Origin of the sequence: Rathayibacter sp. AY1G1, from assembly GCF_002932095.1 — a bacterium.
Lineage (GTDB): Bacteria > Actinomycetota > Actinomycetes > Actinomycetales > Microbacteriaceae > Rathayibacter.
Genome location: NZ_PSUZ01000001.1, coordinates 1 through 57,671, shown reverse-complemented (window position 1 = coordinate 57,671; position 57,671 = coordinate 1). Strand labels below are relative to the sequence as shown.

Here is a 57,671-nt window from a genome sequence, read left to right as displayed (position 1 = left end):
GCCCGTGCGACTCTCCGCGGCCCTCCGGCCGGGTGTCGACCGGAGTCGGTCCGCACTGATCCCCGCCGGCGGGCCGCCTCAGGCCTGAGCGGAGTACTTCTCCTCGGTGGCGGCCTTCGCGGGGCGCCACCAGTCCTCGTTGGCGCGGTACCAGTCGATGGTGGCGGCGAGTCCGGCGTCGAAGTCGGTATAGCGGGGGCGCCAGTCGAGTTCGGTGCGCAGGCGGGTGGAGTCGATGGCGTAGCGGAGGTCGTGTCCGGCGCGGTCGGTGACGTGGTCGAAGGCGTCCTCGGGTTGTCCGAAGGCGGTGAGGATGCGGGTGACGACGTCGAGGTTGCTCTTCTCGCCGTCGGCGCCGATGAGGTAGGTCTCGCCGATCTCGCCGCGGTCGATGATGGCCCAGACGCCGGTGTTGTGGTCGTCGACGTGGATCCAGTCTCGGACGTTGGCGCCGGTGCCGTAGAGCTTGGGGCGGATGCCGTCGATGGCGTTGGTGATCTGGCGGGGGATGAACTTCTCGACGTGCTGGTAGGGGCCGTAGTTGTTGGAGCAGTTGGAGATCGTGGCGCGCACGCCGAAGGAGCGCACCCAGGCGCGCACGAGGAGGTCGCTGGCGGCCTTGGTCGAGGAGTACGGGCTGGAGGGGTTGTACGGGGTGTGCTCGGTGAAGCGCGCGGGGTCCTCGAGCTCGAGGTCGCCGTACACCTCGTCCGTCGAGATGTGGTGGTACCGCACGTCGTGCGCGCGCACCGCCTGCAGGAGCGCGAAGGTGCCGATGACGTTCGTCGCGAGGAAGGGCGTCGGGTCGTGCAGGGAGTTGTCGTTGTGCGACTCCGCGGCGAAATGGACCACCAGATCCGCGTCGGCGACCAGCCGGTCCACCAGCTCGGCGTCGGCGACGTCGCCCTCGACCAGCCGCACTCGGTCGGCGACGGGGGCGAGGGAGTCGCGGCTGCCCGCGTAGGTGAGCTTGTCGAGCACGGTGATCCGCGCGTCGGGACGCTCGCGCAGGGTCAGGTGGACGAAGTTGCTGCCGATGAAGCCGGCACCGCCGGTGACGAGGATCCGCACGGGTTCTCCTGGAGGTCGGGAAGGTCGGGGGAGGCCGGGCTCAGCGGCCCGCGTTCACGCCTTCGAGGCTGAGCAGGCGGTGGAGGTAGGCGCCGTATCCGCTCTTGACCAGCGGTGCGGCGAGCTCGGCGAGGCGGGCGTCGTCGATCCAGGAGTTGCGCCAGGCGATCTCCTCGATGCAGCCGATCTTGAACCCCTGCCTCTGCTCGATCACGCGCACGAACTCCGTCGCCTCGATCATGGAATCGAAGGTCCCGGTGTCGAGCCAGGCCGTTCCCCGGTCGAGCACCTGGACGTTCAGCCGCCCCGCCTCGAGGTAGCGCTCGTTGATCGTCGAGATCTCGAGCTCGCCGCGGGCCGAGGGCGTGATCGTCTTCGCGATCGCCACGACGTCGTTGTCGTAGAAGTAGAGGCCGGGCACGGCGTAGTTGCTGCGCGGCTGCTCGGGCTTCTCCTCGATGGAGACGGCTCGGAAGTGCTCGTCGAACTCGACGACGCCGTAGGCGCGCGGGTCGGCGACCTGGTAGGCGAAGATGACGGCGCCCTCGATCGTGGTGTTCGCCGCGAGGGCGGTGCCCAGGGCGGTGCCGTGGAAGATGTTGTCGCCCAGGACCAGGGCGACGGACTCGTCGCCGATGAACTCCTCGCCGATCAGGAACGCCTGCGCGAGCCCGTCGGGGGAGGGCTGCACGGCGTACTCGATCCGCATGCCCAGGCTCGACCCGTCGCCCAGCAGTGCGCGGAACTGGTCGTTGTACTCGGGGGTCGTGATCACGAGGACCTCGTCGATCCCGGCCATCATCAGCGTCGACAGCGGGTAGTAGATCATCGGCTTGTCGTAGATCGGCATCAGCTGCTTCGAGATGCCCTTGGTGATCGGCCACAACCGCGACCCCGAACCACCCGCGAGGACGATGCCCCTCATCGGAGCAGCCCCGGGTGAGGAGCTGCGGCGGGGGTCCGCTGCACCGCCGAGGGGAGCGTGAAGATCTGCGGGGAGAGGGTCACGGAGCCGACTCTATCGGCGGCGCCGCGGTGCCTCCGCATGCCGGTGCGGCGGGCGCGGAACCCGTGGCGGGGACTGACGGTCGAGCGACCGCTACCGACGCGATCCGACTCCGTGAGCGGCGCGCACGCCGCCCCCGCCTCCGTATCGCGCCTCCCACTCGGAGGCCGCCGGGCACGGGGATAACTTCTCCGACGTCCGCGGCTCCGCCTGCCGCGACGGAGAGAGGTACCGCCCTGTGCACGAGGTCATCGACCAGCGGGATTCCGCGCTCCTCCCGTCTCCCGGTCCCTGCCGCCGATCCCCCCTGACGGGGGGAGTCCGCCCGTGCTGACCATCGGGATCGTCGCCCTCGACGCCTGGCACGCGGCTCCGCTCGAGCGCGCCTGGCGCCGTCAGGGGCACCGCGTGGTCGTGGTGACCGGTGACCCGGAGGGGTTCAGCGGGGCGGAGCTCCGCCCCAGCGTGCTCGCCCGCTTCCTCGAGCCCGCCCGCCGGAGGGGCGCCGGGTCCGTCGGGCTCGCCGTCGTCACGCGCCGGGCCCGCCGACTGCTCGCTCCGGAGCGGCCCGACCTCGTGGTGGCTCTCCCGGGGACGGCCGTGGAGCTCGCCGGGCTCGCTCCGATGACCGTCCTCCTGGCCGACGACCTCCCGGCACTCCCGCGCCTCCGGTTCGAAGAGGAGCGCCGCGGTGCTGTCGTCGTCACCCCGACGGAGCGGCTCGCGTCAGCCCTCGCGGGAACGGTCGTGCCCCTGGGCCTGCCGGACGCGTCGTTCCCGACGCCGTCCGCCCCCGACGGGCCCCTCCGCTTCGCCGCCGTGGGAGCCTCCTGTCTCGACCGGGGCGCCGAGCGGCTCGATCTCCTCGCCCGCCTGGACGGCACCGAGTACGTCACCGTGATCGACGACGGCGGCGGCATCGCCGACGACCTCGCGTCGGGGCTGCGCTCCGTCGGCGAGCAGGACCGCGACGGCGTCGTCGAGGTGCTCCGCCACTCCCACGTGTACGCCCACCTGACGCCGTCGACGACCGGCGCGGCCGCCGGACTCGACGCGCTGGCGAGCGGGCTGCCGGTCCTCGCGATCGAGTCGAGCGTCCTGGCCGATCTCTGCGCGGCGGGGGCGGGCGTGGTCCTCTCCGACGACGCGACGCGCGAGGACTACGAGGACGCCCTCCATCGGCTCCGGCGCGAGTGGACGGCTCTCTCCCGGGGGGCCGCCGAGCTCGCGCGGGAGCGCCCGTGGTCCGTCGCGGCCGAGGAGATCCTCGCCCTCGCGGAGGGACGCGTCCGTGTCGCCTGAACCGGTTCCTGCTGTCGGCGCCTCCGCCGACGCGATGCTGCCGAACGCCGTCGCCCTGCGCCTGGCCGCCGTGCTGGTGCAGTACACCCTGCGGACGCACGGCGTCCGCAGCCTCGTGGTGAAGGGCGAGGGTCTGCACCGCCAGGGGATCCGCGCGCCGATGACGTCGGCCGACGTCGACCTCTGGGTCGACCCCGAGCGCTTCGACGAGGCTCTCGGGCTGCTCGCCTCGATGGGCTGGCGCCGCCGCGCCGAGGCTCTCAGCTGGACGCTCTTCGTCGACCACTCGATCACGCTCGTCCACCCCTCGTGGCCGTGCGACGTCGACGTCCACCGCTCCTTCCCGGGTGCCTTCGAGGAGGAGCGGATCGTCTTCGACCGCCTCTGGGCGGCCGCCGAGGATCTGCCGCTGAGCGACGAGACCCTGCGGATCCCCGGGCGCGCGCACCACCTCGTGCTGCACGCCCTGCACCAGCTGCGCAGCGCGCGCTCCGCCTCGGCGACCACGGCGCTGGCGGTTCTGAAGGCGCACGCCGCCGGCTTTCCGAGCGAGGAGCGTGAGGCGATCCGCGACGCGGCCGTCGAGCTCGGCGCGCAGACGCCGATGACGGAGCTCCTCACCTCCTGGGGAGTCCCCGCCGCGCCCGAGGAGCGCTACCGGCAGGCCCAGATTCTCTGGGACGTGCGCCGCAGCTCCGACCGGCACACCTTCAACTGGCTGCATGCCGTGGCGTCCGCTCCCTGGCGCCTGAAGGGAGGCCTGCTGCTGAGAGCCGCCTTCCCCACCCGCGCGGATCTCGAGGCGAGCCATCCCGAGGCGACGACGGTCCGACGTCGGCTCCGGCTCCGGGGGGAGCGGACCCTGCGGGCGCTCCGAGGCCTCCCCTCCGCCCTCACCGGTTTCGCCCGGGTGGCGCTGAGCGGCCGCAGCGAGGAGCAGGGCTCGGCGTCCTCGTTCGAGGCGATCGCGGCGACCACGGCGCCGGTGAGCGACCTCCCGGCCTCGTCCGATCCCGCGGCGAGCGCCGTGCATCCGGTGGAGGCCTCCGCCGAGGCGCAGGGTGGCAGCGCGCCGCCGGCCCAGCGCTTCGCCGTCGAGCGCACGGACCGTCAGGTCTACGTGCTCGACCTGTCCCGCCCGTCGGTGCCCCCGATCGTGCTCTCGCTGAGCGCCGCCTCGGTCTTCGAGGCCGTGATCCGGCAGCGCCGGCCCCGGGACGAGGTCGTCGACCTCCTCGCCGATCACTACGACGTCGACCCCGGGACGATGGGCCGCGACGTCGACGCCGTCCTGGCCGAACTCGACGTCCGCTTCCCGGGCGCGGTTCCCGACGGGGCGCTCTCATGAGGGCCGCCCGTTCCCGATCCCTGCGGATCCTGCACGTCCTCGACTCCTTCGAGGACGGCGGAGCGCAGCGTGTGGCCCTCTCCCTGGGCGCGTGGAGCCGCGAGCACGGCTGCGAGACCGCCTACTGGGGGCGTCCCGGGCCGCTCAGCGACCGCGCCGCGCAGGAGTCGCCCGTCTTCGTGGTGCCGAGACCCGGACAGGGCTTCGCGGCCGATCTCCGCGGCCTCGCTCTCGCCGTCCGCCGGTTCCGCCCGCACGTCCTGCACGCCCACCAGCGCCGCGAGGCTCTGCTGGCCCTCCTCGTCGGCGCCGCGCTCGGTGTCCCCGTGGTCGAGCACGCGCACACCGAGCTGCCCGGGATCGACAGGCGAGCGCTCTCCTTCCGCTCCCGGCGGGTGTTCGCCGTCTCCGCCTCCGTGGGGCGGATGGTCGTCGAGGGCTACGGCCGCCCGCAGGATCGCGTCGTGGTCACCGGCAACGCCCCGGCGAACGTCACCGCGGAGCCCGCGAGCGCGCCGGAACTCGCCGAGCCGGTCGTCCGCGTCCTCGGCATCGGGCGGCTCGCGGAGCAGAAGGACCCGATCCGCTTCCTCGCGGCCGTCGAGGCCCTCGCCCGGGTCCGGCCCGTCACCGGCACCTGGCTCGGCGACGGTCCGATGCTGCCGGTGCTGCGCGAGCGCGCCCGGGGAGCCGGAGTGGTCGACTTCGCCGGTCCGTCGGCGGACGTGACCGGAGCGCTGGACGCGGCGCATCTCCTCCTGTCGACCTCGCGGTGGGAGGGGACTCCGCTCGTGATGCTGGAGGCGATGGCCCGCCGTCGCCCGGTCGTGGCGACCGACGTCGGCGGTGTGGGTGAGCTGCTCGCCGACGGTCGGGGCCTCCTGCTCCCCGCCGACGCCGACGGGGAGCGGATCGCCGAGCTCCTCGCCGCCGCTCTGGAGCGACCCGAGGGGCTCCTGATGCGTGCCGACCGCGCGAAGGCGTGGGTGGACGAGGCCGCCTCGCCCGACGCCGTCTTCGGACCCGTCGTCGCCGCCTACCGCGAGCTCGGGGGCCGACGGTGAGCGGGGGCGTGCACTCGGTGACCGTCGTGGCTCCCTGCTACAACGCGATCGCCCGGCTCGACGGCTTCCTCGCGCGGCTCGCACTCACTCTCGGACCGGGGACGCGGGTCGTCCTCGTCGACGACGCGTCCTCGGACGGCTCGGCGGAGGTGCTCGAGAAGTGGGCCGAGGGACGCGAGGACGCCCGGGTCCTGCTCCTCGAGCAGAACGGCGGCGTCGCTGCCGCCCGGAACCGCGCCCTCGACGGCATCGACTCCGAGTTCGTCTGGTTCGTGGACGTCGACGACGAGTGGGACACGGAGATCCTCCGGACCCTCACCGCCGAGGCCGAGCGGACGGCGGCCGACGTCGTCGTCTGCCGGGCGCTCTACCGCACCCGGCAGTCGACCTCCGGACGTGTGATCGACGGCCTCGACCGGCGCGAACTGGTCTCGTCCGAACTCGCTCTCGAGCGGATGGCGTCCGGACGCCTGCACGGCTTCCTCTGGAACAAGCTCTTCCGCCGCGCCGTCCTGCAGGAGGAGCTCTTCCCGCGCTTGAGCTCCCAGTCGGACTTCGTCGGCGTGCTGCGGGCGGTCCAGGCGTCGGAACGGGTGCTCTTCGTGCCGGAGGTCCTCTACTCCTACGTCCACACGGCGTCCTCGATCACCCGTCGGCGCGACCCGGACCTCCGGAACCTCCTGGTCTGCGCCGAGGAGATGCGCGCGGCGCTCGCCCGTACGTTCGAGGAGGTGCCGCGCCCGCTGTCGGACTGGTTCACGACCTGGTTCTACGCCGTCCCCGTCGCGCTCACCCCGATCCGCCAGAACTCCGACGCGGCGCTCGTCGAGACCGGCGTCCGGCTCGGGTCCGAGGCGCTGCGCGACGTCCGCGTGCTCCGCTCCGCGCGGTCGCCGCGGCTGCTCGTCCTGGGGCTGGTGCTCAAGCACGTCCCCGCCGCCTTCACGGCGCTCAGCCGGATCCTCTACGCCGTGCACGACACCCGCCGCCGGCTCTCCGATCGGAGGAGCACCCGGTGGACGACGTGACGGTCCCCGTGCAGGCGGCCGCGACCGGCCCCTTCCGCACACCAGCTCCGTTCCCTCCCTCCCGCACCGACCCCCGAGGAGCACCGGCATGACCTCCTACATCACCGGCCGCATCGAGCGGATGCCGGCCAGTATCACCACGCTCGACGAGGCGGCGGAGGCCGTGCTCGAGCTGTCCCGGAGCGGCCGCGACGAGCTGGTCGTCACGCCGAACACCGACCACTTCGTGCGCTGGAAGCACTCCGGCGAGTTCCGGCGGTACTACGGCCGGGCGTCCCTCGTGGTGCTCGACGGGGCGCCTCTGGTCTGGCTGGCCCGCTCGTACGGTCACCGCACGGCGAGCCGCGTGACAGGCATCGACCTCTTCACCGAGGTCTGCCGTCGCGCGGCGCTCGAGGGCGCGCCGATCGCTCTCATCGGCGGACGCCCCGGAGTCGGCGATCGCGCAGCCGCCGAGCTGCAGCAGCGCTTCGCCGGGCTCCAGATTCCGGTCGTCGTCTCGCCGGAGCCGGCCGAGCTCGCGGACGACGCCTACCTCGCCCGCCTCTCCTCGACCCTGCGCACGGCCGACGTCCGCATCGTCGCGCTCTGCCTCGGCTCCCCCAAGCAGGAGGAGGTTCGCGAGCGCCTGCTCGCCGTCGGCGGCATGGGAGCGGTGTGCCTCGGCGTCGGCGCCGCCGTGGACTTCCTCGCCGGCGAGATCCCGCGGGCGCCGCTCGTGGTGCAGCGCCTCGGCCTCGAGTGGGCGCACCGGCTCAGCCGGGAGCCCGGCAGGCTCTGGCGGCGCTATCTGGGCGACGCCGTGCGGGTGCTGCCGAGCGTGGTCGCGGCCCTCCGCTACCGGGTGCGCCGTGCCGTCCGCTGAGCACGCGGGCGGCGTCGCCGGCGAGAGGCCGCTGGTCCTGGTCTGGAAGCGCGCGTGGCTGCAGGACTCCGAGACGTTCGTCCGCAATCAGATGCACGGACTCGAGCGCTGGCGCGCCCTCGGAGTGGGCCTCGAGCGCACCGGCTCGGGCGTCCTCCACGACCGCACGGACATCGTCCTGCACGATCCGATCACCCCTCGCGGGCGGCGGTCCCTCCTCCTGCGGTGGCTCGGAGTGTCACGACGGCTCGACGCGATCGTCGATGAGCACCGGCCCGCCCTCATCCATGCGCACTTCCTCATCGACGCCGTCTCCATCGCCCGGTACGCACGGAGGAGGCGCCTCCCGCTCGTCGTGACGGGGCACGGCTACGACGTGACCAGCTGGCCGCTCGCGACCGGAGCTCCGCGCCTGCTCCGACCCCTCGCCCGAGCTCACCGCGCCCTCGAGGCCCGCACCGTCTTCCGTACCGCGCACGCGGTGATCGGCGTGTCCCGCTTCATCACCGACGGGCTCCTGCGCCTGGGGGCGGACCCGCGGCGCACCGGAGTGGGCTACATCGGCGTCCCGACCTCCCGCCCCGAGGCCGCACCGGCTGCGGAGCGCGCGGGAATCGTCTTCGTCGGACGCCTCACCGACAAGAAGGGCGTCCCGGATCTGCTCGAGGCGGTCGCCGCCCTCCCCGGACCGATCCGCGACGTCCCCCTGACCGTCGTCGGCGACGGCCACCTGCGGGGGGCGCTCGTCGAGCAGGCGGCGCGGCTGGGCCTGCAGGTGACCTTCACCGGCTCCCTGCCCCCCGCCGAGGTCGCCCGCATCCTCGCCGGCGCCGCGGTCTTCTGCGCACCGTCGCGGACCGCGGCGACAGGCGACTCCGAGGGCTTCGGCATGGTCTTCCTCGAGGCCGCGCTCGCAGGCGTCCCTGTCGTCTCGTACCGCCACGGCGGCGTCCCGGAGGCGGTCCAGGACGGCGTCACCGGGCTGCTCGTCCCGGAGGGGGACGTGCCCAGCCTGACCGGGGCGCTCGCCGCCCTGCTCCGGGACCCGGACCGCGCGGAGCGGATGGGCGCGGAGGGGCGGGAGCGCGTGCTCGCCTCGTTCGACCTCGCCGAGCGGATCCGCGACCTCGAGGACCTCTACGACCGGGCGGCCGGCCGATCGATGCCGACGACGACGGACGGAGATCGCGGATGAGCCGCGCCGAGCACCGCGCCGACGATCCGCGACCGGACCTCCGTCCGGCCTCCGCCGGGCGGGAGAGGTGAGCCTGCGCCGGAGCACCGTCGACGCGACCGCCTGGACGGCGGTCTCGTTCGCCGTCGCGCTCGTCGTGCAGCTCGGGCAGTTCGCGCTCCTGGCGAGACTGCTGGACCCCTCCGAGATGGGGATCATCGCGATCGTCGCCCTGCTCAACGCGTTCGTCGACATCTTCCTCGGAATGGGGGTCGCCCAGGCGATCATCCAGCGCCGGCGGGCGACCAGCTTCGAGCTCTCGTCGGTCTTCTGGCTCAACCTCTCCGTCGGGCTCCTGGTCACCGTCGCCGTCCTCCTGGGCGCCGCACCGATCGCCTCCCTGCTCGGGTCCGCCGCCGCGGCGCCGGTCCTCACCGTCGCCTCGCTCGTGTTCGTGGGCAGCGCAGCCGGGCAGGTGCCGAGAGCGGTGCTCGAGAAGGGGATCCGGTTCCGAGCGGTCGCCGTGTCCGAGACGATCGCTCTCGTCGGCGGCTTCGCCGTGACGGTCTGCCTCGCGGTCTCTGGAGCAGGGGCGCTTTCCTACGCGTGGGGGCTCGTCGCGACCGCGGCTCTGCGCTCCGTGCTCGCCCTCGTGCAGGCCCGCCGCTGGTTCCGGCTGCGGTTCCGGTTCCGGATCCGCGAGACCGCCCGCTTCCTCTCCTTCGGCGTCTTCCAGACCCTCGACGGCATCGTCAACTACCTGGGCTCGAACGCCGGCTCGCTCGCGATCGGCCGCCTGCTCGGACCGGCCCAGCTGGGCGGGTACACCCTGGGATACAACCTCGCCGTGAACCTCCCCGCGAGGGTCAACCCGATCGTGACGCGGGTGATGTTCCCGGTGTTCTCCTCGATCCAGCACGACCGTGAGCGCGTCGCGCGGAACCACCTCCGCGTCACCGCGGCGCTCAGCATGGCGAGCATCCCGCCGCTGATGCTGGTGGCGCTGCGCTCCGAGGAGATCGTGCGGCTGTTCTACGGACCCGGCTGGGGCTGGATCGCGGGCATGACGAGCGCACTGACGGTGGTGGGCGCGGTGCGGGCGATCGGCAATCCGGTCGGCTTCATCCTGATGGCGATGGACCGGGTGCGGTTCGGGCTGGTCGTGAACATCGTGAAGACCGCGATCACGGTCCCGATGATCGTCGGCGGGGGAGTGCTGTTCGGACTCGACGGCTTGATCGGCGGGCTGCTGCTCTCGAGCGCTCTCGGCTTCGCCGTCACCTGCGCCGTGCTGCGGGTGGTGCTCGGAGTGCGCCTCGGCGCGTTCCTGCGCGCGTGCGCCGCGGGGCCGCTGCTCGCCGCACCGATGGCGATCGTGCTGCTCCTGCTCCGCCTGCTCCCCGAGGGCGCGCCCCTGCGGCTGCTCCCGGTGGAGCTGGCGCTCGCGGGCCTCGTGCTGGGAGCGTCCGCCCTCCTGGCGCCGGGGCGCGACATCGCCGAGGCGCGATCGCTCGTCCTGTCGCGACTGCCCGCCCGGCTCCGGCTCGGCTCCGCCGCCCCGGTCGAGGTCGCCGTGGTGCTGGCCGCCGAGGAGCGCTTCGACGGCAGCGGGGGAGCCGTGGCGACCTGGGTCCGCGAGACGGTGTCCCGGTCCTCGCTCCGGATCGCCGTGCACGCGCCGTGGTCGTCGGCGTCACCGGGCGTGGACGTCAGGCCCCATCGTCTGTACCGGCGGATCTACGCGGTTCAGCGGCGCGCGGCACTCCTCCTGGCGCATCGGCGCGACAGCGACCCGGGCGCCGAGCTGCGCCGGCTGTCCTTCGGCGGGCGCTTCTGGCTGCTGGTGCTCGCTCCGTCGCTGCGCCGTGTCCCGACGGTCTGGATCCACAACCGCCCCCGCTACGCCGTGCGCCTGCGCCGCCTGGGCTACCGGGGGCGGATCGTCGCACACCTGCACAACGACCTGCTCGATCACCTGCCACCCGATCCCGCCGCCGCCCGGCGCTACCTCGACGCGGTCGACGAGTGGATCTTCTGCAGCGAGTTCCTGCGCGCCCGGGCGGTCGACCGGTACGGCCTGATCGCCACAGCCGTCCTGTACAACGGGGTCGTCCCTCCGCCCGAGGTCCCGCCGGCGCCGCTCGGCGGTACTGCGGAGGCGGTCTTCGCCGGGAGGCTGGTGGCCGAGAAGGGAGCCCGCGAGGCCGTCGAGATCGTGAGGCGGATGCGGACAGAGCACGGCGCCGATCTGCGGCTGGTCATCGCCGGCGCATCGGGCCTCGGGGACGACGCGACGCCCACCCCGTACGTCCGAGCGCTCGACGAGGCGGTCGCCGCCCTGCCCGGCGTCGTGCGCCGGCTCCCGTTCCTCCGGCACGAGGACCTGCTGGAGCTGTTCGGCTCCTCGGCGCTCGTGCTCTACCCCTGCCGCTGGGACGAGCCGTTCGGGATGGTGGTGGTGGAGGCGCTCTCGCGGGGGATCCCCGTCGTGACGGTCGAGCGCGGAGGCCTCCCCGAGATCCTGCGCACCTCCGACGGAGTGGTCGACGGATCCGTCCTCGTCCCGCCGGGCACGGAGGAGGAGGTCGCGGACGCCGTCCTCGCGGAGCTCCCCGCCCTCATCGCCTCGCTGCGCGATCCCCGGCGACGCGCGGAGGTCGCTGCGGCGTCGCGGCGCCGAGCGGCGGACTTCGGCTGGCCGGGCATCGCCCGCCGCGCGGACGAGCTGCTGGCAGACCCCCGTGGCTGAGGCGCGGGGCCGCCGCGCGCACGCGGATCGACGTTCCGCGCCAAGCCCGTCGAGGCTCGTGCCGCGCGATTAGTGTCGGCGCGACATGCCACCTGCATCCCCTCTCCCGCCCGCGTCCGCCGACGCCACCGCCTCTCCCGTGCTGCTCGATCCGCCTCCCGCCCCGGACCGGCGCCCGCGGACGACCCGCCCGCCGCGAGAGGTCGGCCCGTCGTCCCGGAATCGGCGCGCCGCTCCTCCGCTCCGCCAGACGGAGGCCGCCACCAGCACCTCCGCGGAACGGCTCTGACATGGGCCGCCACGCCGACGACGCCCTCCTCCGCCGCCCGACCGCCTCTCGTCCCTCCGTCATCGCCGCGACCCGCGTCACCGACGCTCCGGAGACCCGCGGGCGGCCGTCGCGCGCGCCGGCGGATCCCGCTCAGCGGCGGCACGAGCGGATCGTCCTCGTCTTCCTCGCGGTGCTCCTGGCGCTGAGCGTCGTGCAGCTCTACACCCTGGGCCCCGTCACCGCTCCGGTCGCCTGGAGCCTGCTCTTCCTCCCGTACTCCGTGGCGCGGCTGCGCGGCGGGCGGATCGACCGGTTCGTGGTCGTGGTCCTCCTCGTGATCGCCGGCACCCTCTTCGCGCTCACCTACTCCGGAGCACGCGCGGCCGCGCTGCGCGACGTGGTCTCCGTCGTCTCCTTCCTCACTCCGTACCTGGCCGTCCGCGGGCTCGGCGACGGCGCCTGGCGTGTCGTCGGCCGCGCCCTCAACTGGGCGGCGCCCGTGTTCCTCCTCCAGGTGACGCTCACGATCCTCTTCCAGCTCGATCCCGTGCAGGAGACCGCCTACCTCCGGTGGCCGGAAGCGGTGCTGTTCTCCGACATCTACGTGCGGGACATCTTCACGACGTCCTTCAACAACGTCCTGCAGGAGAAGTCGGGAGGGTTCTTCCTCAACGGCAACATCGCCTCGATGTACATGGCCACGACCGGCGCGCTGGCCTTCGCCGTCTGGAGACGGCAGCGGGGGAGTCTCCTCCTGCTCGTCGCCGTCGCCGGGCTGGTCGGCGCCCTCTTCACGCTGTCCAAGACCGCGATCGTCCTCGCGATCGTCCTGCCCCTGCTGGTCGCCGCGATCCGCGGACTCAAGGGACGCAGCCTCGGTCCGGTCGCCTGGATGATCACCATCCCCTCCGGGATCACGGCCGTGTACGCCGTCGCCGTGTCCTTCCCGCAGCTGGCGGAGGCGGGCGTGCTCACGCTCGGGGCCCGCGGCGACTTCCTGCGCCTGGCTGCGAGCGCGTTCCCCGACAACTGGCTGCTGGGGCTGGGGTACGGCGGATGGCAGGAGCTGTGGCTGGCGCGCGGGTCGCAGTTCACCCAGCACAGCGAGCCGCGCCCGCCCCACAACCTCCTCGTCACCGCGTGGACCAACGGCGGGCTCCTGATCGCGCTCCCCGTCCTCGCGTTCCTCCTCCTCGCCACCGTCGCCGTCGTGCGCCTGCTCCTCCGGGTCGCCCGGAACGAGGCCGTCGCCGTCGGGGCGCTCGCCGTCGCCGTCCTCTGGACGTTCCTGCACGGGATGGCCGACAACACCACCTGGTTCGGCGATCAGCACTCGCTCGCGACGCTCGCCGTCTCCGTGGCGCTCGTGGGCGTCCTGTCGGCGGAGGCGCCCGCCACGCCGGGCCGAGTGCCTCACGGAAGCGCTCCGGCGGCCTCGGCCGGCGCGGGTCGGGCGCCGCTGCGACGGCCGCCGAGCCCCGGCCTCGGGCGGCGCTGACGCGACCGCCGCGCCGCAGCCGGTCCGGACACGGACCGCGCCGGTATCATCGACCCGTTATGGCACGCATCTACGACTGCTCCGTCGACACGGACCTCCTGACCGGCACCCGTCTCGCGCGGACGGCCATCGGCCGCGGCGAGCTCGTGGTGATCCCCACCGACACCGTCTACGGCGTCGCGGCCAACGCGTTCGACGCCGCCGCGGTCCAGCGCCTGCTCGACGCGAAGGGACGGACGAGGCAGTCGCCGCCGCCCGTCCTGATCGGGGACGTGGCCGCCCTCGACGCCCTCGCCGAGAATGTGCCGGAGGCGGTGCGCGACCTCGCGCGCGAGTTCTGGCCCGGCGGGCTCACCATCGTCCTGCACGCCCAGCCCTCACTGGTCTGGGACCTGGGCGAGACGCGCGGGACCGTGGCGCTGCGCATGCCGGACAACCCGGTGACGATCGAGCTCCTCGCCGAGACCGGCCCGCTGGCGGTCTCCTCCGCCAATCGCACGGGGCAGCCCTCGGCCACGACCGCACAGGAGGCGTTCGACCAGCTCGGCGACTCCGTCGACGTCTATCTCGACGCCGGCGCCGCCGGATCGCGCTACAGCGACCGCCCCGCGGGCGCCAGCGAGTCCTCGACGATCGTCGACGCGACAGCGCTGAGCTTCGAGGGCGGCACCCTGCGCATCCTGCGCCAGGGCGTCGTGTCGGCCGAGCGGATCCGCGAGGTCGTCGGAGACCTGCTGCCGGATCCGGACGCGCCTCGTGCCGAGACGTCGGAGCCCGACCCCTCCACGGCCGGCGCGGCGCAGGCCGGGGACCAGCAGGAGCCCGCCGAGACCGCGACCGGCAGCGACCCGTACGCCTTCGAGCGGACCCCGACCGCGCGCCCCGACTGGGCCTCCGGCGCCCGCCTGCAGGACGACTCCGCGCCCGGCGACTCCGCGCCCGTCGATTCCGCCGATGCGCCGGACACGGGCTCGTCGAGCACGAACGCGCCGACGCCCAACACCGGCACCGGCGCCGCCCGCACCGACTCCGCTCCGGGTGAGTAACCGGTGATCACCTTCGCCCTCGTCTCGCTCGCGGTCGCGCTCGTGACCGGAGCGCTGTCGTGGGTCATCTGGAAGCTGAGCCTGAAGTACCGGCTCTACCCGAAGATCCGCGTCAGGGACATGCACACGCGGCCGACCCCCCGCCTGGGCGGCATCGCGATGTTCCTCGGGATCCTCGTCGGCTTCGGCATCGCCTCCCAGCTGCCCTACTTCCGGCTGGTGTTCGCCAATCCCGAGCCGATCCTCGCGATCCTCGGCGCGAGCCTGCTCATCGTCCTCATCGGCGTCGCCGACGACATCTGGGACCTGGACTGGACCACGAAGCTGGCCGGTCAGCTGATCGCCGCCGGCCTGATCGCCTGGAAGGGCGTGCAGATCGTCTCCCTGCCGATCGGCGGCCTGACCGTCGGCTCGCCGTGGATGTCGCTGATCATCACCGTGCTCGCGATCGTCCTGGTCACCAACGCTCTCAACTTCATCGACGGCCTCGACGGCCTCGTGGCGGGCGTCGCCCTGATCGCCAACGGTGTCTTCTTCCTCTACAGCTACCTGCTGGTGCAGCAGACCTCGCCCACCGACTACTTCAACCTGGCCTCGCTCATCGCGGTCCTGCTCGTCGGCGCCTGCGCCGGATTCCTCCCCATCAACTGGCGTCCGGCGCGGATGTTCATGGGCGACAGCGGCGCACTGCTGATCGGGATGCTGATGGCCACCTCCGCGATCGCGGTCACCGGCCAGATCGACCCGGCCCAGCTCGCGGCGAAGGAGCTCCTGCCCGCGTTCATCCCGATCATCCTGCCGTTCGCGATACTCGTGGTGCCGCTGATGGACTTCGGCCTCGCTGTGATCAGGCGCCTGCGCGCGGGAAAGTCGCCGTTCAGCGCCGACCGGAAGCACCTGCACCACCGCCTGCTCGACATGGGGCACTCCCACCTGCACGCCGTGCTGATCTTCTACGCGTGGACCGCCGTCGTCGCCGTCAGCTGCCTGCTGATGTTCGTGGTCGACGTGCTGTGGGTCCCGCTCGTCTTCCTCGGAGTCGGTCTGCTGGTCTGCACCGTCGTCACGCTCGCCCCGCTCAGCCGCCGCAAGCGGCTCGAGGCGGCGGCGCAGTCCGCGGAGGCCTCACCCGTCCTCGACCCCCTCGACCGCGCGTCCTCGACGGAGCTGCTCCGTCCGCCGGCCGGACTCCCGATCGACCGGGACACGACAGCGCCGACCACGGCGCGGAAGGAAGCATCATGACCGGAGCCTCCCCGGCCACCCCCCGTCCGCAGCCCGCGTCCGTCCCCGTCCTGCGCCGCGCGCTGGTCGTGGGCGGCCTCTTCGTGCTCGCCCTGGCCGTTCTCGGCACCGTCGTCGGCGGGATCGCCGCCGGGGGAGAGGGCGCGATCGGAGCCCTCCTCGGCGCGATCGTCGGCGGCGTGATGGTGCTCCTCACCGCCGCGAGCATCCTCGTCGCCAACCGCCTCGACATCGGCGGGTTCTTCGCCGTCGTCCTCGGCACGTGGCTCGCCAAGTTCGTGCTGTTCGTGATCGCCGCCCTGGTCCTGCGCGATCAGCCGTGGCTGAACAGCACCGCGATGTTCGTCACGATCATCGTCGCCGTCCTGGGGTCCCTGGTGATCGACGTCCTCGTCGTCTCGCGCTCGCGCATGCCGAACGTCAGCGACATCGCTCGATGAGGACGAGCCGAACGGTTCCTGAGAGGACCACGATTCGGCTCTCAGGCCGTTCTGTTGCTACAGTAGGGACGAATCCCGCAGGCGAACGTGTCCTCAGATCGTCTCATCGTTGATGGCGGTCGTCGAGCACGATCGCCGTCCGAGCGGAAAACCCCACCTTTCGTCGTCGCGAGAGCGTTGCGTCCGAATGATTCGATTCGGTCGGCTGCAACGTGCCACGCCCCGAATTCCAGGAGCTAGCGCTGTTTGCTAACGCTGTGACCCTGTTGGTCTCGTCCTCGACCGGTGAGAGTGACTTCCACACCCCGTCGATCTCCGAGTTCTTCCCGCCCGGTTTCCTCTTCGAGGGAACCCCTTTCGAGATCAACCGCGTCATGCTGGTCCGCTTCATCGCGGTCATCGCACTGATGCTGTTCTTCTGGCTCGGGACGCGCAAGCTGCGCCTCGTCCCCGGCCGCTTCCAGAACGTCGTCGAGCTCGCGTTCGACTTCGTCCGCGTCACCATCGCCAAGGACATCCTCGGCGAGAAGGACGCGCGCCGGTTCCTCCCGATCCTCGTGACGATCTTCTTCGCGATCATCTCGATGAACCTGACCGGCATCGTCCCGTTCCTGAACATCGCGGGGACCTCCGTGGTGGGCATGCCGCTCTTCCTCGGCCTGGTCGCCTACGTGACGTTCATCTACGCGGGCATCAAGGACCGGGGGATGGGCTTCTTCAAGAACGCCCTGTTCCCGCCCGGAGCGCCGTTCCTGATCTACTTCATCCTCACGCCGATCGAGCTGCTGCAGACGTTCATCATCCGTCCGCTTTCGCTCGCACTGCGGCTCGTGATGAACATGATCGTCGGCCACCTCCTGCTGGTGCTGTGCTTCTCGGCCACGCAGTTCTTCCTCTTCAGCTCCCAGATCGACCCGGGCTTCAAGCTCTTCGGCGTCGTGACCTTCGCCTTCGGCGGTGCGTTCACGCTCTTCGAGCTCCTCGTCGCCGTGCTGCAGGCCTACATCTTCACCCTCCTCGCTGCGGTCTACATCCAGTTGGCCGTCGCCGAGGAGCACTGACCCCACTACTCACGGGCTCCCGCCCGTTCTCACGATCACCCCACTGAAAGGACCCACTCGTGGACTCAGTCACCGTTCTCGCCGAACTCACCGGCAACATCGCGACGGTCGGTTACGGCCTCGCAGCGATCGGCCCCGGCATCGGTGTCGGCATCGTCGCGGGCAAGACCGTCGAGGCCATGGCGCGCCAGCCCGAGATGGCCGGCCGCCTCCAGACCACGATGTTCCTCGGCATCGCGTTCACCGAGGTGCTCGCGCTCATCGGCCTCGCCACCTACTTCATCTTCGCGGCGTAGTCGTGTTCAGCACCGCTGTGAACATCGCTGCGGAAGAAGGTGACGTCCCCGCGGTCATTCTGATCCCGGAGTTCTACGACTTCTTCTGGTCGGGGGTGATCTTCCTCATCCTGCTGTTCTTCTTCTGGAGGCTGGTCCTGCCGCGCCTGCAGAAGATGCTCGACGCGCGCTCCGCCGCGATCGAGGGGAACATCGCGAAGGCCGACGAGGCCCAGCGACAGGCCGAGGCCGCCCTCGAGAAGTACACCGCTCAGCTGGCCGAGGCCCGCGCCGAGGCCGGAGTGATCCGTGAGAAGGCGAACGCCGACGGCAACGCGATCGTGGCGGCGAAGAAGGAGCAGGCGCAGGTCGAGGCCGAGCGCATCCTCCACAACGCGCACGCCCAGATCGAGGCGGACCGTCAGGCCGCCGTGGTCTCGCTCCGCTCCGAAGTCGGAACCCTCGCCATCGACCTCGCCTCCGGCGTGATCGGCGAGAGCCTCAACGACGAAGCGAAGGCGTCCGCGATCGTGGACCGCTTCCTCGCCGACCTCGAGGCCTCGGAGAAGGCGAACAACTGATGGGTAGCGCGTCCAGGCAGGCACTCGCATCGGCGAAGGCGGAGCTCTCCGCCCTCGCCGGTCAGGCGTCCCTCGACACGGCCCAGCAGCTCTTCGAGGCCGCACGGGTCATCGACGGCCAGGCGCAGCTGCGCGCGGCCCTCGCCGACCCGAGCGCCGACTCGAGCAGCAAGCAGGCTCTCGTCGCCCGCGTGTTCGGTCCCTTTGGCGAGCCGGCCAAGCGCCTGCTCACTGTGATCGTCGGCCACCGCTGGTCGAGCCCGAGCGACATGGTCGCCGGGGTCGAGGAGGTCGGGGTCCGCGCGATCGCGTCCTCCGCTCCGGAGGGCGTCAACCTCGAGAAGGAGCTCCACTCCTTCGGCGAGGTCGTCGCCTCCGACGCCCAGCTCGAGCTCGCGCTCGGCAGCAAGCTCGCCGCCGCCGACTCGAAGGTCGCGCTCGTGCAGCGCCTCCTCGAGGGCAAGGCCGCGGCCGAGACGCTGGCGATCCTCCGGCAGCTGATCGCGCACCCGCGCGGTCGCCGCATCCCGGAGCTCGTCCGCTTCGCAGCAGGCGTGGTCGCCGACCAGGGCGGGTTCATCCTCGCCACGGTCTCGGTCGCCGCACCGATCGCCCCCGAGCAGCTCGACCGGCTCCGCTCGGCGCTCACGCGCCAGTACAGCCGACCGGTTTCCGTCAACGTCGTGGTCGATCCCTCCCTCCTGGGCGGGATGCGCCTGCACGTCGGCGACGAGGTCATCGACGGAACCGTCTCCGCACGGCTGTCCGACCTGAAGCTCCAGCTCGCGTCCTGACGGGCGCACGTATCCTCAGAGGGCACTGCCCTCGACCCCCGCACCATCCAGGTCAGGCCCCGACGACCTCTTCGGCTCGCACGGACCCAACGAATAGGAATTCCCATGGCAGATATCACCATCAGCCCGGATGAGATCCGCGACGCGCTGAAGGACTTCGTCTCGTCGTACGAGCCGGGCAAGGCCTCCACCACCGAGGTCGGCTACGTCATCGACGCCGCCGACGGCATCGCCCACGTCGAGGGCCTCCCCGGCGTCATGGCCAACGAGCTCATCCGCTTCTCCAACGGTGTCCTGGGCCTGGCCCAGAACCTCGACGAGAACGAGATCGGCGTCGTCGTCCTCGGCGAGTTCTCCGGCATCGAGGAGGGCATGGAGGTCACCCGCACCGGCGAGGTCCTCTCGGTCCCCGTCGGCGACGGCTACCTCGGCCGCGTCGTCGACCCGCTCGGCAACCCGATCGACGGACTCGGCGAGATCGCCTCCGAGGGCCGCCGCGCCCTCGAGCTCCAGGCTCCCGGCGTCATGTCACGCAAGTCGGTCCACGAGCCGCTGCAGACCGGCATCAAGGCCATCGACGCGATGATCCCGGTCGGCCGCGGCCAGCGCCAGCTCATCATCGGCGACCGCCAGACCGGCAAGACGGCCATCGCGATCGACACGATCATCAACCAGAAGGCCAACTGGGAGTCGGGCGACACGAACAAGCAGGTCCGCTGCATCTACGTCGCCATCGGCCAGAAGGGCTCGACCATCGCCTCGGTGAAGGGCGCGCTCGAGGACGCCGGAGCGATGGAGTACACGACCATCGTCGCGTCCCCCGCCTCCGACCCCGCCGGCTTCAAGTACCTCGCCCCCTACACCGGCTCGGCCATCGGCCAGCACTGGATGTACGGCGGCAAGCACGTCCTGATCATCTTCGACGACCTGTCGAAGCAGGCCGAGGCCTACCGCGCCGTGTCGCTCCTCCTGCGCCGCCCGCCGGGACGCGAGGCGTACCCGGGTGACGTCTTCTACCTGCACTCCCGTCTGCTGGAGCGCTGCGCGAAGCTGTCCGACGAGCTCGGCGCCGGCTCGATGACCGGTCTCCCGATCATCGAGACCAAGGCGAACGACGTCTCGGCCTACATCCCGACCAACGTGATCTCGATCACCGACGGCCAGATCTTCCTCCAGTCCGACCTCTTCAACGCCAACCAGCGGCCCGCGGTCGACGTGGGCATCTCGGTCTCGCGGGTCGGCGGCGACGCGCAGGTCAAGTCGATCAAGAAGGTCTCCGGCACGCTGAAGCTCGAGCTGGCGCAGTACCGCTCGCTCGAGGCCTTCGCGATGTTCGCCTCCGACCTCGACGCCGCCTCGCGCCGTCAGCTCGCCCGCGGCGCCCGCCTCACCGAGCTGCTCAAGCAGCCGCAGTACTCGCCGTACCCCGTCGAGGAGCAGGTCGTCTCGATCTGGGCCGGAACGAACGGCAAGCTCGACGAGGTCCCGGTCCCCGACGTGCTGCGCTTCGAGCGCGAGCTCCTGGACTACCTGGGCCGCAACACCCAGGTGCTGAACACCCTCCGCGACACCAACGTGCTCTCCGACGACACCGTCGCCGAGCTCAACCGTGCCGTCGACGGCTTCAAGCTGGAGTTCCAGACCGGTGAGGGCAAGCCGCTCGCCTCGGTCGGGCGCGAGGAGCACCAGGCCATCGCGGCCGACGAGGTCGGCCAGGAGAAGATCGTCAAGGGCCGTCGCTGACCAGCGGCACCCCGACGATTCGCCACTTTTAGGACAACAGGAGACACATGGGAGCGCAACTCCGGGTCTACCGGTCGAAGATCCGCTCGGCCCAGACGACCAAGAAGATCACTCGGGCCATGGAGCTGATCTCGGCCTCGCGCATCCAGAAGGCGCAGAACCGCGTCGCTGCCGCGGCGCCTTACTCGAACGCGATCACGCGCGCCGTGTCCGCTGTCGCGACCTACTCGAACGTGGAGCACCCGCTCACGACCGAGCGCGAGAAGCTGGACACGGCCGCGATCGTGATCTTCACCTCCGACCGCGGCCTCGCCGGCGCGTTCTCCTCGAGCGTGCTCAAGGAGGCCGAGGAGCTGGCCGCGCTGCTGCGCAGCGAGGGCAAGGAGGTCGTCTTCTACCTGGTCGGCCGCAAGGCGAACGCGTACTTCTCGTTCCGGAAGCGGGCCAGCGTCCGCGTCTGGACGGGCGGCACCGACCAGCCCGTGTTCGAGACGGCGAAGGAGATCGCGGACGCGGTCGTCGAGTCGTACAACCTCGATGACGAGGAGGGCGGCGTGGACGAGATCCACCTCGTCTACAACCGCTTCGTCAGCATGGTCACCCAGCAGCCGACCGTCGTCCGGCTGCTGCCGCTCGAGGTGGTCGAGGGCGCCGAGGAGCAGAACAGCGAGCTGTACCCGCTCTACGAGTTCGAGCCCGACCCCGAGACGGTCCTCGACCGCCTCCTGCCCGTGTACGTCGAGAGCCGCATCTTCAACGCGATGCTGCAGTCGGCGGCCTCGGAGCACGCGGCACGCCAGAAGGCCATGAAGTCGGCGAGCGACAACGCGGACACGCTGATCAAGACCTACACGCGTCTCGCCAACAACGCCCGCCAGACCGAGATCACGCAGCAGATCGCCGAGATCGTCGGCGGCGCCGACGCCCTGTCCTCCTCCAAGTAAGAGGGCTCCGCTCCACACAGTTTCGACTCCGCCCTCCGGGAGCGGTGAGACCACAGAAGGAAGTAGCAATGACACTGACCGCACCTGAGGCGGCGACCGGGACGTCGGGCGGGGCCATCGGCCGCATCGCCCGCGTCACCGGCCCCGTCGTTGACATCGAGTTCCCCCACGACGCGATCCCCGAGGTCTACAACGCGCTCTACACGCACGTCGAGGTCGAGGGCGTCTCGAGCAAGCTGACCTTCGAGGTCGCGCAGCACCTGGGCGACGACCTCGTCCGGGCCATCTCCCTGAACCCCACCGACGGACTCGTCCGCGGCCAGGAGGTCCACGACACCGGCCTGCCGATCTCGGTCCCGGTCGGCGACGTGACCAAGGGCAAGGTCTTCAACGTGATCGGCGAGGTGCTCAACGCCGACGCCGACGGGAAGATCAACGGAGAGTCGTTCGAGATCACCGAGCGCTGGCCGATCCACCGCAAGCCCCCGCAGTTCGACCAGCTCGAGTCCAAGACCGAGCTGTTCGAGACCGGCATCAAGGTCATCGACCTGCTCACTCCGTACGTGCAGGGCGGCAAGATCGGCCTGTTCGGCGGCGCGGGCGTCGGCAAGACCGTCCTCATCCAGGAGATGATCCAGCGCGTCGCGCAGGACCACGGTGGAGTGTCCGTGTTCGCCGGCGTCGGCGAGCGCACCCGTGAGGGCAACGACCTCATCGCCGAGATGGAGGAGGCGGGCGTCTTCGACAAGACCGCTCTCGTCTTCGGCCAGATGGACGAGCCGCCGGGAACGCGTCTGCGCGTCGCCCTGTCGGCCCTGACCATGGCGGAGTACTTCCGCGATGTGCAGAAGCAGGACGTGCTGCTCTTCATCGACAACATCTTCCGCTTCACGCAGGCCGGCTCGGAGGTGTCGACCCTGCTGGGCCGCATGCCCTCCGCGGTGGGCTACCAGCCGAACCTCGCCGACGAGATGGGTGTGCTCCAGGAGCGCATCACCTCGACGCGCGGACACTCGATCACCTCGCTGCAGGCGATCTACGTCCCCGCCGACGACTACACCGACCCGGCGCCGGCGACCACCTTCGCCCACCTCGACGCGACCACCGAGCTCTCCCGTGAGATCGCGTCGAAGGGCCTCTACCCGGCCGTCGACCCGCTCACGTCCACCTCGCGAATCCTCGACCCCCGCTACCTGGGCGCCGACCACTACCGCGTGGCGACGAACGTGAAGCAGATCCTGCAGAAGAACAAGGAGCTGCAGGAGATCATCGCGATCCTCGGTGTCGACGAGCTGTCGGAGGAGGACAAGATCACGGTGTCGCGTGCGCGCCGGATCCAGCAGTTCCTCTCGCAGAACACCTACATGGCGAAGAAGTTCACCGGTGTCGAGGGATCGACCGTCCCGCTGAAGGACACGATCGAGTCGTTCGACGCGATCACCAAGGGCGAGTTCGACCACGTGGCCGAGCAGGCGTTCTTCAACGTCGGCTCGATCTCGGACGTCGAGGAGAAGTGGACCCAGATCCAGAAGGAGAACGGCTGATCATGGCCGGGACCCTGAAGGTCAGCGTCGTGTCCGCGAACGCCGAGGTGTGGTCCGGAGAGGCGAAGCAGCTCACGGCTCGCACGGTCGAGGGCGAGATCGGCATCCTCGCCGGCCACGAGCCGATGCTCGCGATCCTCGCCACCGGCGAGGTGCGCGTCACGGCCCTGGACGGCACGCGTCTCACCGCGCAGGCCGACGACGGCTTCCTGTCCGTCGAGAACGACGTGGTGACCGTGGTCGCCCGTCAGGCATCGCTGGTCTAGTACACCGCCGCTCACCGCGGAACGGAGGGGCCGGACGATCATCGCGATCGTCCGGCCCCTTCGTCGTGCCGCCCGTCCCTCTTCTCCGAAGGAGTCCTGTGCACGTCCTGCTGCCACCGTCCGAGACGAAGCGCGACGGCGGTGACGAGCCGTTCGTGCTCGAGTCGCTCGCCTTCCCCGAGCTCCACCCGAAGCGGCGCGAGCTGGCCGAGGCGCTGATCGCGCTGGCCGGGGACCGCGAGCTCTCGGCCCGGGCGCTGAAGCTCGGTCCGCGTCAGCTCGGCGAGATCGATCGCAACGCGGCGCTCGCGACCGCGGCAGGCCTCCCCGCGGTCGACCGCTTCGACGGGGTGCTCTTCGATGCGCTCGACGCGCGCAGCCTCGATCCCGGTGCACGGGAGGTGCTCGGTCGGACGGCGATCGTGCAGTCCGCGCTCTGGGGGCCGATCCGCGCCCTCGACCTGATCCCTGCCTACCGTCTGTCCCACGACTCCCGTGTGCCGGGCAGACCGCTCAAGCGGTGGTGGGCGGCGAAGGCCGGGCGGGTGCTGAGCGCGCTCGACGGGCTCGTCCTCGATCTGCGGAGCGAGGCGTACGCGGCGCTCGGACCGGTCCCTGCGGGCGAGGGGCGGTTCTTCGTCCGCGTCCGCTCGCGCGGGGCCGACGGCGTCCTCCGGTCGCTGAACCACTTCAACAAGCAGGGCAAGGGACGCTTCGTCAGGGCGCTGGCGGAGGACCGGGTGGCGACGGAGTCGCTCGGCGAGCTCTCGGCGTGGGCGGCCGGGCGCGGGTTCCTGCTCGCCGAGAACCGGCACACGGGAGAGCTCGACCTCGTCGTGCCGGAGTCGTAGGCGTCAGCGTCGGCGCCAGCAGCCGGTGAGGTGGTCGTCGACGACTCCGGCCGACTGCATCAGCGCGTACGCGGTGGTCGGTCCGACGAAGCGGAGCCCAGCGGCCTTCAGCGCTCGCGCGAGCGCCGTCGACCCGGGCGTCGTCGCAGGGACGTCGGCGGCTCGGACCACCCGGTCCTCGACGTCCGGATCGTGGAAGGACCACACGAGCTCGTCGAGCGCGCCCTCGCCTCTCTGCTCCAGGAGCGCGAGCACGGCCCGGGCGTTGTCCCGGGTGGCGATGATCTTCGCGCGGTTCCGGATGATGCCGCTGTCCTCCATCAGCCGCTCGACATCGGTGTCGTCGTACCGGGCGACGCGGGCCGGATCGAAGCCGTCGAAGGCCTCGCGGAACCTCGGCCGCTTGCGGAGGATCGTGATCCAGGAGAGGCCGGACTGGAACGCCTCGAGGGAGATCTTCTCGAACAGCAGGCGATCTCCGTGCAGCGGGGTGCCCCATTCCTCGTCGTGGTAGCGGCGGTACTCCGGATCCGCGCCGCTCCAGGCGCAGCGGACCAGGCCGTCCTCTCCCTCGACGAGTCCGTCGGCCGTGCTCATCGGTGGGGGATCCCCTCGTGATCGAGAAGCCAGGCTTTCGTGGCGACGCCCTCGCCCGCGCTGAAGCCGGTGATCCGTCCGTCGCTCGCGAGGACGCGGTGGCAGCCCACGATGATCGGCACCGGGTTCGCACCTACCGCTCCGCCGATCGGCCGGCCCGCCCGGGGGCGACCGGCAGCCGTGCCCAGTGCGCCGTAGGAGGTGATCTCCCCGAAGCCCAGAGCCTGGAGCCGCTGCCAGATCTCGAGCTGGAAGGGCGTGCCGCGCAGAGCGACCGGCAGATCGAAAGAGCGGCGGGTCCCGTCGAAGTACTCGTCCAGCTGCTCGACGGCCCGCAGGAGCACCGGGAGGTCCGACTCCGGGAGGTGCTCGTGCGGGAGCAGACCGGCCTGCTCGATGGCGAGCGAGACGATCGCATCGCCGTCGCTGCCCACCTCGATGCGGCCGAGGGGGCTCGTCGTCCGTCGGACGTGAAGGGGAGTCGTTCTCATGCGTCGAGAGTATCCGCGGGACTCCCCACCGACCGGCGGGAATCGGACACCGGTGCAGAACTCGGCCGATCGGTCCCTGTGGAGGGATTCCTGGCCGGAGGGCGCCATCCGAGCGCCGGCGATTCGGTGTCGATGGGACCTCTCCCTCCACAGGCGGCGATCTCGAGATCCTTCCGATGATCCCGAGGGCCGTCGCTCCCGGCGGGTGCGAGGGTCGGCAGGATCGCAGCATGACCTCCTCAGCGATCTTCCTCCACCCCGCTCCCGCCTCGCGTGTCCCGGCCTCACCCGACGACGCCGCCCTGTTCCATGCCGCTCACGGATCCCGGCGGGGTGCGGCGGAGGCGAGCCTCGTGCTCGTCCCGTTCCGGGCCGGCGCGCCGAGCGGTTCGCTCCGCTTCGAGCTGTCGGGTGCGGATCCGTCCCTGATCGCGCGGGCCTGCCTCGGTGCGCTCGGCCGGTTCGGGCGGGTGCGGCGAGCACTCGCGCTGGTGCATCCCGGCGAGGCGGGTCCGGAGTCGTGCGAGGGACTCGTCGCCGCCCTCGAGGAGCGTGCGCGCCGGCTCCCCGGCCTCGCCCTCCGCGTCGCCGTGCTCCCGTCGTCCGGCGGCGACGACGGGCTCGAGGCCGGCGACCGGGACGACCCGCGAGCGGTGGCCGCCGCGGTCGACCGTCTCCTCGACCGCCACCCGCGGGCCGAACTGCCCGACGTGCTGTTGCGCGGTGTCGACGACCTCCTCCGGCGAGCTCTCGCCGGTCCCGATCCCGAGATCCGGCCGGCGGGCCTGGCTGCGCTCGTCGTGGCCGTGCAGCGCAGCCGCGGTGCGGACCGCGTGCTGCGGTCGGCGCGGAGCGGTGACCCCGGCGCGGCGGGAGCGCTCGCCCCACTGCTCCGCCGTGCCGCCGTCGTCGCACCCGCGAGCGAGCGAGCCGGAGTGCTCGTCCTCCTCGCGCGGATCCTGGCCGGTGAGGGCCGTGCCGACGAGGCCGGACGGCTCGCCGACGAGGCCGTCGCTCTCGATCCGCACCACGCAGGTGCGCGCCGGGTCGCGGCCGCACTCGCCGCCGATCGGCGGGAGCGCGCCGCGTGAGGTCGCTAGAGCCGCGACCAGGCCTCGGTGAGAACGCTCCGGAGGATCTGCTCGATCTCGTCGAACTCGCGCGGGCCGATGGTGAGCGGCGGTGCGAGCTGCACGACGGGATCGCCTCGGTCGTCCGCCCGGCAGTACAGCCCCGCGTCGAAGAGCCCCTTCGAGAGGAATCCGCGCAGCAGCCGCTCCGACTCGTCCTCGTCGAACGTCTCCTTCGTCGCCTTGTCCTTCACCAGCTCGATGCCGAAGAAGTAGCCGTCGCCCCGGACGTCGCCGACGATCGGCAGGTCGAGCAGCTTCTCGAGCGTGGACCGGAAGACGGGCGAGTTCTCTCGCACGCGCTCGTTCAGGCCCTCCTCCTCGAAAATGTCGAGGTTCTCGAGCGCGACCGCGGCCGAGACGGGGTGGCCGCCGAAGGTGTAGCCGTGCGGGAAGACGACCTGACCGTGGCGGAAGGGCTCGTAGATCCGATCGCTGACGATCGTCGCGCCGATGGGGGAGTAGCCGCTGGTCATCCCCTTCGCGCAGGTGATCATGTCCGGCACGTAGCCGTACTCGTCGCAGGCGAACATGTGCCCGATACGGCCGAACGCGCAGATCACCTCATCGGACACCAGCAGCACGTCGTGCTTGTCGCAGATCTCGCGGACCCTCTGGAAGTACCCGGGAGGGGGCGGGAAGCAGCCGCCCGAGTTCTGCACGGGTTCCAGGAACACGGCGGCCACCGTGTCCGGCCCCTCGAACTCGATCATCTCCTCGATGCGGTTCGCCGCCCACAGGCCGAACGCCTCGAGGTCGTCGCCGTGCTCGGGAGCCCGGTAGAAGTTGGTGTTGGGGACACGGAAGCCGCCCGGCACCAGCGGTTCGAACATCGACTTCATCCCGGGGATGCCCGTGATCGCGAGCGCTCCCTGGGGAGTGCCGTGATACGCGACCGAGCGCGAGACGACCTTGTGCTTGCCCGGCTTGCCCTGCAGCTTCCAGTAGTGCTTGGCGAGCTTGAACGCCGTCTCCACCGCCTCGCCGCCGCCGGTCGAGAAGAAGACCCGGTTCAGGTCGCCCGGCGCGTGGTCGGCGAGCCGGTCGGCCAGCTCGATCGCCGAGGGGGTCGCGTAGGACCAGAGCGGGAAGAAGGAGAGCTCGGACGCCTGCTTCGCCGCGGCCTCCGCCAGTCGGCGCCGCCCGTGTCCCGCATTGACGACGAAGAGGCCGGACAGGCCGTCGAAGTACTTGCGCCCGGTGCTGTCCCAGATGTGGTGTCCCTCGCCGCGCGTGATGATCGGCACGCCCGCGCCGGAGTCCATCGTCGACTGACGGGTGAAGTGCATCCAGAGGTGGTCCTTCGCCTTCTTCTGCAGGGAGGCGTCGTCGATCCCCCCAGGCGCGTCGGTCCCGCGGACGGGATCGCCCGACTCGAGGCCGGAGGTCGAGAAGGCTGTCTCGGTGGTCATCTTTTACCGCGTTCCCCAGTTGTAGAACTGCTTGTGGAGCTTCAGATAGACGAAGGTCTCGGTCGAGAGCACGCCGGGAAGCGACCGGATCTCCTGGTTGAGCAGGGCGATCAGATCGTCGTCGTTCTCGCACACGACCTCGGCGAGGATGTCGAAGGAGCCGGCCGTCAGCACGACGTAGTCGACGGCGGGGATGGAGGCGAGCCGGTCCGCGACGTCGCGGGTGTCGCCGGTGACGCGCACACCGATCATCGCCTGGCGGTAGAATCCGAGCTGCATCGGATCCGTCACCGCGACGATCTGCATGACGCCCGACTCGGTGAGCTTCTGCACCCGCTGCCGGACGGCCGCCTCGCTCAGGCCCACGGCCTTGCCGATCTCGGCGTACGAGCGCCGACCGTCGGCCTGCAGCTGCTCGATGATCGCCTTCGACACCTCGTCGAGCTGGACAGGACGCTGAGAGGGCGGGCGAGACGGGGCCATGCGGCGATTCTGGCAGTCCTCGAGTGCCCGGGCAAGTGGATCCGCACGTCGGAGCTCGCTCCGGCATCGGATCCGGTGGTCTGAGCGTGGTCCCGTCTGCGCGACGGACATCGGGCGACAGCGATGGCGGCCGGCTCGGCGGAGGGCCGTCAGCGACTACCATCGGGAGGCGGCCGGGCACCCCTGGAGCCGGCGGTCACGGGCCGTCGGACCGGACGGCTGCGGGCCACGGGGATGCGAGGAGCAGCGATGACGCAGATCGGCCGCAGCCGCGCGTCCGTCACCGTCCCCGTCTCCGCCTGGAGCTCCGACGCACCCTCGGCCGAAGTCACCCTCGGCTGGGCCGCGCGCACCGAGACCGGCCACGTGCGCAGCGCGAACGAGGACAGCTACCTCGCCAAGAGCCCGCTCTTCGCTGTCGCCGACGGGATGGGCGGGCACGCGGCAGGAGAGGTCGCCAGCGACGCGGTCGTGTCGCGCCTGTCCACCGCGGCGCTCGGCGCGACCGTCGGAGCGGAGGAGATCGACCGGGCGCTTCGGGAGGCGGTCGGGGACATCGCCCGGCAGTCGCACACGGCCGACGTCGGCACCGGGACCACGGTCACCGGGATCGCGCTCACGGTGGTCGGGGGAGAGCCCTACTGGTCCGTCTTCAACATCGGCGACTCGCGCGTGTACCTGAGCGTCGCCGGGACCCTCGTGCAGCTCACCGTGGACCACTCCATCGTCCAGGAGCTGGTCGACGCGGGCCTGATCTCCCGCGACGAGGCCGACGTGCATCCGCACAGCAACGTGATCACCCGCGCGGTCGGCTTCCACGAGGCGCCCGTCCCCGACTACCGGCTCGTGCCCGTCCTCGCCGGATCGCGTCTGCTGATCTGCTCGGACGGACTCACGAAGGAGCTGACCGATGCCGGCGTCGGCCACCTGCTCAGCGGCACCGGCTCCGCTCAGGAGGCGGCCGACGCCCTGGTCGACGCCGCGCTGGACAACGGCGGGCGCGACAACGTCACCGTGATCGTCGTCGACGTCCTCGCGGTCACCGGCGACGAGGAGGCCGGCGCACCGGTCTGACGAGCAGCGCCCCGGCACGGGGCGGCCGCGGTCGTGGTGCCGCCGGACCGCCCGCACGCGCCGAACGGCCGTACGACGGTCCGGCGCCTGCCGGTTCGCGTCGGGTTCGGCCGGCTCGGGGCTCCCCGCGCCGGCGCTGGGTACGATGGTGAGCGGAAGGGCGTTCTCGGTGATCTGCAGCACGTGTGGCTCCAACCTCGCTCCCGGGGCGATCCTCTGCGGCGAGTGCGGTTCGTCGGTGGCGGCGCATGCCACGACGGGTGCGTCCCGCCCCTCGTCCTCCGGCGACACGACGGTCCTCGACCCGTCCCGCCGTGCCTGGCTGCCGGGCCTGGCCCCCGGCCGGCACCGGCGTCCCGCCCCCGGCGCACCGATGGCGCCGCCCTCGCAGGGGCTCGTGCGCCTCAGCTTCGCGACCGGGCAGCACGCGATCGTGACCGGCAACGGCCTGATCGGACGCCAGCCGCTCCCGGACCCCAACGAGACGTTCCGGCACATCCTCGCGATCCCGGATCCGTCGCGATCCCTCTCCAAGACCCACCTCGAGTTCGGCTTCGACGAGGGCGGGCTCTGGGTCAGGGACCGCTGGTCGGCCAACGGGTCCGTGCTGGTCGCACCGACCCAGGCGCCGCTCCCGCTCGAGGCCGGCCGCCGCTACCGCGCGAAGCTCGGCAGCCGGATCCTGCTCTCCTCCGTCGAGATGGCGGTCGAGCGCGTCGACGGGTCCGCCGGCGGCTCGGGACGCCCGCCCCTCACCCGCTGACGGCACGGCCTCCGGGGACCGAATCGGCGGTCGACACGGACTCCGGGTGCGGAATTCGTGACGATCATGTTTCCGGATGAGCGTTCTCCTCCGTTCGCCGTGACAGGCGGATGAGCGCTGTGCCAGTATTTCCCCACGTTCGGCCCCCGAGGCACGAGCCCCGACGCAGTCAGGAGCCCCCGCCATGACCCGTCCCCTCCCGAGGGATCCCGTCCTCCGCCGGGCCGTCGCCGCGGCACGCTCGCACGAGCGCGAGCGCCGGGCGGTCCTCTCGCGTCGGGCGGTCCTCGGCGGGATCGGCCTCGGAGCGGGTGCCCTCGCCCTGGCCGCCTGCGCCCCGCAGACCCGTGCCGCTCCGACCGCCGCCGCCGACGGATCGGCCGGCGACCCGCGCCTGGTGTGGGACAACTGGCCCGCCTACATGGACGAGGACGACGACGGGAACCACCCCACGCTCCAGGGCTTCGAGGAGCAGACGGGCATCGCGGTGACCTACAACGTCGCCGTCGACGACAACAACTCGTACTACGGCAAGGTGAAGGACCAGCTCGCGCTCGGGCAGTACATCGGCGCCGACACGGTCTGCCTGACGGAGTGGATGGTCTCGCGCCTGGTCCGCCGCGGCTACGTGCAGGAGCTCGACCACGCGAACATCCCGAACATCGCCAACCTCACCCCCTCGCTGGCGAACCCCGACTTCGATCCGGGCCGCCGGCTCTCCCTCCCGTACCAGGCGGGGTTCTCGGGCATCTGCTGGAACAGGGAGAAGCTGCCGAAGGGCCTCTCGAGCATCGAGGATCTGTGGGATCCGTCGCTCCGCGGCCGCGTCGGCGTGCTGAGCGAGATGCGCGACACGATCGGGCTCATCATGCTCGCTCAGGGGACGGACATCGCCGGCTCCTGGGGCGACGACGAGTACATGAACGCGATCGACGTCTTCCGCGAGCAGGTCGACGCCGGACAGATCCGCAACATCAAGGGGAACGCGTACCTCAACGACCTGCAGAACGAGGACACCCTCGCGGCGATCTGCTGGTCCGGCGACATCACCCTGATCAACGCCGAGGCCGGCGACAAGTGGGAGTTCGCCTTCCCCGACTCGGGCGGCGCACTCTGGAACGACACCTTCGTGGTCCCGATGGGCTCCGAGCGCAAGGCCAACGCCGAAGCCCTGATGAACTACTACTACGAGCCCGAGGTCGCCGCCGAGGTGGCCGCCTGGGTCAACTACATCACCCCCGTGGATGGAGCGAAGGACGTCATGGAGAGCATCGATCCGGAGCTGGCCGAGAACCAGCTGATCTTCCCCGACGAGGACACGCTCGCGCAGGCGCACGTGTTCCGGACCCTGACCGCCGCGGAGGAGAAGGAGTACCAGGCCGAGTTCCAGAAGGTGCTCCTGGGCATCTGATGGCGATCGGGACCTTCGCCGAGAGCGGCGCCGACCTCCAGCTGGTCGGGATCAGCAAGCAGTACCCGGGCTTCACGGCCATCGACTCCCTGGACCTCACCATCCCGGCGGGCTCCTTCTTCGCCCTGCTGGGCCCCTCGGGCTGCGGCAAGACGACGACGCTGCGCCTGGTCGCCGGGCTCGAGGAGCCCTCCGCCGGCCGGATCCTCATCGGCGGGCGGGACGTCACCGAGACGAAGACGTACCAGCGGCCCGTCAACACCGTGTTCCAGTCGTACGCGCTGTTCCCGCACATGTCGATCCTCGAGAACGTCGCCTTCGGCCTGAAGCGGCGGAGGATCGCCGACCCCGTCGGCAAGGCGCACGAGGCGCTCCGCCTGGTCGAGCTCGACCACCTCGCCCAGCGCCGCCCCGCGCAGCTCTCCGGTGGTCAGCAGCAGCGGGTCGCCCTCGCGCGCGCCCTCGTCAACCGGCCCGCCCTGCTCCTGCTCGACGAGCCGCTCGGCGCCCTCGACCTCAAGCTCCGCCGGCAGATGCAGCTGGAGCTCAAGTCGATCCAGGAGGAGGTGGGCCTCACCTTCCTCCACGTCACGCACGACCAGGAGGAGGCCATGACGATGGCCGACACCGTCGCGGTGATGAACAAGGGCAGGATCGAGCAGATGGGCGCGCCGGAGGAGCTCTACGAGCTCCCGCGCACCGCGTTCGTCGCGAACTTCCTCGGCCAGTCCAACCTCTTCACGGGTGAGGTGGTCGGCAGCACCGACCGCGCACTCACCGTCGACGCGGGCGGGCACCGGATCGTCGTGCCCGTCGCCCGCTGCGCCCGCACGAGCGGGGAGATCACGGTCGGCGTCCGCCCCGAGAAGCTCCTGCTGCTGACGCAGGAGCCGCCGGCGGACTCCGGCCGGAACGTGCTCGGGCCCGGCCGAGTGGTCGACGTCTCCTTCAGCGGGGTCAGCACCCAGTACACGATCCGGATGCCGGGCCTGGGCCCGGTGGTCGTCTTCGCGCAGAACATGGTCTTCGGGCCGGTCGTCGGCGAGGGAGCGGAGGTGTGGGTCGGCTTCAGCACCGAGCACGGCTTCGGACTCGCGGACGAACCGGGCTCGGTCCCGCGCTTCGAGGCGGACGACTCCACCAGCGCCATCGCCGTGCAGCGCCGGGGGCTCCTGGCCGGTCGCAGCGGGGGAGCGTAGGCATGGCCTTCGCCGCCTTCGCCACGGGGCAGGCGGATCCTCAGGACGCTCCGGTCCGCCGGCGGTCGACGGTCGCGCTCGTCCTGCTGCTGCCGGGCATCGCCTACATGCTGCTGTTCTTCCTGGCGCCGCTGATCTCGCTCGTGCTCACGTCCTTCCAGGCCGAGGTGCCGGACGGGGACATCGGCGAGTACGCCCCCGGGTTCGCCTGGCAGAACTACCTCGTGGTGATGGGCGACTACTGGCCGCACGTGCTCCGCTCCTTCGGCTACGCGCTGATCGCGACGGTGCTCGCGCTGGTGATCAGCTACCCGCTGGCCTACTTCATCGGAGTGAAGGCGCGGCCCTGGCCGCTGCTGCAGAACCTGCTCCTCACGCTGGTGATCGCGCCCTTCTTCATCAGCTTCCTGCTCCGGACGCTGGCGTGGAAGCAGATCCTCGCGGACGAGAGCCCGCTCGTGCAGGCGCTCAAGGCCGTGGCGGTCCTGCCGAGCGACGGCCACCTCACGGGGACGCCGATCGCCGTGATCTTCGGCATCACCTACAACTTCATCCCGTTCATGACGCTGCCGCTGTACACGACGCTCGAGCGCCTCGACGTGCGCTTCCTGGAGGCAGGGTCGGATCTCTACGCGCACCCCGCCTCCGTGTTCTGGAGCGTGACCGTCCCCCTGTCGATGCCGGGCATCGTCTCCGGCACGCTGCTGACGTTCATCCCCGCGGCGGGCGACTACATCAACGCGAGCCGGGACTTCCTCGGCTCGTCGCAGACCTCGATGGTGGGCAACGCGATCGAGGCGAACTTCCTCACGCTCGAGAACTACCCGGCGGCCGCCGCGCTCTCGATCGTGCTGATGGCCGTGATCCTGGTCATCGTCGGCTTCTACGTGAAGCGCAGTGGAACGGAGGACCTCCTGTGACCGCGACGGCCGACCGTCCGCTCGCGAGCGCCCAGGAGGCGCTCGGCGCGTCGCCCCCCGCCCCGATCCGGGGCCGCCGCCGCTTCCGGGGCCTCGGGCTCGGCGTCTACACGGCGCTGGCGCTGCTCTTCCTGCTCATCCCTATCGGGTACACCTTCGTCTTCTCCTTCAACGACTCGGGGAAGAGCAACCTCGCCTGGCGCGGGTTCACCCTCGACAAGTGGGTGTCGGCCTGGACCAGCGAGGAGGTGATGACCGCCTTCGGGAACAGCCTGCTGGTCGGTGTGATCGCCACCGTGCTGGCCACTGCGCTCGGCACCATGATCGCCATCGCGCTCGTGCGGTTCCGCTTCCGGTTCCGGTCGGCGATCAGCCTGCTGCTGTTCCTCCCCATGGCGACTCCGGAGGTGGTGCTCGGAGCCGGCCTCGCCGCGCAGTTCCTCAGCGTGGGCGCCGAGAAGGGGCTGGTCACGATCGTGCTGGCGCACACGATGTTCTGCATCAGCTTCGTCGTGGTCACCGTGAAGGCGCGGGTGGCGAGCCTGGACCCGAAGCTGGAGGAGGCGGGACGCGACCTCTACGCGTCGCCGAACCAGGTCTTCTGGCGGATCACCTTCCCGCTGCTGCTGCCCGGCATCCTCGCCGCGGCGCTGCTCTCGTTCGCGCTGAGCTTCGACGACTTCATCATCACGAACTTCAACTCCGGATCGGTCACCACGTTCCCGAAGTACATCTACATCGCGGCGGCGCGCGGCATCCCGGCGGAGGCGAACGTCATCGCATCGGCGGTGTTCGTCCTGGCGATCCTCGTGGTGGTGATCACGCAGGTCTCCGCGGCGGCCCGGGCGAAGCGCCTCGCGCGCGAGCAGTAGCTCAGGGCGTGCCGGGACGTGCGGTCAGACGTAGGAGGCGCGGATCGCGCCGACCGGGCGCCCGCCGCCCGACACGACCGGGTTCAGCCGCACCAGCACGTCGTTCGCCGCGGTCCGGTCCACCGCGTCCGCCTCGACCAGGAGCTTCAGCGCGACCACGGTCGCGGCGCGGAGGCTCCCGTCGAGGATCTTCAGGGCGACGGTGGTGCCGTCGGGCGAGGCCATCACGAGCACGCCCTCGGCGCCGAGCTTGGCGACCAGGCCCAAGCGCTCGATCACGACGGTGTTGTCCCGGCCCGGGCCGTCGATCGCCCACGCGTTCTCGAGGATCGCGGCCGTGAGGACGCCGGCCTGGCGGTAGAGGCCGAACGGTGAGGCGGGGGAGGAGGACACGATCCGCGAGACGCCCTTCGCCAGCGCGGTCAGAGGAAGGGCGTGCACGGGAGCTCCGCAGCCGTCGATCCCCGAGGCCACGACGCGCTCGCCGGTGAGGCGCTCGATCGTGTCGACGATGTGCTGCTGCAGCGGGTGCGTCCGCTCGAGGTAGTCCTCGGTGCTCCAGCCGTTCTGCACGCAGGCCAGCAGCATCGCCGCGTGCTTGCCCGAGCAGTTCATGTAGAGCGGGTCCGGAGTCGCGCCCGCCCGCAGCAGCTGAGCGCGGGTCCCGGAGTCGCCGGGCCAGTCGGCCGGGCACTGCAGGGCGGTGTGGTCCAGGCCGGCGCGGAAGAGCAGGTTCTGCACCAGCGCCACGTGCTGGGGGATGCCGGCGTGGCTCGCGGTGGCGATGACCGCCTCCGCGCCGTTCAGCTCGACTCCGGCGGTCATCACCGCGAGGGCCTGGAACGGCTTGAGGCAGGAGCGGGGGAAGACGGGAGCCGTCGGGGTGCCGAGGCTGCGGGCGACGCGGCCCTCGGAGTCGAGGAGGACGGCGGAGCCGGCGTGGCGCGACTCGACGAACCCGGATCGCTCGACGACGGCCAGCTCGACGGACTCGGCGACGGTGAAGGTTCCTGCTGGCATCCCCCCATCCTGCCCGATGCGCCGCCCGGTCCCGCGCTCCCGGAGACGCCGAAGGCCACCGGGGAGCGCCTCGGCGCCCGCGGTGGCCTTCGGAGGATCGCGCCTAGAGGGTGGCGAACGCGTCGGCGATGACCGACACGGCGTCGTCGAGCAGCTCGTCGGTGAGGGCGAGGCTCGGCAGGAAGCGGACCACATTGCCGTAGGTGCCGGCGCTCAGCACGAGGACCCCGTGCTGGGCGGCGTAGTCGATGATCGCCTGGACCGCGACGGCGTTCGGCTCCTTCGTGGTGCCGGCGGTGCCGGGCTGCACGAGCTCCATCGCCATCATCGCGCCGATGCCGCGGACGTCGCCGATGATGTCGTAGCGCTCCTGCAGGCCTCGCAGCGCCGCGCCCAGGCGGGCGCCGATCCGGTCGGCCTCGGCGAGGAGGCCCTCGCGCTCGATGCGCTCGAAGACCGCGACGGCGGCGGCGGCGGCGACGGGGTTCCCGCCGAAGGTGCCGCCCAGTCCGCCGGCCTGCGCCGAGTCCATGATCTCGGCGCGGCCCGTCACACCCGCGAGCGGCAGGCCGCCGGCGATGCCCTTGGCCGAGAGGACGAGGTCGGGGACGAGGCCGAGGTGCTCGCTGGCGAACCAGGCGCCGGTGCGGGCCATGCCCGACTGGATCTCGTCGGCGACGAAGACGATGCCGTTGGCCGTGCACCACTCCTGCAGTGCCGGGAGGAAGCCGTCGGCGGGGACCATGAAGCCGCCCTCGCCCTGGATGGGCTCGGCGACGAGGCAGGCCAGGGCGGAGGCGCCGACGGTCTTCTCGAGGTACGAGATCGCGCGCTGGGCGGCCTCGGCTCCCGACAGGCCGTCGTGGTACGGGTACGAGCTCGGGGCGCGGTGGACGTCGCTGGCGAAGGGGCCGAAGCCCAGGCCGTAGGGCAGCGCCTTGAAGTTCATGGCCATCGTGAGGTTCGTGCGGCCGTGGTACGCGTGGTCGAGCACCGCGACGCCCGGGCGGCCGGTGTGCTTGCGCGCGATCTTGACGGCGTTCTCGACCGCCTCGGCACCGGAGTTGACCAGGACGGTCTTCTTGGCGAAGTCGCCGGGGGTGTGCTGGGCCAGCAGCTCCGCGACGCGGATGTAGGGCTCGTACGGAGTGACGGTGAAGAGGGTGTGCGTGAGGCGCGCGAGCTGCTCCGCGGCGGCCGCGACGACGGAGTCGTCGGTGTGCCCGATCGTCGTGACGCCGATGCCGGCGCCGAGGTCGATGAAGCTGTTGCCGTCGACGTCGACCAGGATCGCGCCGTGCGCGCGGTCGATGTAGACGGGGAGCGCGGTGCCGACGCCGGTGGGCACGACGGCGAGGCGGCGCTCGTGCAGGGCCCGGGATCGCGGCCCGGGGATCTCGGTCGCGACGCGCCGCTCCTGGGGGACTGCGGACGTGGGAACCTGGGGGGCGAGCGTGTCTGTCATGGTCCTCGGAGTCTACCCGCGGGGGTTCCGCGTCCAGAGGTCCAGACCGGCGCGACCGGCCTGATCCACCGCCGTCGAGGAGGAGCCCGATGAAGTCCGAGCACGAGTACGCGGTGTCCGTCGTCTGGGAGGGCGACCGGGGCACCGGCACGAGCGGCTATCGCGAGTACGGGCGCCAGCTGACCGTCACGGCGGAGGGCCCGGCGCCCATCCTCGCCTCGGCCGACACGCCCTTCCGGGGCGACGCCGACCGCTGGAACCCGGAGCAGCTGCTCCTCGCGGCGCTCGCGCAGTGCCACCTCCTCTCCTACCTGCACGTGGCGGTCAAGAACGGAGTCGTCGTCACCGGCTACACGGACGACGCGGTGGGCTCGATGCTGCAGGAGGGGGAGAGCGGCCGCTTCACCTCGGTGACCCTCCGGCCCCGCGTCACTGTCGCCGAGGAGTCGATGGTGGCGATCGCCCAGACGCTGCACGCCGAGGCCTCCCGGCTCTGCTTCATCGCCAACTCGGTGAACTTCCCCGTCGCCCACGAGCCGGAGGCGTCCGCGCGCTGAGGCTCAGCGGCGCTCGTGCGGGAGCGCCCGGCGGATGCGCTCGACCGTGGTCGTCGGCGGCGACTCGTTGTACGCACCGGCGAGCTCCTGCCCGGAGAGCGCGTGGACGGCCGCCATCACCTCGTCGGTGGCGTGGCGTCGGGCGCGGCCGGAGTCGGCGGAGCCGTGCCGCGAGAGGTCCAGCGGAGCCCCGAAGCGGACCGTGATCCGGTGCAGGCGCGGCACCCTCGTGCCCACCGGCTGGAGCTCCTGCGTGCCGATCATGCCGACGGGGACCACCGGCGCGCCCGTGGTGAGGGCGAGCCATGCCACTCCGGTGCGGCCCTTGTAGAGGCGCCCGTCGCGGGAGCGGGTGCCCTCGGGGTAGACGGCGAACGCCTCGTCCCGCTCGAGGATCGCCCGGCCGAGGTCCAGCGCCTCCTGAGCGGCCTGGCCGGCGCCGCGCTCGACCGCGACGGCTCCGACGCTCGTGAAGAACGCGCGCGAGAGGGCGCCCCGCACGCCGGTCCCCGTGAAGTAGTCCGACTTGGCCAGGAACTGCACCGGCCGCGGGGCGAGCAGCGTCAGCACCGGGGAGTCGATGAACGAGAGGTGGTTGGCCGCCAGGATCACGCGTCCCTCGGCCGGGACGTTGTCGCGCCCCTCCACGATCGGCCGGTAGACCAGCCGGCCGACGCCGCCGATGGACAGGCGCGCCAGACGCGCGGAGAGGCCGATCCCCGGGGGAGTCGGCCTCTCGTGGTCGTCGTCGATCCGCATTCCGACGAAGCTACCGGGGCGTCCATGCCGCTCCGGTCATGCGGCGGATCAGCCGAACTGGGCGAGCGCCTCCTCGATGACCGTCGCGGCGTCGTCGATGAGCTCCTCGCTGATGACCACGCTCGGCATGATCCGCAGCACGCTGTCCCAGCTGCCCGCGTCGAGGACGATCACGCCGTTCGTGGTGGCGTGCTTCAGGATCGCCGTGAGCGCCTCCGGGTACTGCTTCTTCGTGCCCGGGTGGACGAGCTCGACGCCCCACATGGCGCCCTTGCCGCGGACCTCGCCCACGACCGCGAAGCGCTCGGCCCAGTCGCCGATCCGCGCCTGCAGCAGGCGCTCGACCCGCTGCGCGTCCTCCAGCAGGCCCTCGGACTCGATCGCCTCGAACGTCGCGAGCGCCGCGGCGGTGGAGACGGGGTTGCCGCCGAACGTGCCGCCGATGCCGCCGGGCTGCACGGCGTCCATGATCTCGGCGCGGCCGGTGACGGCGGCGAGCGGGAAGCCGCCGGCGATGCCCTTGGCCGTCGTGATGAGGTCCGGGACCACGCCGTGGTGCTCGATGGAGTACCAGGTGCCGGTGCGGGCGATGCCGGCCTGGATCTCGTCCGCGACGAAGACGATGCCGTTCTCGGTGCAGAACTCGGACAGGCGGCGGAAGTAGCCCGGCGCCGGGATGATGATGCCGCCGTCGCCCTGGATCGGCTCGACGAAGAGCGCGGCCAGCTCCTGCGCGCCGATGTGGGTGGTGATGTAGTCGATGGTGCGCTCGGCCGCCTCCTCGCCCGTCATGCCCTCGGGGTCGCGGAACGGGTAGCTGATCGGGAGGCTGTAGATCTCTCCTGGGAAGGGGCCCATGCCCGCGCGCTCCGGCCAGGGGCGGTAGGTCATCGCCATCGTGAGGTTGGTGCGGCCGTGGAAGGCGTGGTCGAGCGTCGCGATGGCGCGGCGGCCGGTGAACTTCCGCGCGATCTTGACGGCGTTCTCGACCGCCTCCGCGCCGGAGTTGACCAGGATCGAGTGCTTCTCGAAGTCCCCGGGGGTGATCTCGGCGAGCTTCTCGGCGACCCGGACGTAGTTCTCGTACGGAGTGACGGTGAAGAGGGTGTGCGTCAGCTTCTCGGCCTGCGCGGCGGCCGCCGCGGCGACCGCGGGGTGCGCGTGGCCGATGGTGGTCACTCCGATGCCGCAGCCGAGGTCGATCAGGCGGTTGCCGTCGACGTCGACCAGGACCGCGCCCGACGCGTGGTCCATGTAGATGTTCGCGAGCGTCCCGGCGCCGCGGGAGACGCTGGCGACGCGGCGCTCCTGGAGGGCGACGGAGCGCGGGCCGGGGAGCTCGGTGACGAGCTCTCGGGACTGGGGGACCGAGAATTCACGCATGCCCCGATGGTAGGCCTGGGACCGTTCGAGGACCCGCACCCAGCGCGTTGCGAGGCGCGCCGTGCAGGATGGAGGCGATCCCCGAACGTCCACCGGCCGCCGCCGGTCACGAAAGGTGCCCCTGTGCGCAGAACCCTCGCGATCCTCGCCGTCCTCGGCGCCTGCCTGAGCCTGGCGGCCTGCACCCCCGGGGAGCCGGATGCAGCGCCGTCCGCCTCCGCCACCCCGCTCGGCTGCGCGACCGAGGGCGAGGCGACCGCCGCGGTGCAGACCAGCGGCGACTTCGCCACCAAGCCGGTCACCGTGTTCCCCAGCCCGGTCAGCGTGGACGCCACCGAGCGCTCCGTCGCGATCGAGGGCACCGGCGAGGAGGTCGCCGAGGGCGACACCGTGCTGGTCGACTACACGCTCTACAACGGGACGAGCGGTGCCGAGTTCTCGGCGAGCAGCTACGCGTCCGGTGGCCGCGCGGCCTTCGAGGTCGACACCGACCAGTACCTCGCCGGCCTCGTGAAGGCCGTCAACTGCGCGACCGTCGGCTCGCGCGTCGTCGCCGTCGTTCCCCCGGCCGACGCGTTCGGCGACGCCGGGCAGAGCCAGTTCGGCATCGCCGCGACCGACTCGATCGTCATGGTGATCGACGTCGAGCAGATCGTGCCGACCGCCGCCGACGGCGAGCCGCAGCCCCCGGTCGACGGCCTGCCGACGGTGGCGCTCGCCGAGGACGGGGCGCCCACCGTCACCATCCCCTCGACCGACCCGCCCGCCGACCTGCAGCTCGCCGTCCTCAAGAAGGGGAGCGGCGCGACCGTGGCCGACGGCGACCAGCTGATCGTGCAGTACCAGGGCGTGGTCTGGGGCACCGGCGAGGTGTTCGACCAGAGCTGGGGGAAGCCCGCTCCCGCCGCCTTCGGCACCGGCGACGTAATCGAGGGCTTCAAGGAGGCCGTGGTCGGCCAGACCGTCGGCTCGCAGGTGCTGGTCACCATCCCGCCGTCGAAGGGCTACGGCGACCAGGGCAACCAGAACGCGGGGATCAGCGGGACCGACACCCTCGTCTTCGTGGTCGACATCCTCGCCATCAGCTGACCGGGAGGCGCTGGGTGCTCCGTGCCAGGATGGGCGGATGCGCAGGGTCATCATCCTCGGCTCGACCGGGTCCATCGGCACGCAGGCTCTCGACGTCATCGGCGCGAACCGCGAGCGGTTCGAGGTCGTCGGCCTCGCCGCCGGCTCGAACCGGGCGGCGGTCGCCGAGCAGGCGTCCGCGTTCGGCGTCGAGCACACGGCGTTCGGCGCGGAGGAGGCCGAGCAGCTGATCCGCTCGGTCGACGCGGACGTCGTGCTGAACGGGATCACCGGCTCGGTGGGGCTCGGCCCGACGCTCGCGGCGCTCGAGGAGGGCAGGACGCTCGCCCTCGCCAACAAGGAGTCGCTGATCGTCGGCGGCGAGCTCGTCACCTCGCTCGCCGGTCCCGGCCAGATCGTGCCGGTCGACTCCGAGCACTCCGCGATCGCCCAGGCCCTCCTCGCGGGCGAGCACCGCGAGGTCCGCCGCCTCGTGCTGACCGCGTCCGGCGGGCCGTTCCGGGGACGCGACCGCGCCTCCCTCCGCGACGTCACCCCGGCGCAGGCGCTCGCGCACCCGACCTGGGACATGGGCCTGGTCGTCACGACCAACTCCTCCACCCTGGTCAACAAGGGGCTCGAGGTGATCGAGGCGCACCTGCTCTTCGACGTCCCCTACGACCGGATCGACGTCACCGTGCACCCGCAGTCGGTGATCCACTCGATGGTCGAGTACGTCGACGGCTCGACGATCGCCCAGGCCTCGCCGCCGGACATGCGGCTCCCGATCTCGCTCGGCCTCGACTGGCCGCACCGCGTCGCCGGGGTCGGCGTCCCGCTCGACTGGACCCGCTCCCACTCCTGGACGTTCGAGCCGCTGGACGAGGAGGCGTTCCCCTCGGTCCGGCTCGCGAAGCGCGTCGGGGAGGCGGGCGCCTCCTACCCGGCCGTGTTCAACGCGGCGAACGAGCAGGCCGTGCAGGCGTTCCACGCGGGGCGGATCGGCTACCTCGACATCCTCGAGACGGTGGAGGCGGTGGTCGACGCGCACAGCGTCGACGGCACGCTGACCCGCGAGTCGCTGGCCGCGGCGGAGGAGTGGGCGCGCCGCACGGCGGACGAGCGGATCGCCGGAGTCTGACCAGGGGTCATCCGGACGGGCTCCGTCTCCGCGGATCCGTGTCGGCGGACGTCGCGCCGCTGATCCGCTCGGCCGCGGAGTTCATCGGATCCGTGCAGGCGCACCCCAGCGTGGACGGGCGGGCCCGGCCTACAGTGTGTCGGTGGAATCCGTGCTGCTCTTCGTCCTCGGCGTCGTCATCATCGCCGTCGGCGTCGCCCTCTCCATCGCCCTGCACGAGGTCGGGCACCTCCTCCCCGCCAAGCTGTTCGGGGTCAAGGTCACGCAGTACATGATCGGGTTCGGGCCGACCCTCTTCTCCCGGCGACGCGGCGAGACGGAGTACGGCGTCAAGGCGATCCCGCTCGGCGGCTACATCGCCATGATCGGCATGTACCCGCCGAAGCACCCGGGGGACCGGCCCACGGAGTCGAGCACAGGCTTCTTCAACGGCCTGGCGTCCTCCGAGGCCCAGCTCGAGGAGCCCCGGCGCGGCGCCTACGCCACGATGATCGACGAGGCCCGTGCCGCCAGCGCGGAGACGATCGGCGACGGCGAGGACCATCGCGCGTTCTACCGGCTCCCCGTGTGGAAGCGCGTGGTCGTCATGGCCGGCGGCCCCTTCATGAACCTCGTGATCGCCACGGTCCTCTTCACCGTCCTCCTCTGCGGCATCGGGATCCCGCAGAGCACCAGCACCCTCGCCGCGGTCTCGCAGTGCGTGGTCCCGGAGTCGCAGCGCGCGACCGCGACCTGCACCGCCGACGACCCGCTGGCACCCGGAGCCGCGGCCGGCCTGCTGCCGGGCGACACGATCACGGCGATCGACGGCACTCCGGTGAGCACCTGGAACGACCTGACCCCGATCATCCAGCGCTCCGCGGGCGTCCCGCTCAGCGTGTCCGTCCAGCGCGACGGCGCCCCGCTGACCCTCACGATCACCCCGGCCGAGAACGAGGTCGCGGTGACCGACGCGAACGGCGCCCCCGTCACCGACGCCTCCGGTGCGATCGAGACGCAGACGGTCGGCTTCATCGGCATCTCGCCCACGTCGGCCCTCGCGCAGCAGCCGGTCACCGCGGTGCCCGAGACGGTCTGGTCGAACATCACCAGCGTCGCCCATGTGATCCTCAACCTGCCGCAGCGCCTCATCGACGTCGCCCAGGCGGCGTTCGGCTCGGAGGCGCGCGACGCCAACGGCCCGATCAGCGTCGTCGGAGTGGGCCGGATCGCGGGCGAGATCGCCGCCTCCGACCAGCTCCCCGTCGTGTCGAAGGTGCAGACGATGGTCGGCGTCCTCGCCTCGCTCAACGTCGCCCTCCTCGTCTTCAACCTGGTGCCGCTGCTCCCCATGGACGGCGGCCACATCGCCGGCGCCCTCTGGGAGGGCCTGCGCCGCCGGATCGCCAAGCTCTTCGGACGCCGCGACCCCGGCCCCGTCGACATCGCCCGCCTGCTCCCGCTCACCTACGTCGTCGTCCTCGTCCTCGGCGGCATGAGCGCCCTCCTCATCTACGCCGACATCGTCAAGCCGATCACGCTGTTCTGAGTTGGATTCCACGCCGGGCCTCGCCCGGCGTGGCGCGGTCGGCTTCTCGGGGTGGGGGCGTGGGTGGAGCGGGGTGCGGACGGCCAGGGCGAATCGCTGGGACGCGATTCACCCGTTCGCCTCGAGGGTGGGAGGGCGGTCGCTGACCGGACTTGCGCGGTCGGCTTCACGAGGTGGGGCGTGGGTGGAGCGGGGTGCGGACGGCTGGGGCGAAACGCTGGGATGCGATTCACCCGTTCGCCTCGGGGCTGCGACCGTCTGAGGTGAATCGCTGGGACGGGATCGGCGGTTCGGCTCGGGAGCGAGGCGACCGCGGATCGTCGTGCGGTCTCGGGCTGAGAGCAGGTGCGGTGGACGGGTTCCGAGGCGCGCAGGAGGGGCGGCGGCTGGGAAGGTGCGGCGAGCGGACGAGGGGTCCCGCGGCGCGCGTACGATGGGGCGCGTGCCAGCAGTGAATCTGGGTCTTCCCAAGGTCCCCATGACCCTCGCCCCCCGCCGCAAGTCCCGCCAGATCAAGGTGGGCAAGGTGCTCGTGGGCGGTGACGCGCAGGTCAGCGTCCAGTCGATGTGCACCACACCGACGACGAACATCAACGCGACCCTCCAGCAGATCGCCGAGCTCACCGCGTCCGGCTGCGACATCGTCCGCGTCGCGGTGCCGAGCCGCGACGACGCGGAGGCGCTGCCGATCATCGCCAAGAAGAGCCAGATCCCGGTCATCGCCGACATCCACTTCCAGCCCAACTACGTCTACGCCGCGATCGACGCCGGCTGCGCCGCGGTCCGCGTGAACCCCGGCAACATCCGCAAGTTCGACGACCAGGTCGGCAAGATCGCCGCCGCCGCGAAGGCCGCCGGCGTCTCGATCCGCATCGGCGTCAACGCCGGCTCGCTCGAGCCGAGCATCCTGCAGAAGTACGGCAAGCCCACCCCCGAGGCCCTCGTCGAGAGCGCCGTCTGGGAGGCCAGCCTCTTCGAGGAGCACGACTTCCACGACTTCAAGATCTCGGTCAAGCACAACGACCCCGTCGTCATGGTGAAGGCCTACCGCCAGCTCGCCGAGCGCGGCGACTGGCCCCTCCACCTCGGCGTCACCGAGGCCGGCCCCGAGTTCCAGGGGACGATCAAGTCCGCCACCGCCTTCGGCATCCTCCTCGGCGAGGGCATCGGCGACACCATCCGCGTGTCCCTCTCGGCCCCGCCCGCGCAGGAGGTCAAGGTCGGCCTGCAGATCCTCCAGTCGCTGAACCTCCGCGAGCGCAAGCTCGAGATCGTCTCCTGCCCCAGCTGCGGCCGCGCGCAGGTCGACGTCTACACGCTCGCCAACGACGTCACCGCCGGCCTCGAGGGCATGAGCGTCCCGCTGCGCGTCGCCGTCATGGGCTGCGTCGTCAACGGACCCGGCGAGGCCCGCGAGGCCGACCTGGGCGTCGCCTCCGGCAACGGCAAGGGCCAGATCTTCGTCAAGGGCGAGGTCATCAAGACCGTCCCCGAGGCCGAGATCGTCCAGACCCTCATCGAGGAGGCCAACCGCCTGGCCGCCGAGATGCCGGCCGACGACACCTCGACCGGAGCCCCGGTCGTCACCGTCGGCGCGAACTGACGGCGCGGGGCGGATCGACGTGGTCCGCCCCGCACTGCGCCTCGCGCTCGTGGTCGTCGCCGCCGCGCTCCTCGCCTCCGGTGTCGCCGCGCTCCGCAGCGGCCCGTCCTCCGAGGCCGGCGAGTGCATCGACAGCCGCAGCCCGCAGGACCCCTTCGGCTGCGACCGCTGGGTGCTGACCGCGGCCGAAGGGGAGACCCCGTACACGGCCTGGGTCGAGGACGCCCGCGTCCGCCTCCGCTCCGAGAGCGTCGGGGGTGCGCCGACCCTGGTCGTCGGCACCGGCTGCCTCGTGGTCAGCGCCGCCTACCGGATCGACGACGGCGTGCTGATCCCCGGCGACGAGGTGACCGGCTCCGACACCTGCTCCGACACGCCGAGCCCCGAGGCCATCCGGCTCCGGGCGCTCCTCTCCGGCCCGATGACGATCGGCGGCACCCCCGACGACGTGCTGCTGGACGGCACGGGCGGAGCGGTCGTCTTCTCGCGGATCCCCGACTGAGGCTCCCGGCGCCCTCGCGAGCCGGGGGAGCGCAGCGGATAGGATCGTCCCTCGTGGTCACCCGTCTCTCGCATCTGTTCGTCCGCACGCTCCGGGAGGATCCCGCCGACGCCGAGGTCGCGGGCCACCGCCTCCTCGTCCGCGCGGGCTACATCCGCCGTCAGGCGCCCGGCGTCTTCGCCTGGCTGCCGCTGGGACTGCGCGTCAAGCGCCGCATCGAGCGGATCATCCACGAGGAGATGGAGGCCGCCGGCGCCCAGGAGGTGCATTTCCCCGCGCTCCTGCCCCGCGAGCCCTACGAGCTCTCGGGCCGCTGGACCGAGTACGGCGACGGCGTGTTCCGCCTGAAGGACCGCAAGGACGCCGACTACATGCTGGCTCCCACGCACGAGGAGTTCTTCACGCTGCTCGTGAAGGACCTCTACTCCTCCTACAAGGACCTGCCCCTGTCGATCTACCAGATCCAGGACAAGTACCGGGACGAGGCGCGGCCCCGCGCGGGCCTCCTGCGCGGCCGCGAGTTCACGATGAAGGACGCGTACTCCTTCGACTACACCGACGCCGGCCTCGACGCGAGCTACCAGCGCCAGCGCGACGCCTACGAGCGGATCTTCGCCCGTCTGGGCCTGGAGTACGTGATCGTGCAGGCCGACGCCGGAGCGATGGGCGGCTCCCGGAGCGAGGAGTTCCTGCACCCCACCCCCGTCGGCGAGGACACCTTCGTCCGGTCGGCGGGAGGGTACGCGGCGAACGTCGAGGCGTACCGCACGCCCGTCCCCGCGGCGCTGCCCGTCGAGGGCCTGCCCGAGGCGCGCGTCTTCGACTCGCCCGACACCCCGACCATCCAGACCCTGGTCGACCTGGCGAACGCGACGCAGCCCCGCCCCGACGGCCGCGCCTGGACCGCCGCCGACACCCTGAAGAACGTCGTCCTCGCGCTCACCGCGCTCGACGGCACCCGCGAGCTCGTGATCGTCGGCCTGCCCGGCGACCGCGACGTCGACCTCAAGCGCGCCGAAGTGGCGTTCGCCCCGGCCGAGGTCGAGGCCGCCACGGCGGAGGACTTCGCGAAGCACCCCGGACTGGTCAAGGGCTACATCGGACCCTGGTCGGCCGAGGGAGCCGTCCTGGGCGAGGAGTCGGCGACCGGCGTCCGCTACCTGCTCGACCCGCGCGTGGTCGACGGCACCGCCTGGATCACCGGGGCCAACGTCTCCGGGCAGCACGTCCTCGACCTGGTCGCCGGCCGCGACTTCCACGGCGACGCCACCGTCGAGGTCGCGGACGTCCGCACCGGCGACGAGGCGCCCGACGGCTCGGGCCCGATCGAGACCGCCCGCGGCATGGAGATCGGCCACGTCTTCCAGCTCGGCCGCAAGTACGCCGACGTCCTCGGGCTGAAGGTGCTCGACGAGAACGGGAAGCTGGTCACCGTCACGATGGGCTCCTACGGCATCGGCGTGACCCGCATCCTCGCCATCATCGCCGAGGCCACCCACGACGACCGCGGACTGCTGTGGCCCGCGAACGTCGCGCCGTTCGACGTGCACGTCATCGCGACCGGCAAGGACGCGGCGGCTCTCGAGCTCGCCGAGTCGGTCGGCGCCTCCCTCGAGGCCGCCGGCCGCGACGTGCTGATCGACGACCGCCCGAAGGTCTCGCCCGGCGTCAAGTTCGGCGACGCCGAGCTGATCGGGGTGCCCGCGATCGTCATCGCGGGGCGAGGAGCGGCAGACGGGATCGTCGAGCTGTGGGACCGCCGGTCCGGCGAGCGCGAGCAGCTCCCGGTCGCCGAGGCGCTCGCCCGGCTGGGCGCCTAGACCCGACACGCCGAGGGCCCCGCCACCGCTTCCCGCGGCAGGCGGGCCCCTCCGTTCCTCGGCAGGAACCGCGGGTGGAACCCCGGGCCGCGTCGGGTACCCTTGAGGGCTGATCCGGGTGAGAGCCCGGCAGGCGAACGAGCGCGGTCACCACCGCGGCATCCAAGTGAATAGAGAGAAAGGCCCGCCCGTGGACATCGACCTGAGCGTTCTGCGACTCATGGAGCGCGAGCGCGAGATCCCCTTCGAGGAACTCGTGCAGATCATCGAGCAGGCGATCCTGACCGCCTACCTCAAGCACATCGGCCAGGCCGACGACGCCGACAAGGCCACCGCCGTCGACGCGCGCGTGCACCTCGACCGCAAGACCGGTCACGTCTCGGTCTTCGTGCCCGAGCTCGACGAGGAGGGCGCCGTCGTGGGCGAGGCCGAGGACTCCCCGCGCGACTTCGGCCGCATCGCCGCCTTCGCCGCGAAGCAGGTCATCAACCAGCGCCTGCGCGACATCGCCGACGAGCACGTGCTCGGCGAGTTCAAGGGCCGCGAGGGCGACATCGTCGCCGGCGTCATCCAGCAGGGCCCCAATCCGCGGATGATCCACGTCGACCTCGGCTCCATCGAGGCGATCCTCTCGCCCGAAGAGCAGGTGCCCGGCGAGGACTACAGCCACGGACGCCGCATCCGCGTCTACGTCACGAGCGTCGGCCGCGGACCCAAGGGCCCGTCGGTCCAGGTGTCCCGCACCCACCCGTCGCTGGTGCGCAAGCTGTTCGCCCTCGAGGTCCCCGAGATCGCGTCCGGCGTGGTGGAGATCGTCTCCCTCGCCCGCGAGGCCGGCCACCGCACCAAGATCGCGGTGCGCGCGACCGAGCCCGGCGTGAACGCCAAGGGCGCCTGCATCGGCGAGCTCGGCCAGCGCGTGCGCGCGGTGACCGCCGAGCTCAACAACGAGAAGATCGACATCGTCGACTACTCCTCCGACCTGCCGACCTTCGTCGCCAGCGCGCTCTCGCCCGCCAAGGTGACCAGCGCGTTCGTGATCGACCAGAGCCTCAAGGCCGTCCGGGCGCTCGTCCCCGACTACCAGCTCTCGCTCGCCATCGGCAAGGAGGGCCAGAACGCCCGCCTCGCCGCCAAGCTGACCGGCGCGAAGATCGACATCCAGCCCGATTCGGTGATGGACGGGGAGTGATCCCCGAGCATCGGCCGTGCGGGGGAGCGGTCCCGGAGGGGAGGGAGTAGAGTGGAAGCCGTCAGAACGTGCGTCGGCTGCCGTCTGCGCGCCCCCCGGGCCTCTCTTCTGAGGCTGGTCCTCCACTCGAACGTCCTCGCGGTAGACCCGCGTGCCGTCCGTCCTGGTCGGGGAGCGTGGCTCCACGACACAGCCGACTGCTACGAGCTCGCGGTCAAGCGCCGCGCGTTCGGAAGAGCGTTCCGGACACGCGAGAGCGTGGACGCGAGCGAGCTGGAGCAGTACATCGCACGATCCGACCGGCTCGGCCCCTCGACCGGAGGGGCCGGAGCAGCGCACGATCACACCATAGAGAACAGGCAGAACGGCCCGTGAACTGATCATGAGCGAAGACTGATGAGCGGCTCGAAATGAGACCCGTCCGTTCGTGACGCCTGCCCCCGTCTTGGGTGCAGGCCCAAGACAGGAGAGAAGTGGCAAAACCACGCGTACACGAGATCGCATCCGAACTGGGTGTCGATAGCAAGGTCGCACTTGCGAAGTTGAAGGAGCTCGGCGAGTTCGTCAAGGGCCCGTCCTCGAGCATCGAACCCCCGGTGGCGCGCAAGCTCCGCCAGGCCCTCCAGGGCCAGGGCGGTTCCTCCGCGGGAGCGTCGGCGACCCCGGCCGCCCCCGCCGCCGGCGCCCGTCCCGGGGCCCCGCGCCCCTCCGGCGCGCGTCCGTCCGCGCCCACGCCCGGACCGGCCAAGCCGCCCGCTCCGGCGCCGGCACCGCCGATGTCGGTCGCCGAGCGCCAGGCCCAGGCTCAGGCCGCCCAGGAGGCCGCGGCCGCTCAGCGCGCTCAGGCAGCCAAGGACGCGCCCGCCGAGGCCGCCGCTCCGGCTCCGACCGAGGCCCCCGCGGCTCCGGCCGCCGCCGAGAAGCCGGCGTCCGGCGCGACCCCCGGCGGACCCAAGCCCGTGACCCCGCGTCCGGCTCCCGCCGCGAACACCCCGCGCCCCGGCGGCGCCTCGGGCGGCTCCAACCGCCCCGGCGGCACCCCGCGCCCGGGCAACAACCCGTTCGCCAGCAACCAGGGCATGGGACAGCGTCCCGCCGCCCCGCGCCCCGGCAACAACCCCTTCGCCAGCTCGCAGGGCATGGGATCGCGTCCGACCCCGGGCAACATCCCCCGCCCGGCTGCTCCGCGCCCCGGCGCGCCCCGACCCGGCGGACCCGGCATGGGCCAGCGCCCCGCCGGCTTCGGCCAGCGTCCCGGCGGACCCGGCGGCGGAGCAGGACGTCCCGGCGGTGCCGGTCGTCCGGCCGGCGGCGGCTTCCAGCGCCCCGGCGGCGCTCCCGGTGCCGGTGGCGGCTTCGCCCCGCGTCCCGGTGGCGGCGGCGGTCGCGGTCGCGGCCCCGGCGGTGGAACCGCAGGAGCCTTCGGTCGCGGCGGCGGCAAGAGCAAGGCCCGGAAGTCCAAGCGCACGAAGCGTCAGGAGTTCGAGCTCAGGGAGGCCCCGTCGCTCGGCGGCGTCAGCGTCCCCCGCGGCGACGGCAGGACGGTCATCCGTCTGCGCCGCGGCGCGTCGATCTCGGACTTCGCCGACAAGATCGAGGCCATGACCGGCGTGCCGGTGCCCCCCGGCAACCTGGTCACCGTCCTCTTCGCCCTCGGCGAGATGGCGACGGCGACCGAGTCGCTCGACGAGGCCACCTTCGAGGTGCTCGGCTCCGAGCTCGGCTTCAAGATCCAGGTCGTCTCGCCCGAGGACGAGGACAAGGAGCTCCTCGAGGGCTTCGGTCTCGACCTCGAGCAGGAGCTCGACGACGAGACGGACGAGGACCTCGAGATCCGTCCGCCGGTCGTCACCGTCATGGGTCACGTCGACCACGGAAAGACGCGCCTGCTCGACGCGATCCGCAACGCCAACGTCGTCGCCGGCGAGGCGGGCGGCATCACGCAGCACATCGGTGCGTACCAGGTCGTCGCGGAGCACGAGGGCATCGAGCGCCCGATCACCTTCATCGACACCCCGGGTCACGAGGCGTTCACCGCCATGCGAGCCCGCGGTGCCCAGGTCACGGACATCGCGATCCTCGTGGTCGCGGCGGACGACGGCATCATGCCGCAGACCATCGAGGCGCTGAACCACGCCCAGGCGGCCAACGTGCCGATCGTGGTCGCGGTGAACAAGGTGGACAAGCCCGACGCCAACCCGGCCAAGGTGCGTCAGCAGCTCACCGAGTTCGGGCTCGTCGCCGAGGAGTACGGCGGAGACGTCATGTTCGTCGACGTGTCGGCTCGCGCGGGCACCGGCATCCAGGACCTCCTGGACGCCGTGCTGCTCACCGCGGACGCCGGTCTCGACCTGCGCGCCAACCCCAACAAGGAGGCGCGCGGAGTCGCGATCGAGGCGAAGCTCGACAAGGGACGCGGTGCGGTCGCGACCGTGCTCATCCAGTCGGGAACGCTGCGCGTCGGAGACGCGATCGTCGCCGGAACGGCCTACGGCCGCGTCCGTGCGATGGCGGACGAGAACGGCAACGCCGTCCTCGAAGCCGTGCCGTCGCGTCCGGTGCAGGTGCAGGGACTCTCGTCCGTGCCCCGCGCCGGCGACACCTTCCTCGTCACCGAGGAGGACCGCACGGCCCGTCAGATCGCCGAGAAGCGCGAAGCCGCTCAGCGCAACGCCCTGCTGGCCAAGGCCCGCAAGCGCATCTCGCTCGAGGACTTCACCCGTGCTCTCGAGGAGGGCAAGGTCGAGTCGCTCAACCTCATCATCAAGGGCGACGTGTCCGGTGCCGTCGAGGCGCTGGAGGAGTCGCTCGTCAAGATCGAGGTCGACGACTCGGTGCAGCTGCGCATCATCCACCGCGGTGTCGGTGCGATCACGGAGTCGGACGTCAACCTCGCGACGATCGACAACGCGATCATCGTGGGCTTCAACGTCCGCCCCGACCCGAAGGCCCGCGAGCGCGCTGCTCGAGAAGGAGTGGACATCCGCTTCTACTCGGTCATCTACAACGCGATCGAAGAGGTCGAGAACTCGCTCACGGGCATGCTCAAGCCCGAGTTCGAGGAGGTCCAGTCCGGTGTCGCTGAGATCCGCGAGGTGTTCCGCTCCTCCAAGTTCGGCAACATCGCGGGTGTCATCGTCCGCTCCGGCACGATCACCCGCAACTCGAAGGCGCGCGTCATCCGTGACGGCGTCGTGGTCGGGGACAACCTGGCCATCGAGTCGCTGCGTCGCTTCAAGGACGACGTCACGGAGGTCCGTACGGACTACGAGGCCGGTATCGGTCTCGGAAAGTACAACGACATCCAGATCGGCGACGAGATCGAGACGATCGAGATGAAGGAGAAGCCGCGAGGCTGATCCGCTCCACTGGAAGGCCCGGGTCCGCCCGGGCCTTCCGGCGTCTCACGGCGCTGTTCGTGCGGGATCGGGAGGGGACTCTCGTCCTCTCGCGCCCTGCGGGAGGAATCGGGGGCGGCCCGTGTCCCGGAGGTGCGCACCCTCCAGAGGGCGCTTCCGCACCTCCGGGCGTGGAAGGCCGTCGAAGATCAGGCGCTCCCGTCTCGGTGGGTGCGCCCGCTGAGCGAGCAGCTCGTGAGCAGCGAGCCTGCGGGCGATGTCCGGCTCCCGATCCAGCACCTGAGCCTTCCCACCCCGGTCCCCGAGGATCAGGGAGCCGCGAGGAGGCACCCACCCGCGCCGTCGCAGACGCGCGGTCGAGGGGCATCACGCCCCAGAAGCAAGGCCCCCTCGGACGCGACCGGTCGTCCGGGCGGAGAGTGGTTGAATGGCGAGCTGAACGGTTCGCCGAGAGAGATGTGAGGACCAGCCATGGCAGATCCGGCCCGGGCGAGGAAGCTCGCCGAACGTATCCAGGTGATCGTCGCGAAGCGGCTCGAGCGCGGTCTCCGCGACCCGCGCCTCGGCTTCGTCACCATCACCGATGTCCAGGTGACCGGCGACCTGCAGCACGCCTCGGTGTTCTACACGGTCTACGGCACCGATGAGGAGCGCGCCGATTCGGCCGCGGCCCTCAAGGCCGCCACCGGCATGCTCCGCACCGAGGTGGGCAGGAACATCACGTCCCGGCTCACGCCGTCGCTCGAGTTCATCCTCGACGCGGTGCCCGAGAACGCGAAGCACATCGAGGATCTGCTCGCCGCCGCGCGCAGCCAGGACTCGCAGGTGCAGTCGCTCGCCGCTCAGGCGGACTACGCCGGCGACGCCGACCCCTATGTGAAGCCCCGCGAGGACGACGAGGACTAGGCGCCGAGCCCGAACACCGCGGAGCCCGTGGCGACGTCGACCGATTCCAGGACGACGACGACACGGGCTCCCGGCGTGAGCGGGGCCGGGAGGTCGACGGTGATCTCCGGGTCGAGCAGCTGGACCGAGGAGCGGGTGCGCGCCGAGGAGACGACGATCCCGCTGAAGGAGGCTCCTTCGCGGCCGCGGAGGACGGCGGCCTCGACGATCGCGGTCGCCGCACGGGAGGCGGCTCCGGCCCGGCGGTCGCTCGCGGCGAGGAGCGGCGGGAGCAGGGGCAGCGCCTCGCGCAGCTGCGACGGGATCGTTCCGCCGCGGGACACCGTGAGGCAGACGGCGAGGCCGAACCGGTCGACCAGGCGCCGCAGCGGCGCGGTGACGTGCGCGTACGGCGCGGCGAGAGCCGCCTGCTCGGGATGCTCCGGCGGGGCGCCGTCGAAGGCGGTGTAGCCGGCGCCGCGGAACAGGCTCGCCGCGGCGTACATGATGGCGAGCTGGGCGGGGTCGGCGGTGTCGAGGCGGCGCAGGTAGGCGCCGTAGGCCTCCTCCTCGGGCCACGGGACGCCGAGCGCCGCGGCTCGGGAGCGGAAGGCCGCGACGGTGGCGGGGTCGGCCTCGGGCATGGTCCGGAGGATGCCCACCCCCGCGTCGAGCATCATCGTCGCCGCCGCCATACCGGTCAGCAGCGAGACCTGGGCGTTCCAGCCCTCGACGGCCAGGGGAGCGCGGCGCTCGACCCGGTAGCCGCCGTCGGCGGCGACGATCTCCTCCTCGGGCAGCGTCAGGCTCGCTCCTCCGCGCTCGGCCTCGCGCGCCAGGCGCTCGCGTCCGAACCAGGGGAGGAGGGCGAGGGAGGGGTGCGGATCGCCCGCGTCGACGCTGCGCTGCACGCCCTCGTAGTCGAGCCGGGCCACGCTGCGGACGAGCGCCCGCTCGAGGTGCACCGAGCGCGGCTCCGCCCGCTCGTCGAGGGTCAGCGTCCAGACCAGCGCTCGGCGCGTCTCGTCCGGCAGGAGCGACGCGGTCCCCTCGGAGAGGACCGCGGGGTGCAACGGGACGCGGCCGTCCGGGAGGTAGTAGGTCTGGCCGCGGCGGCGCGTCTCGGCGTCGAGCGCTCCGCCGGTGCGGACGACCGCGGGCACGTCCGCGATGGCGTAGCGGAGGACGACGCCCTCCGACGTGCGCTCCAGGTGGAGGGCCTGGTCCAGGTCGAGCGAGCCGGGCGGGTCGATCGTCACGAAGGGGAGGTCCGTCCGGTCGACGCGGTCCTCGTCGTCCGCTCCGGCGTCCGCGTGCTCGGCCTCGGCCAGCGCGGCCGGCGGGAACGGGCCGGGCAGGTCGTTCTCGACGCGGACCGCGGCGAGGGCGCGCTGGACGTCCTGGGCGAGGTCGACGTCGAGGGCGCGCTCGACGGCGGCGTCGGGGCGGGGGAGGCGGAGGCGGCGACCGGTCACGGCGCCGACCCTACCCGCCTCCTCCGACGCGGACGGCGGTCGACGGGCCCTCAGGAGCCGGGGAGGAGGTAGCCGTCTTCCGGGCCGCCCGTCGCCAGACCGTCGGCGAGGAGCCCGGCCAGGGCGCGACCGCGCTGGTCGGCGTCCGGCCAGAGAGACTCCACCTCGGCCGCGGTGACCGGGCCGTGCGCGGCGCGCAGCTCGGCGAGGATGAGGCCGCGGACCTGGCGGTCCGAGCCCTCGAACCGCTTCTGCTTCGCCTTCACGGGCCCGGTGTGCTCGGGGTACCCCTCCGCCCGCCAGCGGCAGAGGTCGCGGATCGGGCACTCGTCGCAGCGCGGAGCGCGGGCGGTGCAGACGACCGCCCCCAGCTCCATCGCGCCCGCGTTGAAGGCCGCCGCCTCGGAGAGCGACTCGGGCAGCAGCGCCGACATCGCGGCGAGGTCGGCCCTCGCGCGGGGCGGACCGGGCTCCGCCGCTCCGTCGACCGCGCGCGCGAGGACCCGGCGGACGTTGGTGTCGACCACGGGGTGCCGCCTCCCGTAGGCGAACACGGCGATGGCGCGGGCGGTGTAGTCGCCGATGCCGGGCAGCGCGAGGAGGGTCTCGACGTCGTCGGGGACCACGTCGCCGTGCTCCTCGGCGATCGCCACGGCGCAGGCGTGCAGGCGCAGGGCCCGCCGCGGGTAGCCCAGGGACTGCCAGGCGCGCACCGCCTCGCCGGGAGGGACGGCGGCGAGAGCGGAGGGTGTCGGCCAGCGCTCCAGCCACTCCGCCAGACGCGGGACGACGCGGACCACCGGGGTCTGCTGCAGCATGAACTCGCTGACGAGCGTGCCCCAGGCGGGGAAGCCCTCGCGGCGCCACGGCAGGTCGCGGGCGCTCGTGCGGAACCAGGCGGTGATCGCGTCGGCGAGAGGGTCGGAGGGCATCAGCCCACACTAGGCGGCGGCGCGTATCGTGGGCGGATGACCAGGTGGGCTCCGCAGAAGGCCGATGTGCTCGACGCTCTCGCGGCGGAGGTGCTGCACAACTACGGGCGCGGACGGGTCAAGGTCGGGATCGACGGCGACGACCCCGCGGTGAGCGCGGCGTTCGCGCTCGACCTCGCGGAGGCGCTCCGCCGGGCCGGCAAGGACGCGATCGTCGCGCACCTCACCGACTTCCGACGTCCCCGCGCCGATCGGGACGACCCCGCCGTGCCCGAGGAGCAGCGCTCCTACGCGGCCGGGTACGACTACGAGCTCCTGCGCCGCGTGCTGCTCGATCCGTTCACCCTCGGCGGCAGCACCGGGTTCGTGCTCGCGGGCTTCGACGCGGTGCGCGACGAGGCGCGGCAGGCGCGCTGGCGGACCGCCGGCCGCGACGCGGTGCTGCTCGTCGACGGCGAGTTCGCCCTCCGGCCGGAGCTGCGCGGCGCGTGGAGCACCAGCATCCGCCTCGACACGCAGGAGCCGCCGGTGGACGCGGCGTACCGCGCCACGACGGATCCGCGCCGGCCGGCGGGGATCCTCGTCGACATCCGCGATCCGGAGCAGCCCCGGCGCCTCTTCGCCGACTCCTGCTGAGCCTCGGGACGGAGGCCGCCGCCGCGGGCGGCGTCGGTCCGACAGGGCCGCGGGCTCAGACCAGGGCGGCGCGGCGCACGACCTCAGCCGGCGGCACGAAGGCGCCCGCCCGCTCGACCTCGTGCACCAGGTCGACCAGCAGCTGGTTGACCGGTGCCTCGCGCCCGCCGCGGTGAGCGGTGCGGACCACGGCCCCGGCCAGGTGGTCGATCTCGCTCGGCACTCCGCGGCGGACGCTCTGCAGCGTCGACCCGGGGTTCGGCACCTCGCCCATCCGCGCGGCCATCCGGCGGGGGAGCAGCTCGACCAGGGGCAGGGGAGCGGCGGCCAGGGCGCGGACGGACGCGTTCGAGAGTCCCTGCAGCGAGCCGAAGCGGACGCCCGACGCGAGGCCCGTCCGGGCGGCCTCGCGCATCGACCGGGCGAGGACGCGCCGCAGCCCCGGATCGACGATCGTCTCCTGGACCGAGAGCCCGGTGATCGCGGGCAGGGCGTTGACCTCGTTGATCAGCAGCTTCGTCCACTGCGCTCCGGTGAAGTCGCCGGTGACGGCGGTGGGGACCGCCTCGCCGAGCACGGCGGCGGCACGGCGCACGTCGTCGTCGGCCGGGCGGCCGGGGACGCCGAGCGTGGTCGTGGCAGGAGCCGTGACGGTGACGCGGCCGGGTTCGAGGTGGCTCGCGGCGAAGAGGGCGAGAGCACCCACGAGCCGGGCGTCGCGCACCTGCCGGGCCGCCGCGGTGAGTCCGTCCAGTCCGTTCTGGACGACGACGACGAGGGTGCCGTCGACCGTGCGGCGGTTGGTTCGCAGCGCGTCCTCGGCGTCCTGCGCTTTCGTGCAGACGAAGGCGAGATCGGGTGCCAGATCGAGGGACTCGCCGCAGCGGACCCAGGCGGTGTGCTCGCCCCACGCCCCGTCGAGCCGGATCCCCGACCGGCGGATCGCGGTGAGGTGGTCGCCTCGGGCGGTGACCTCGACGTCGTGCCCGGCGCGGTCGAGAAGGGCGGCGATGGTGCCGCCGACGGCGCCTGCTCCGAGTACTGCGATCCTCATCCGGACAGCCTAGGACGGGCGGGCGAGGGCTCCGGCTGCACCCCGGGGGTCCTCCCGATCCGTCCGTGTATCCTCGCACCCGTGCTCGAGACCCCCGCCCCGGCTCCGAACGGGATCCTCCTGCTGGACAAGCCCGGCGGCATCACCAGCCACGACCTCGTCTCGCGGACCCGCCGCCGCGCGGGGACCCGCAAGGTCGGCCACGCGGGGACGCTCGATCCGATGGCGACCGGGCTGATGATCCTCGGTCTCGGCCCCTCGACGCGCCTGCTCACCTACCTCGTCGGCCTCGACAAGCAGTACGAGGCGACGATCCGGCTGGGCTCCTCCACCACCACCGACGACCAGGAGGGCGAGGTGCTCGCCTCGGCGGAGCCCGCACTCGTCGCGGCCCTCGCCCCGGAGTCGGTGTCCGACGCGATCGCGGCCCTCACCGGAGCGATCGAGCAGGTCCCGAGCACGGTCAGCGCGATCAAGGTGGACGGCCGCCGCGCCTACGCCCGCGCCCGCGACGGCGAGGAGGTCGTGCTCGCCTCCCGCCCCGTGACCGTCTCGGAGTTCGCCGTCCTGGCGAGCCGCCCGGTCGAGGGGTTCCTCGACCTGGACGTGCGCGTCACCTGCTCCTCCGGCACCTACATCCGCGCGCTCGCCCGCGACCTGGGCGCGTCCCTCGGAGTCGGCGGCAGGAGCGCGGCGGGGACGTCGAGCTCGTCGATCTCGCCGGCCTGCGCCACGGAGAAGGGGCCGACCGCGGTGCGCCGCAGCGCGGTCAGG

53 protein-coding genes and 1 pseudogene (1 of these 54 running past the window's edge) are annotated in these 57,671 nt (G+C 71.9%); 41 read left to right on the top strand and 13 right to left on the bottom strand.

Annotated features, from left to right (window positions below; translation table 11 throughout):
- A protein-coding gene (locus C5C36_RS18215; RefSeq protein ID WP_258072339.1) for a WecB/TagA/CpsF family glycosyltransferase crosses the window boundary here: on the top strand, positions 1-59 show its 3' portion. The gene continues 286 nt to the left of window position 1, outside the view; the window shows 59 of its 345 coding nt (coding positions 287-345); the start codon falls outside the window, past its left edge; the stop codon is at positions 57-59.
- A 19-nt stretch (positions 60-78) separates the two neighbouring features.
- Here the strand turns inward: C5C36_RS18215 and rfbB are convergent, their stop codons facing one another.
- Together rfbB and rfbA are read right to left on the bottom strand one after the other, a co-directional pair.
- Positions 79-1,071: a dTDP-glucose 4,6-dehydratase gene (gene rfbB / locus C5C36_RS00265; protein ID WP_104223009.1), complete on the bottom strand. Its 993-nt coding sequence runs from the start codon at positions 1,069-1,071 to the stop codon at positions 79-81.
- 40 nt (positions 1,072-1,111) lie between these two features.
- Entirely contained in the window at positions 1,112-1,996 is an 885-nt protein-coding gene (rfbA, locus tag C5C36_RS00260) for a glucose-1-phosphate thymidylyltransferase RfbA (protein ID WP_104223010.1), read from the bottom strand.
- A gap of 408 nt (positions 1,997-2,404) precedes the next feature.
- On the opposite strand from rfbA, the gene C5C36_RS00255 reads away from it, so the two are divergent.
- The 20 genes and pseudogenes from C5C36_RS00255 to C5C36_RS00160 all read left to right on the top strand — a co-directional run bounded on the left by C5C36_RS00255 (position 2,405) and on the right by C5C36_RS00160 (position 24,166).
- The gene (locus C5C36_RS00255; RefSeq protein WP_104262488.1) at positions 2,405-3,379 is read left to right on the top strand and encodes a hypothetical protein; all 975 of its coding nucleotides are present in this window, start codon (positions 2,405-2,407) and stop codon (positions 3,377-3,379) included.
- Complete coding sequence (locus tag C5C36_RS00250; protein WP_146085290.1) at positions 3,369-4,727, top strand: PqqD family peptide modification chaperone; 1,359 nt, start codon at positions 3,369-3,371, stop codon at positions 4,725-4,727. Before C5C36_RS00255 ends, C5C36_RS00250 begins: the two co-directional genes overlap by 11 nt.
- Positions 4,724-5,791 (top strand): glycosyltransferase family 4 protein, encoded by a 1,068-nt coding sequence (locus C5C36_RS00245; RefSeq protein ID WP_104262490.1) that lies wholly within the window; start codon positions 4,724-4,726, stop codon positions 5,789-5,791. Before C5C36_RS00250 ends, C5C36_RS00245 begins: the two co-directional genes overlap by 4 nt.
- An 8-nt stretch (positions 5,792-5,799) precedes the next feature.
- Complete coding sequence (locus C5C36_RS00240) at positions 5,800-6,819, top strand: glycosyltransferase family 2 protein (protein WP_181127828.1); 1,020 nt, start codon at positions 5,800-5,802, stop codon at positions 6,817-6,819.
- 88 nt (positions 6,820-6,907) lie between these two features.
- Positions 6,908-7,684, top strand: coding sequence for a WecB/TagA/CpsF family glycosyltransferase (locus tag C5C36_RS00235; protein ID WP_104262492.1), 777 nt, complete (start codon positions 6,908-6,910; stop codon positions 7,682-7,684).
- Entirely contained in the window at positions 7,671-8,879 is a 1,209-nt protein-coding gene (locus C5C36_RS00230) for a glycosyltransferase (RefSeq protein WP_104309055.1), read from the top strand. The genes C5C36_RS00235 and C5C36_RS00230 overlap by 14 nt, the downstream gene beginning before the upstream one ends.
- 67 nt (positions 8,880-8,946) lie before the next feature.
- The gene (locus C5C36_RS00225) at positions 8,947-11,607 is read left to right on the top strand and encodes an MOP flippase family protein (protein WP_104309054.1); all 2,661 of its coding nucleotides are present in this window, start codon (positions 8,947-8,949) and stop codon (positions 11,605-11,607) included.
- A 290-nt stretch (positions 11,608-11,897) separates the two neighbouring features.
- Positions 11,898-13,376, top strand: a complete 1,479-nt coding sequence (locus tag C5C36_RS00220) for an O-antigen ligase (RefSeq protein WP_104272661.1) — start codon at positions 11,898-11,900, stop codon at positions 13,374-13,376.
- Positions 13,377-13,435: 59 nt separating this feature from the next.
- Positions 13,436-14,125: pseudogene (locus C5C36_RS00215) on the top strand (L-threonylcarbamoyladenylate synthase); the annotation flags it as partial.
- Positions 14,126-14,425: 300 nt separating this feature from the next.
- The gene (locus tag C5C36_RS00210) at positions 14,426-15,667 is read left to right on the top strand and encodes an MraY family glycosyltransferase (protein ID WP_181065442.1); all 1,242 of its coding nucleotides are present in this window, start codon (positions 14,426-14,428) and stop codon (positions 15,665-15,667) included.
- Positions 15,664-16,107, top strand: coding sequence for a hypothetical protein (locus tag C5C36_RS00205; protein ID WP_104223021.1), 444 nt, complete (start codon positions 15,664-15,666; stop codon positions 16,105-16,107). Before C5C36_RS00210 ends, C5C36_RS00205 begins: the two co-directional genes overlap by 4 nt.
- A 257-nt stretch (positions 16,108-16,364) precedes the next feature.
- The gene (atpB, locus tag C5C36_RS00200) at positions 16,365-17,168 is read left to right on the top strand and encodes a F0F1 ATP synthase subunit A (RefSeq protein ID WP_068254016.1); all 804 of its coding nucleotides are present in this window, start codon (positions 16,365-16,367) and stop codon (positions 17,166-17,168) included.
- 59 nt (positions 17,169-17,227) lie between these two features.
- Complete coding sequence (locus C5C36_RS00195; protein ID WP_055794702.1) at positions 17,228-17,464, top strand: ATP synthase F0 subunit C; 237 nt, start codon at positions 17,228-17,230, stop codon at positions 17,462-17,464.
- A 2-nt stretch (positions 17,465-17,466) separates the two neighbouring features.
- Positions 17,467-18,024: a F0F1 ATP synthase subunit B gene (locus tag C5C36_RS00190; protein WP_258072151.1), complete on the top strand. Its 558-nt coding sequence runs from the start codon at positions 17,467-17,469 to the stop codon at positions 18,022-18,024.
- Entirely contained in the window at positions 18,024-18,818 is a 795-nt protein-coding gene (locus tag C5C36_RS00185; protein ID WP_104232703.1) for a F0F1 ATP synthase subunit delta, read from the top strand. Before C5C36_RS00190 ends, C5C36_RS00185 begins: the two co-directional genes overlap by 1 nt.
- A gap of 105 nt (positions 18,819-18,923) precedes the next feature.
- Entirely contained in the window at positions 18,924-20,561 is a 1,638-nt protein-coding gene (atpA, locus tag C5C36_RS00180; protein ID WP_104223023.1) for a F0F1 ATP synthase subunit alpha, read from the top strand.
- Between the two features lie 47 nt (positions 20,562-20,608).
- A complete protein-coding gene (locus C5C36_RS00175) occupies positions 20,609-21,505 on the top strand; it encodes a F0F1 ATP synthase subunit gamma (RefSeq protein ID WP_104223024.1) in 897 nt (298 codons plus the stop codon).
- Between the two features lie 68 nt (positions 21,506-21,573).
- Positions 21,574-23,049, top strand: coding sequence for a F0F1 ATP synthase subunit beta (atpD, locus tag C5C36_RS00170; RefSeq protein ID WP_104223025.1), 1,476 nt, complete (start codon positions 21,574-21,576; stop codon positions 23,047-23,049).
- A gap of 2 nt (positions 23,050-23,051) precedes the next feature.
- Positions 23,052-23,315 carry a F0F1 ATP synthase subunit epsilon gene (locus C5C36_RS00165; RefSeq protein WP_104223026.1) on the top strand — a complete coding sequence of 88 codons (264 nt, stop codon included), beginning with the start codon at positions 23,052-23,054 and terminating at the stop codon, positions 23,313-23,315.
- 98 nt (positions 23,316-23,413) lie between these two features.
- Positions 23,414-24,166 (top strand): YaaA family protein, encoded by a 753-nt coding sequence (locus tag C5C36_RS00160; RefSeq protein WP_104309053.1) that lies wholly within the window; start codon positions 23,414-23,416, stop codon positions 24,164-24,166.
- Between the two features lie 3 nt (positions 24,167-24,169).
- On the opposite strand, the gene C5C36_RS00155 is transcribed toward C5C36_RS00160, so the two are convergent.
- Both C5C36_RS00155 and C5C36_RS00150 read right to left on the bottom strand, forming a co-directional pair.
- A complete protein-coding gene (locus C5C36_RS00155; RefSeq protein ID WP_104232699.1) occupies positions 24,170-24,763 on the bottom strand; it encodes a DNA-3-methyladenine glycosylase I in 594 nt (197 codons plus the stop codon).
- Positions 24,760-25,254, bottom strand: a complete 495-nt coding sequence (locus tag C5C36_RS00150; RefSeq protein WP_104223029.1) for a methylated-DNA--[protein]-cysteine S-methyltransferase — start codon at positions 25,252-25,254, stop codon at positions 24,760-24,762. Before C5C36_RS00150 ends, C5C36_RS00155 begins: the two co-directional genes overlap by 4 nt.
- A gap of 230 nt (positions 25,255-25,484) precedes the next feature.
- Between C5C36_RS00150 and C5C36_RS00145 the strand changes: the two genes are divergently transcribed.
- Positions 25,485-26,345 (top strand): hypothetical protein, encoded by an 861-nt coding sequence (locus tag C5C36_RS00145; RefSeq protein ID WP_104309052.1) that lies wholly within the window; start codon positions 25,485-25,487, stop codon positions 26,343-26,345.
- Between the two features lie 5 nt (positions 26,346-26,350).
- Here C5C36_RS00145 and C5C36_RS00140 read toward each other — a convergent pair whose 3' ends face one another.
- Together C5C36_RS00140 and C5C36_RS00135 are read right to left on the bottom strand one after the other, a co-directional pair.
- Positions 26,351-27,796 (bottom strand): aspartate aminotransferase family protein, encoded by a 1,446-nt coding sequence (locus C5C36_RS00140; RefSeq protein WP_104223031.1) that lies wholly within the window; start codon positions 27,794-27,796, stop codon positions 26,351-26,353.
- Positions 27,797-27,799: 3 nt separating this feature from the next.
- The gene (locus C5C36_RS00135; protein ID WP_104223032.1) at positions 27,800-28,279 is read right to left on the bottom strand and encodes an Lrp/AsnC family transcriptional regulator; all 480 of its coding nucleotides are present in this window, start codon (positions 28,277-28,279) and stop codon (positions 27,800-27,802) included.
- 249 nt (positions 28,280-28,528) lie between these two features.
- On the opposite strand from C5C36_RS00135, the gene C5C36_RS00130 reads away from it, so the two are divergent.
- The 6 genes from C5C36_RS00130 to C5C36_RS00105 all read left to right on the top strand — a co-directional run bounded on the left by C5C36_RS00130 (position 28,529) and on the right by C5C36_RS00105 (position 34,518).
- A complete protein-coding gene (locus C5C36_RS00130) occupies positions 28,529-29,353 on the top strand; it encodes a PP2C family serine/threonine-protein phosphatase (protein ID WP_104225583.1) in 825 nt (274 codons plus the stop codon).
- A gap of 238 nt (positions 29,354-29,591) precedes the next feature.
- Complete coding sequence (locus C5C36_RS00125; protein ID WP_104223034.1) at positions 29,592-30,116, top strand: hypothetical protein; 525 nt, start codon at positions 29,592-29,594, stop codon at positions 30,114-30,116.
- Between the two features lie 184 nt (positions 30,117-30,300).
- On the top strand, positions 30,301-31,527 hold the full coding sequence (locus C5C36_RS00120) for a PotD/PotF family extracellular solute-binding protein (RefSeq protein WP_104223035.1): 1,227 nt from the start codon (positions 30,301-30,303) through the stop codon (positions 31,525-31,527).
- Positions 31,527-32,726, top strand: a complete 1,200-nt coding sequence (locus C5C36_RS00115) for an ABC transporter ATP-binding protein (RefSeq protein ID WP_104223036.1) — start codon at positions 31,527-31,529, stop codon at positions 32,724-32,726. Before C5C36_RS00120 ends, C5C36_RS00115 begins: the two co-directional genes overlap by 1 nt.
- Before the next feature lie 2 nt (positions 32,727-32,728).
- Entirely contained in the window at positions 32,729-33,646 is a 918-nt protein-coding gene (locus C5C36_RS00110; protein ID WP_104260097.1) for an ABC transporter permease, read from the top strand.
- A gap of 65 nt (positions 33,647-33,711) precedes the next feature.
- Positions 33,712-34,518: an ABC transporter permease gene (locus tag C5C36_RS00105; RefSeq protein WP_181027101.1), complete on the top strand. Its 807-nt coding sequence runs from the start codon at positions 33,712-33,714 to the stop codon at positions 34,516-34,518.
- 24 nt (positions 34,519-34,542) lie between these two features.
- Here C5C36_RS00105 and C5C36_RS00100 read toward each other — a convergent pair whose 3' ends face one another.
- Positions 34,543-35,538, bottom strand: coding sequence for an asparaginase (locus C5C36_RS00100; RefSeq protein WP_104223039.1), 996 nt, complete (start codon positions 35,536-35,538; stop codon positions 34,543-34,545).
- 103 nt (positions 35,539-35,641) lie between these two features.
- Positions 35,642-37,003, bottom strand: coding sequence for a 4-aminobutyrate--2-oxoglutarate transaminase (gene gabT / locus C5C36_RS00095; RefSeq protein ID WP_104223040.1), 1,362 nt, complete (start codon positions 37,001-37,003; stop codon positions 35,642-35,644).
- An 89-nt stretch (positions 37,004-37,092) separates the two neighbouring features.
- On the opposite strand from gabT, the gene C5C36_RS00090 reads away from it, so the two are divergent.
- Positions 37,093-37,560, top strand: a complete 468-nt coding sequence (locus C5C36_RS00090) for an OsmC family protein (protein ID WP_104223041.1) — start codon at positions 37,093-37,095, stop codon at positions 37,558-37,560.
- Positions 37,561-37,563: 3 nt separating this feature from the next.
- On the opposite strand, the gene C5C36_RS00085 is transcribed toward C5C36_RS00090, so the two are convergent.
- Together C5C36_RS00085 and C5C36_RS00080 are read right to left on the bottom strand one after the other, a co-directional pair.
- Positions 37,564-38,319: a 1-acyl-sn-glycerol-3-phosphate acyltransferase gene (locus C5C36_RS00085; RefSeq protein WP_104223042.1), complete on the bottom strand. Its 756-nt coding sequence runs from the start codon at positions 38,317-38,319 to the stop codon at positions 37,564-37,566.
- 48 nt (positions 38,320-38,367) lie between these two features.
- Entirely contained in the window at positions 38,368-39,702 is a 1,335-nt protein-coding gene (locus C5C36_RS00080) for an aminotransferase class III-fold pyridoxal phosphate-dependent enzyme (protein WP_104309050.1), read from the bottom strand.
- 123 nt (positions 39,703-39,825) lie between these two features.
- On the opposite strand from C5C36_RS00080, the gene C5C36_RS00075 reads away from it, so the two are divergent.
- The 10 genes from C5C36_RS00075 to rbfA all read left to right on the top strand — a co-directional run bounded on the left by C5C36_RS00075 (position 39,826) and on the right by rbfA (position 52,821).
- Positions 39,826-40,791: an FKBP-type peptidyl-prolyl cis-trans isomerase gene (locus tag C5C36_RS00075; protein ID WP_181133753.1), complete on the top strand. Its 966-nt coding sequence runs from the start codon at positions 39,826-39,828 to the stop codon at positions 40,789-40,791.
- Between the two features lie 37 nt (positions 40,792-40,828).
- A complete protein-coding gene (dxr, locus tag C5C36_RS00070) occupies positions 40,829-41,911 on the top strand; it encodes a 1-deoxy-D-xylulose-5-phosphate reductoisomerase (protein ID WP_104223045.1) in 1,083 nt (360 codons plus the stop codon).
- A gap of 142 nt (positions 41,912-42,053) precedes the next feature.
- Entirely contained in the window at positions 42,054-43,439 is a 1,386-nt protein-coding gene (locus tag C5C36_RS00065; RefSeq protein WP_258065747.1) for an RIP metalloprotease, read from the top strand.
- A 442-nt stretch (positions 43,440-43,881) separates the two neighbouring features.
- Entirely contained in the window at positions 43,882-45,042 is a 1,161-nt protein-coding gene (gene ispG / locus C5C36_RS00060; RefSeq protein WP_173244694.1) for a flavodoxin-dependent (E)-4-hydroxy-3-methylbut-2-enyl-diphosphate synthase, read from the top strand.
- Between the two features lie 19 nt (positions 45,043-45,061).
- Positions 45,062-45,544 (top strand): hypothetical protein, encoded by a 483-nt coding sequence (locus C5C36_RS00055; RefSeq protein WP_104225178.1) that lies wholly within the window; start codon positions 45,062-45,064, stop codon positions 45,542-45,544.
- Positions 45,545-45,597: 53 nt separating this feature from the next.
- Entirely contained in the window at positions 45,598-47,364 is a 1,767-nt protein-coding gene (locus C5C36_RS00050; RefSeq protein ID WP_104272674.1) for a proline--tRNA ligase, read from the top strand.
- 190 nt (positions 47,365-47,554) lie between these two features.
- On the top strand, positions 47,555-48,556 hold the full coding sequence (gene nusA, locus C5C36_RS00045; protein WP_104225180.1) for a transcription termination factor NusA: 1,002 nt from the start codon (positions 47,555-47,557) through the stop codon (positions 48,554-48,556).
- A 51-nt stretch (positions 48,557-48,607) separates the two neighbouring features.
- Positions 48,608-48,931 (top strand): YlxR family protein, encoded by a 324-nt coding sequence (locus tag C5C36_RS00040; RefSeq protein WP_104225593.1) that lies wholly within the window; start codon positions 48,608-48,610, stop codon positions 48,929-48,931.
- 98 nt (positions 48,932-49,029) lie between these two features.
- Complete coding sequence (gene infB, locus C5C36_RS00035) at positions 49,030-51,915, top strand: translation initiation factor IF-2 (RefSeq protein ID WP_104246572.1); 2,886 nt, start codon at positions 49,030-49,032, stop codon at positions 51,913-51,915.
- Between the two features lie 471 nt (positions 51,916-52,386).
- Positions 52,387-52,821 carry a 30S ribosome-binding factor RbfA gene (rbfA, locus tag C5C36_RS00030; protein ID WP_104246571.1) on the top strand — a complete coding sequence of 145 codons (435 nt, stop codon included), beginning with the start codon at positions 52,387-52,389 and terminating at the stop codon, positions 52,819-52,821.
- Here rbfA and C5C36_RS00025 read toward each other — a convergent pair.
- Complete coding sequence (locus C5C36_RS00025) at positions 52,818-54,275, bottom strand: ribonuclease catalytic domain-containing protein (protein ID WP_104309048.1); 1,458 nt, start codon at positions 54,273-54,275, stop codon at positions 52,818-52,820. The genes rbfA and C5C36_RS00025 overlap by 4 nt on opposite strands.
- A gap of 50 nt (positions 54,276-54,325) precedes the next feature.
- On the bottom strand, positions 54,326-55,207 hold the full coding sequence (locus C5C36_RS00020; RefSeq protein ID WP_104246569.1) for an A/G-specific adenine glycosylase: 882 nt from the start codon (positions 55,205-55,207) through the stop codon (positions 54,326-54,328).
- Positions 55,208-55,243: 36 nt separating this feature from the next.
- Here C5C36_RS00020 and C5C36_RS17925 point away from each other — a divergent pair, with 36 nt between their 5' ends.
- Positions 55,244-55,843, top strand: coding sequence for a hypothetical protein (locus tag C5C36_RS17925; protein WP_258072150.1), 600 nt, complete (start codon positions 55,244-55,246; stop codon positions 55,841-55,843).
- 55 nt (positions 55,844-55,898) lie between these two features.
- On the opposite strand, the gene C5C36_RS00010 is transcribed toward C5C36_RS17925, so the two are convergent.
- The gene (locus C5C36_RS00010) at positions 55,899-56,897 is read right to left on the bottom strand and encodes a ketopantoate reductase family protein (protein WP_104309047.1); all 999 of its coding nucleotides are present in this window, start codon (positions 56,895-56,897) and stop codon (positions 55,899-55,901) included.
- Between the two features lie 81 nt (positions 56,898-56,978).
- Between C5C36_RS00010 and truB the strand changes: the two genes are divergently transcribed.
- A partial coding sequence (gene truB / locus C5C36_RS00005; protein WP_104274444.1) for a tRNA pseudouridine(55) synthase TruB occupies positions 56,979-57,671 on the top strand: 693 nt, incomplete at its 3' end.

Coding starts and splice junctions, on each gene's coding strand:
- rfbA (WP_104223010.1), bottom strand. CDS start 1,996: ATGAGGGGCATCGTCCTCGCGGGTGGTTCGGGGTCGCGGTTGTGGCCG.
- C5C36_RS00245 (WP_104262490.1), top strand. CDS start 4,724: ATGAGGGCCGCCCGTTCCCGATCCCTGCGGATCCTGCACGTCCTCGAC.
- C5C36_RS00235 (WP_104262492.1), top strand. CDS start 6,908: ATGACCTCCTACATCACCGGCCGCATCGAGCGGATGCCGGCCAGTATC.
- C5C36_RS00220 (WP_104272661.1), top strand. CDS start 11,898: ATGGGCCGCCACGCCGACGACGCCCTCCTCCGCCGCCCGACCGCCTCT.
- C5C36_RS00205 (WP_104223021.1), top strand. CDS start 15,664: ATGACCGGAGCCTCCCCGGCCACCCCCCGTCCGCAGCCCGCGTCCGTC.
- C5C36_RS00185 (WP_104232703.1), top strand. CDS start 18,024: ATGGGTAGCGCGTCCAGGCAGGCACTCGCATCGGCGAAGGCGGAGCTC.
- atpA (WP_104223023.1), top strand. CDS start 18,924: ATGGCAGATATCACCATCAGCCCGGATGAGATCCGCGACGCGCTGAAG.
- C5C36_RS00175 (WP_104223024.1), top strand. CDS start 20,609: ATGGGAGCGCAACTCCGGGTCTACCGGTCGAAGATCCGCTCGGCCCAG.
- atpD (WP_104223025.1), top strand. CDS start 21,574: ATGACACTGACCGCACCTGAGGCGGCGACCGGGACGTCGGGCGGGGCC.
- C5C36_RS00165 (WP_104223026.1), top strand. CDS start 23,052: ATGGCCGGGACCCTGAAGGTCAGCGTCGTGTCCGCGAACGCCGAGGTG.
- C5C36_RS00155 (WP_104232699.1), bottom strand. CDS start 24,763: ATGAGCACGGCCGACGGACTCGTCGAGGGAGAGGACGGCCTGGTCCGC.
- C5C36_RS00150 (WP_104223029.1), bottom strand. CDS start 25,254: ATGAGAACGACTCCCCTTCACGTCCGACGGACGACGAGCCCCCTCGGC.
- C5C36_RS00145 (WP_104309052.1), top strand. CDS start 25,485: ATGACCTCCTCAGCGATCTTCCTCCACCCCGCTCCCGCCTCGCGTGTC.
- C5C36_RS00140 (WP_104223031.1), bottom strand. CDS start 27,796: ATGACCACCGAGACAGCCTTCTCGACCTCCGGCCTCGAGTCGGGCGAT.
- C5C36_RS00135 (WP_104223032.1), bottom strand. CDS start 28,279: ATGGCCCCGTCTCGCCCGCCCTCTCAGCGTCCTGTCCAGCTCGACGAG.
- C5C36_RS00130 (WP_104225583.1), top strand. CDS start 28,529: ATGACGCAGATCGGCCGCAGCCGCGCGTCCGTCACCGTCCCCGTCTCC.
- C5C36_RS00120 (WP_104223035.1), top strand. CDS start 30,301: ATGACCCGTCCCCTCCCGAGGGATCCCGTCCTCCGCCGGGCCGTCGCC.
- C5C36_RS00115 (WP_104223036.1), top strand. CDS start 31,527: ATGGCGATCGGGACCTTCGCCGAGAGCGGCGCCGACCTCCAGCTGGTC.
- C5C36_RS00110 (WP_104260097.1), top strand. CDS start 32,729: ATGGCCTTCGCCGCCTTCGCCACGGGGCAGGCGGATCCTCAGGACGCT.
- C5C36_RS00100 (WP_104223039.1), bottom strand. CDS start 35,538: ATGCCAGCAGGAACCTTCACCGTCGCCGAGTCCGTCGAGCTGGCCGTC.
- gabT (WP_104223040.1), bottom strand. CDS start 37,003: ATGACAGACACGCTCGCCCCCCAGGTTCCCACGTCCGCAGTCCCCCAG.
- C5C36_RS00090 (WP_104223041.1), top strand. CDS start 37,093: ATGAAGTCCGAGCACGAGTACGCGGTGTCCGTCGTCTGGGAGGGCGAC.
- C5C36_RS00085 (WP_104223042.1), bottom strand. CDS start 38,319: ATGCGGATCGACGACGACCACGAGAGGCCGACTCCCCCGGGGATCGGC.
- C5C36_RS00080 (WP_104309050.1), bottom strand. CDS start 39,702: ATGCGTGAATTCTCGGTCCCCCAGTCCCGAGAGCTCGTCACCGAGCTC.
- dxr (WP_104223045.1), top strand. CDS start 40,829: ATGCGCAGGGTCATCATCCTCGGCTCGACCGGGTCCATCGGCACGCAG.
- rbfA (WP_104246571.1), top strand. CDS start 52,387: ATGGCAGATCCGGCCCGGGCGAGGAAGCTCGCCGAACGTATCCAGGTG.
- C5C36_RS00020 (WP_104246569.1), bottom strand. CDS start 55,207: ATGCCCTCCGACCCTCTCGCCGACGCGATCACCGCCTGGTTCCGCACG.
- C5C36_RS17925 (WP_258072150.1), top strand. CDS start 55,244: ATGACCAGGTGGGCTCCGCAGAAGGCCGATGTGCTCGACGCTCTCGCG.
- C5C36_RS00010 (WP_104309047.1), bottom strand. CDS start 56,897: ATGAGGATCGCAGTACTCGGAGCAGGCGCCGTCGGCGGCACCATCGCC.